General features: G+C 59.8%; 53 protein-coding genes and 3 tRNA genes (1 of these 56 cut by a window edge). 34 read left to right on the plus strand and 22 right to left on the minus strand.

Going from position 1 to position 56,419, the window contains the following annotated elements:
• A partial coding sequence (locus tag Q1K31_RS15385; RefSeq protein WP_300381480.1) for an acetyl-CoA acetyltransferase occupies positions 1-1,104 on the minus strand: 1,104 nt, incomplete at its 3' end.
• Positions 1,105-1,224: 120 nt separating this feature from the next.
• Between Q1K31_RS15385 and Q1K31_RS15390 the strand changes: the two genes are divergently transcribed.
• Positions 1,225-1,503: a hypothetical protein gene (locus tag Q1K31_RS15390; protein WP_300381483.1), complete on the plus strand. Its 279-nt coding sequence runs from the start codon at positions 1,225-1,227 to the stop codon at positions 1,501-1,503.
• On the opposite strand, the gene Q1K31_RS15395 is transcribed toward Q1K31_RS15390, so the two are convergent.
• The 5 genes from Q1K31_RS15395 to groES all read right to left on the minus strand — a co-directional run bounded on the left by Q1K31_RS15395 (position 1,457) and on the right by groES (position 5,602).
• Positions 1,457-2,017 carry a transglycosylase domain-containing protein gene (locus tag Q1K31_RS15395; RefSeq protein ID WP_300381485.1) on the minus strand — a complete coding sequence of 187 codons (561 nt, stop codon included), beginning with the start codon at positions 2,015-2,017 and terminating at the stop codon, positions 1,457-1,459. The genes Q1K31_RS15390 and Q1K31_RS15395 overlap by 47 nt on opposite strands.
• Before the next feature lie 65 nt (positions 2,018-2,082).
• Complete coding sequence (locus tag Q1K31_RS15400; protein WP_300381489.1) at positions 2,083-2,712, minus strand: CoA transferase subunit B; 630 nt, start codon at positions 2,710-2,712, stop codon at positions 2,083-2,085.
• Positions 2,712-3,416, minus strand: coding sequence for a CoA transferase subunit A (locus tag Q1K31_RS15405; protein WP_300381492.1), 705 nt, complete (start codon positions 3,414-3,416; stop codon positions 2,712-2,714). Before Q1K31_RS15405 ends, Q1K31_RS15400 begins: the two co-directional genes overlap by 1 nt.
• Before the next feature lie 185 nt (positions 3,417-3,601).
• Complete coding sequence (gene groL, locus Q1K31_RS15410; RefSeq protein WP_300381495.1) at positions 3,602-5,257, minus strand: chaperonin GroEL; 1,656 nt, start codon at positions 5,255-5,257, stop codon at positions 3,602-3,604.
• A gap of 57 nt (positions 5,258-5,314) precedes the next feature.
• Complete coding sequence (gene groES / locus Q1K31_RS15415) at positions 5,315-5,602, minus strand: co-chaperone GroES (protein WP_300381497.1); 288 nt, start codon at positions 5,600-5,602, stop codon at positions 5,315-5,317.
• A gap of 299 nt (positions 5,603-5,901) precedes the next feature.
• Between groES and Q1K31_RS15420 the strand changes: the two genes are divergently transcribed.
• Positions 5,902-6,171, plus strand: a complete 270-nt coding sequence (locus Q1K31_RS15420; protein ID WP_300381499.1) for an aspartate-semialdehyde dehydrogenase — start codon at positions 5,902-5,904, stop codon at positions 6,169-6,171.
• Between the two features lie 8 nt (positions 6,172-6,179).
• Here Q1K31_RS15420 and Q1K31_RS15425 read toward each other — a convergent pair whose 3' ends face one another.
• The 7 genes from Q1K31_RS15425 to Q1K31_RS15455 all read right to left on the minus strand — a co-directional run bounded on the left by Q1K31_RS15425 (position 6,180) and on the right by Q1K31_RS15455 (position 10,697).
• On the minus strand, positions 6,180-6,665 hold the full coding sequence (locus tag Q1K31_RS15425; RefSeq protein WP_300381502.1) for a PaaI family thioesterase: 486 nt from the start codon (positions 6,663-6,665) through the stop codon (positions 6,180-6,182).
• A complete protein-coding gene (locus tag Q1K31_RS15430; RefSeq protein WP_300381504.1) occupies positions 6,662-7,033 on the minus strand; it encodes a tRNA-binding protein in 372 nt (123 codons plus the stop codon). The genes Q1K31_RS15425 and Q1K31_RS15430 overlap by 4 nt, the downstream gene beginning before the upstream one ends.
• 4 nt (positions 7,034-7,037) lie before the next feature.
• Complete coding sequence (locus Q1K31_RS15435) at positions 7,038-7,808, minus strand: SDR family NAD(P)-dependent oxidoreductase (protein ID WP_300381507.1); 771 nt, start codon at positions 7,806-7,808, stop codon at positions 7,038-7,040.
• A gap of 87 nt (positions 7,809-7,895) precedes the next feature.
• A complete protein-coding gene (locus Q1K31_RS15440; RefSeq protein WP_300381510.1) occupies positions 7,896-8,261 on the minus strand; it encodes a hypothetical protein in 366 nt (121 codons plus the stop codon).
• On the minus strand, positions 8,258-8,611 hold the full coding sequence (locus Q1K31_RS15445) for a DUF423 domain-containing protein (RefSeq protein WP_300381513.1): 354 nt from the start codon (positions 8,609-8,611) through the stop codon (positions 8,258-8,260). Before Q1K31_RS15445 ends, Q1K31_RS15440 begins: the two co-directional genes overlap by 4 nt.
• Before the next feature lie 61 nt (positions 8,612-8,672).
• The gene (locus Q1K31_RS15450; RefSeq protein WP_300381516.1) at positions 8,673-10,187 is read right to left on the minus strand and encodes an NAD(P)/FAD-dependent oxidoreductase; all 1,515 of its coding nucleotides are present in this window, start codon (positions 10,185-10,187) and stop codon (positions 8,673-8,675) included.
• Between the two features lie 90 nt (positions 10,188-10,277).
• Complete coding sequence (locus tag Q1K31_RS15455) at positions 10,278-10,697, minus strand: PaaI family thioesterase (RefSeq protein ID WP_300381518.1); 420 nt, start codon at positions 10,695-10,697, stop codon at positions 10,278-10,280.
• 112 nt (positions 10,698-10,809) lie between these two features.
• Here Q1K31_RS15455 and Q1K31_RS15460 point away from each other — a divergent pair, with 112 nt between their 5' ends.
• From Q1K31_RS15460 to Q1K31_RS15470, 3 genes are read left to right on the plus strand one after another with little or no spacing between them, the layout of a single operon-like run.
• Positions 10,810-11,913: a hypothetical protein gene (locus tag Q1K31_RS15460; protein ID WP_300381521.1), complete on the plus strand. Its 1,104-nt coding sequence runs from the start codon at positions 10,810-10,812 to the stop codon at positions 11,911-11,913.
• The gene (locus Q1K31_RS15465; RefSeq protein WP_300381523.1) at positions 11,906-12,967 is read left to right on the plus strand and encodes a phosphotransferase family protein; all 1,062 of its coding nucleotides are present in this window, start codon (positions 11,906-11,908) and stop codon (positions 12,965-12,967) included. Before Q1K31_RS15460 ends, Q1K31_RS15465 begins: the two co-directional genes overlap by 8 nt.
• The gene (locus Q1K31_RS15470) at positions 12,964-13,395 is read left to right on the plus strand and encodes a hypothetical protein (RefSeq protein ID WP_300381526.1); all 432 of its coding nucleotides are present in this window, start codon (positions 12,964-12,966) and stop codon (positions 13,393-13,395) included. The genes Q1K31_RS15465 and Q1K31_RS15470 overlap by 4 nt, the downstream gene beginning before the upstream one ends.
• Here the strand turns inward: Q1K31_RS15470 and dgcA are convergent.
• On the minus strand, positions 13,392-14,369 hold the full coding sequence (gene dgcA / locus Q1K31_RS15475; RefSeq protein WP_300381528.1) for an N-acetyl-D-Glu racemase DgcA: 978 nt from the start codon (positions 14,367-14,369) through the stop codon (positions 13,392-13,394). The genes Q1K31_RS15470 and dgcA overlap by 4 nt on opposite strands.
• Before the next feature lie 101 nt (positions 14,370-14,470).
• On the opposite strand from dgcA, the gene Q1K31_RS15480 reads away from it, so the two are divergent.
• From Q1K31_RS15480 to Q1K31_RS15495, 4 genes are read left to right on the plus strand one after another with little or no spacing between them, the layout of a single operon-like run.
• Positions 14,471-15,601: an ABC transporter permease gene (locus tag Q1K31_RS15480; protein WP_300381530.1), complete on the plus strand. Its 1,131-nt coding sequence runs from the start codon at positions 14,471-14,473 to the stop codon at positions 15,599-15,601.
• Entirely contained in the window at positions 15,598-16,368 is a 771-nt protein-coding gene (locus Q1K31_RS15485) for an ABC transporter ATP-binding protein (RefSeq protein ID WP_300381532.1), read from the plus strand. The genes Q1K31_RS15480 and Q1K31_RS15485 overlap by 4 nt, the downstream gene beginning before the upstream one ends.
• Positions 16,368-17,330: an MlaD family protein gene (locus tag Q1K31_RS15490; RefSeq protein WP_300381535.1), complete on the plus strand. Its 963-nt coding sequence runs from the start codon at positions 16,368-16,370 to the stop codon at positions 17,328-17,330. The genes Q1K31_RS15485 and Q1K31_RS15490 overlap by 1 nt, the downstream gene beginning before the upstream one ends.
• Positions 17,327-17,938 (plus strand): ABC-type transport auxiliary lipoprotein family protein, encoded by a 612-nt coding sequence (locus Q1K31_RS15495; RefSeq protein ID WP_300381538.1) that lies wholly within the window; start codon positions 17,327-17,329, stop codon positions 17,936-17,938. Before Q1K31_RS15490 ends, Q1K31_RS15495 begins: the two co-directional genes overlap by 4 nt.
• Here Q1K31_RS15495 and Q1K31_RS15500 read toward each other — a convergent pair.
• From Q1K31_RS15500 to Q1K31_RS15510, 3 genes are all read right to left on the minus strand, one after another.
• Positions 17,935-20,310, minus strand: coding sequence for a PAS domain-containing sensor histidine kinase (locus Q1K31_RS15500; protein ID WP_300381541.1), 2,376 nt, complete (start codon positions 20,308-20,310; stop codon positions 17,935-17,937). The two genes, Q1K31_RS15495 and Q1K31_RS15500, sit on opposite strands and share 4 nt — an antisense overlap.
• Positions 20,311-20,397: 87 nt before the next feature.
• Entirely contained in the window at positions 20,398-22,992 is a 2,595-nt protein-coding gene (gene pepN, locus Q1K31_RS15505) for an aminopeptidase N (protein WP_300381544.1), read from the minus strand.
• 90 nt (positions 22,993-23,082) lie between these two features.
• The gene (locus Q1K31_RS15510) at positions 23,083-23,655 is read right to left on the minus strand and encodes a hypothetical protein (RefSeq protein ID WP_300381546.1); all 573 of its coding nucleotides are present in this window, start codon (positions 23,653-23,655) and stop codon (positions 23,083-23,085) included.
• A 176-nt stretch (positions 23,656-23,831) separates the two neighbouring features.
• Between Q1K31_RS15510 and Q1K31_RS15515 the strand changes: the two genes are divergently transcribed.
• From Q1K31_RS15515 to Q1K31_RS15530, 4 genes are all read left to right on the plus strand, one after another.
• Complete coding sequence (locus Q1K31_RS15515) at positions 23,832-24,947, plus strand: acyl-CoA dehydrogenase family protein (protein ID WP_300381549.1); 1,116 nt, start codon at positions 23,832-23,834, stop codon at positions 24,945-24,947.
• A 15-nt stretch (positions 24,948-24,962) separates the two neighbouring features.
• On the plus strand, positions 24,963-26,165 hold the full coding sequence (locus Q1K31_RS15520; RefSeq protein WP_300381551.1) for an acyl-CoA dehydrogenase family protein: 1,203 nt from the start codon (positions 24,963-24,965) through the stop codon (positions 26,163-26,165).
• 74 nt (positions 26,166-26,239) lie between these two features.
• On the plus strand, positions 26,240-26,947 hold the full coding sequence (locus tag Q1K31_RS15525) for a hypothetical protein (protein WP_300381555.1): 708 nt from the start codon (positions 26,240-26,242) through the stop codon (positions 26,945-26,947).
• Positions 26,944-27,909 carry an alpha/beta hydrolase gene (locus Q1K31_RS15530; RefSeq protein WP_300381558.1) on the plus strand — a complete coding sequence of 322 codons (966 nt, stop codon included), beginning with the start codon at positions 26,944-26,946 and terminating at the stop codon, positions 27,907-27,909. Before Q1K31_RS15525 ends, Q1K31_RS15530 begins: the two co-directional genes overlap by 4 nt.
• Here Q1K31_RS15530 and Q1K31_RS15535 read toward each other — a convergent pair whose 3' ends face one another.
• Entirely contained in the window at positions 27,910-29,295 is a 1,386-nt protein-coding gene (locus Q1K31_RS15535) for an amidohydrolase (protein ID WP_300381561.1), read from the minus strand. It lies immediately after the preceding gene.
• Between the two features lie 78 nt (positions 29,296-29,373).
• Positions 29,374-31,128 (minus strand): methionine--tRNA ligase, encoded by a 1,755-nt coding sequence (metG, locus tag Q1K31_RS15540; RefSeq protein WP_300381563.1) that lies wholly within the window; start codon positions 31,126-31,128, stop codon positions 29,374-29,376.
• A 230-nt stretch (positions 31,129-31,358) separates the two neighbouring features.
• Here metG and Q1K31_RS15545 point away from each other — a divergent pair.
• A tRNA-Thr gene (locus Q1K31_RS15545) sits at positions 31,359-31,434 on the plus strand.
• 105 nt (positions 31,435-31,539) lie between these two features.
• Here Q1K31_RS15545 and Q1K31_RS15550 read toward each other — a convergent pair.
• Positions 31,540-32,310, minus strand: coding sequence for a hypothetical protein (locus Q1K31_RS15550; RefSeq protein ID WP_300381566.1), 771 nt, complete (start codon positions 32,308-32,310; stop codon positions 31,540-31,542).
• 206 nt (positions 32,311-32,516) lie between these two features.
• On the opposite strand from Q1K31_RS15550, the gene Q1K31_RS15555 reads away from it, so the two are divergent.
• From Q1K31_RS15555 to Q1K31_RS15630, 16 genes are all read left to right on the plus strand, one after another.
• Complete coding sequence (locus Q1K31_RS15555) at positions 32,517-33,395, plus strand: sialidase family protein (RefSeq protein ID WP_300381569.1); 879 nt, start codon at positions 32,517-32,519, stop codon at positions 33,393-33,395.
• 415 nt (positions 33,396-33,810) lie between these two features.
• Positions 33,811-36,678, plus strand: a complete 2,868-nt coding sequence (locus tag Q1K31_RS15560; protein ID WP_300381571.1) for a hypothetical protein — start codon at positions 33,811-33,813, stop codon at positions 36,676-36,678.
• Between the two features lie 107 nt (positions 36,679-36,785).
• Positions 36,786-39,458, plus strand: coding sequence for a TonB-dependent receptor (locus Q1K31_RS15565; protein WP_300381574.1), 2,673 nt, complete (start codon positions 36,786-36,788; stop codon positions 39,456-39,458).
• Between the two features lie 131 nt (positions 39,459-39,589).
• Positions 39,590-40,429 carry a type II secretion system protein N gene (locus Q1K31_RS15570; protein WP_300381577.1) on the plus strand — a complete coding sequence of 280 codons (840 nt, stop codon included), beginning with the start codon at positions 39,590-39,592 and terminating at the stop codon, positions 40,427-40,429.
• Positions 40,430-40,436: 7 nt separating this feature from the next.
• Positions 40,437-42,380, plus strand: coding sequence for a type II secretion system secretin GspD (gene gspD / locus Q1K31_RS15575; RefSeq protein WP_300381580.1), 1,944 nt, complete (start codon positions 40,437-40,439; stop codon positions 42,378-42,380).
• Between the two features lie 34 nt (positions 42,381-42,414).
• A complete protein-coding gene (gspE, locus tag Q1K31_RS15580; RefSeq protein WP_300381583.1) occupies positions 42,415-43,905 on the plus strand; it encodes a type II secretion system ATPase GspE in 1,491 nt (496 codons plus the stop codon).
• Positions 43,906-43,907: 2 nt separating this feature from the next.
• A complete protein-coding gene (gene gspF / locus Q1K31_RS15585) occupies positions 43,908-45,122 on the plus strand; it encodes a type II secretion system inner membrane protein GspF (RefSeq protein WP_300381586.1) in 1,215 nt (404 codons plus the stop codon).
• A 12-nt stretch (positions 45,123-45,134) separates the two neighbouring features.
• Positions 45,135-45,587 carry a type II secretion system major pseudopilin GspG gene (gene gspG / locus Q1K31_RS15590; RefSeq protein ID WP_300381589.1) on the plus strand — a complete coding sequence of 151 codons (453 nt, stop codon included), beginning with the start codon at positions 45,135-45,137 and terminating at the stop codon, positions 45,585-45,587.
• Positions 45,588-45,596: 9 nt separating this feature from the next.
• The gene (locus Q1K31_RS15595) at positions 45,597-46,079 is read left to right on the plus strand and encodes a prepilin-type N-terminal cleavage/methylation domain-containing protein (RefSeq protein WP_300381591.1); all 483 of its coding nucleotides are present in this window, start codon (positions 45,597-45,599) and stop codon (positions 46,077-46,079) included.
• Positions 46,063-46,509: a type II secretion system minor pseudopilin GspI gene (gene gspI / locus Q1K31_RS15600; RefSeq protein ID WP_300381594.1), complete on the plus strand. Its 447-nt coding sequence runs from the start codon at positions 46,063-46,065 to the stop codon at positions 46,507-46,509. Before Q1K31_RS15595 ends, gspI begins: the two co-directional genes overlap by 17 nt.
• Complete coding sequence (gene gspJ, locus Q1K31_RS15605; protein ID WP_300381597.1) at positions 46,506-47,141, plus strand: type II secretion system minor pseudopilin GspJ; 636 nt, start codon at positions 46,506-46,508, stop codon at positions 47,139-47,141. The genes gspI and gspJ overlap by 4 nt, the downstream gene beginning before the upstream one ends.
• Positions 47,138-48,124: a type II secretion system minor pseudopilin GspK gene (gspK, locus tag Q1K31_RS15610; protein WP_300381600.1), complete on the plus strand. Its 987-nt coding sequence runs from the start codon at positions 47,138-47,140 to the stop codon at positions 48,122-48,124. Before gspJ ends, gspK begins: the two co-directional genes overlap by 4 nt.
• A 3-nt stretch (positions 48,125-48,127) precedes the next feature.
• Positions 48,128-49,300 (plus strand): type II secretion system protein GspL, encoded by a 1,173-nt coding sequence (gene gspL, locus Q1K31_RS15615; RefSeq protein WP_300381603.1) that lies wholly within the window; start codon positions 48,128-48,130, stop codon positions 49,298-49,300.
• Positions 49,297-49,794, plus strand: coding sequence for a type II secretion system protein GspM (gspM, locus tag Q1K31_RS15620; RefSeq protein WP_300381605.1), 498 nt, complete (start codon positions 49,297-49,299; stop codon positions 49,792-49,794). Before gspL ends, gspM begins: the two co-directional genes overlap by 4 nt.
• Positions 49,791-50,549 carry a type II secretion system protein N gene (gene gspN / locus Q1K31_RS15625; RefSeq protein WP_300381608.1) on the plus strand — a complete coding sequence of 253 codons (759 nt, stop codon included), beginning with the start codon at positions 49,791-49,793 and terminating at the stop codon, positions 50,547-50,549. The genes gspM and gspN overlap by 4 nt, the downstream gene beginning before the upstream one ends.
• Positions 50,546-51,082 carry a hypothetical protein gene (locus Q1K31_RS15630; protein WP_300381611.1) on the plus strand — a complete coding sequence of 179 codons (537 nt, stop codon included), beginning with the start codon at positions 50,546-50,548 and terminating at the stop codon, positions 51,080-51,082. Before gspN ends, Q1K31_RS15630 begins: the two co-directional genes overlap by 4 nt.
• Before the next feature lie 38 nt (positions 51,083-51,120).
• On the opposite strand, the gene Q1K31_RS15635 is transcribed toward Q1K31_RS15630, so the two are convergent.
• Positions 51,121-51,196: transfer RNA gene (locus Q1K31_RS15635), tRNA-Asn, on the minus strand.
• A gap of 261 nt (positions 51,197-51,457) precedes the next feature.
• Positions 51,458-51,531: transfer RNA gene (locus Q1K31_RS15640), tRNA-Cys, on the minus strand.
• A 156-nt stretch (positions 51,532-51,687) separates the two neighbouring features.
• Here Q1K31_RS15640 and Q1K31_RS15645 point away from each other — a divergent pair.
• From Q1K31_RS15645 to Q1K31_RS15660, 4 genes are all read left to right on the plus strand, one after another.
• Positions 51,688-52,341 carry a protein-L-isoaspartate O-methyltransferase gene (locus Q1K31_RS15645; protein WP_300381613.1) on the plus strand — a complete coding sequence of 218 codons (654 nt, stop codon included), beginning with the start codon at positions 51,688-51,690 and terminating at the stop codon, positions 52,339-52,341.
• 117 nt (positions 52,342-52,458) lie between these two features.
• Positions 52,459-53,757, plus strand: a complete 1,299-nt coding sequence (locus Q1K31_RS15650) for a TolC family outer membrane protein (RefSeq protein WP_300381616.1) — start codon at positions 52,459-52,461, stop codon at positions 53,755-53,757.
• Between the two features lie 97 nt (positions 53,758-53,854).
• Positions 53,855-54,739, plus strand: coding sequence for a DUF2497 domain-containing protein (locus Q1K31_RS15655; RefSeq protein ID WP_300381619.1), 885 nt, complete (start codon positions 53,855-53,857; stop codon positions 54,737-54,739).
• Between the two features lie 89 nt (positions 54,740-54,828).
• Positions 54,829-56,419, plus strand: the 5' portion of a protein-coding gene (locus tag Q1K31_RS15660; RefSeq protein ID WP_300381622.1) for a valine--tRNA ligase. 1,169 nt of this gene lie beyond the right edge of the window; only the first 1,591 of its 2,760 coding nucleotides appear in the window; the start codon lies at positions 54,829-54,831; its stop codon lies off the right edge, out of view.

Here is a 56,419-nt window from a genome sequence, read left to right on the forward strand (position 1 = left end):
GTTATTGCCTGGCCCGCCAAAGAAAGGCAGTCCGCCTGTCTGCGTCAGGGCGCGTTCATCGTTGAAAGGGTCAATATTGAGCCCTTGAGCGGCTGAGAACACAGCACACGGGAAGCAGGAATAGATATCGAAATAGGTCATCCCGCCAGATGTCTTGCCAGCCTGGTCAAGTGCACGGGAAATGGCTTCTTCCATTGCCCAGGAGCCATCGAGTTTCGGCCGTTCGGAGATCAGGTCATCGCTCGCCTCGCCGCCGCCATGAAGATAGACGCGCTTGTCTTTCGCGACGCCGAGTTCATCTGCTTTCTCCTCGGACATGAGAAGCATTGCGGCCCCCTGGTTCACCGCATCCTGCGCGATATGCCATTTCAGGAACGGGTCGGCGAACTCGTAATTCTCCGGAGAAGGGGTCTTTAGGAAATCCACGCTGCGCTCGGTGGGGAACTGAGAATAGGGATTATCTGCTGCCACCTTGGTGAAGGGGTGGAAGAGTTCTGCCATGGCTTGGCGCTGGCCGGACTTGGTGCGTCCCTCACGCGCGGCGATGGCATTCTCGAACAGGGCATAAAAGAAGGCCGGGGCCACCAGTCCATGCTTGGCTTCGGCGCGGCTGAGCATCCTGCCGCCAAGACCACGATCTTCATAGTCCAGATGGCTCTCATCGGCCCAGTTGATCTCGACGCCATTCTTGAGCGCGCCCTTGGAGGCGCGGTTGGCTTCTGACCCGGCCACGAGGGCGACATCGAATTCACCGTCATGGATGCGGGCGGCCATTTCATTGGCAAGCGCCTGCGGGCTTTGGCCACCGACATCGGAGTAGATGAGGGTCTTCGCGTCTGCCTTCAGGTCGCGTGCCAGCGTACCGGGCAGGTTGGTGTTATGCCCATGCGGGTGCGGCGCATTCGGCACCGAGTCCTCGAAGATGCGTACGAAGGTGATGGCGTCGATTTCGCTTGCGTCGACACTGGCATCCTTCAGGGCATTTTGCGAAGCGTTATGCGCGAGGCTGAGCGGGGACGGCGCGCCCTCTGGGCCGTTCTTGCCGTCCCACTGGCTCATCGCCTGCCCAACGCCAACCAGTACGGGCATCGATCCCTTTGCCATGTCACTTCTCCCTGTTTCTCTTCTGAGACGCACTCTTAGAGTGAACGGGGCTGCTTTCAATCCATGCCGCAACGCGAATTGACGCGGGAACCGGCAGGCCAGATGCGAGGTTTGAGCTGCATGGCTTTCCCGCTCGCCGCGGTCGAAGCACTGCGCAAGGGCGCCGACGGCATCAAGGGCATTTCCGAAGCCGTTGCGGCCCGCCTTGGCAACCCAACAACGATTGCGCGCAACTCGTATATCCACCCCAAACTGGTCGAGATGGCGCGCGACAAAAAAGGCTGGAGAACCTCTCCGGCCCTGTCAGATTACGCAAAGACGAGCGGCGGCTGTTTGCCGTTCTGGAAGCCGACTAGAAGTCGCGCCTATTTGGGGCATACACTTCGCGTAGGCGTGTAGCTTCTTTCTTCCATCGATCGGGTGAGGTTCTGATGGTCGGGTTTTTAATCAGGGCAGCGATCAACATCGCTTCCTTATTCGTAAGCTCATCGAAAGGCTTATCGAATTCGTCATGAGAGACGGTCTCAACACCGTACTGGCCAGACCCTACATACACATGTTCTAGCCATTCCGCCGTCAGCTCGGATGTGTCGAAACGTTGCTTAAGTTGCCGTGCGATAAACAGACGGGTTAGATGGGCTCCAATGCCGGCCGTCGCCTGCTCGCTATGTATTTCCAGCGCCAACCTGTCGGCGACGGGGTGTGGGCCGTCCATACCGGCTTCCTTAGGGCCCAAGCTCTGATTGACTATGCGAAAGGCATCGCTCGACTGTGACAGCTCGCTTTCTGCGGTAAATCCGGAGTCGTGGATTGCTGTAGCGGCGAGGCTTGAGAAAAGACAGTATGCGCCAAAGAGCGCGAGAACGGACAAGCCGATTAGACACATCGTCACGTACGATATCCACCGAGTCATCCAATTGCCTCCTGTCTCCAACGGATCTAGGCAGCAAACTTGGCACTCGAGTGGCGGTCTGAAAACTAGTTCACGATCTTCGCTTCGGTCTTCTCGTAGATTTCCTCGCGGGTGACGTCCGGGGCCATCTCCTTGATTTCAAGCCCACCTTCCACAACGTCGAAAACACCGAGATCGGTGATGATCCGGTTGACGACGCCTGTGCCTGTCAGGGGCAGGGTGCATTCCTTGATCAGTTTCGGCGCGCCGGATTTTGAGGTGTGGTCCGTGATGACCACGATCTTTTTCACACCGGCCACGAGATCCATCGCCCCGCCCATGCCCTTCACGAGCTTGCCGGGGATCATCCAGTTGGCGAGATCGCCATTCTCCGCGACTTCCATTGCGCCGAGGATCGCCATGTTGATCTTGCCGCCGCGGATCATCGCGAAGCTTGTCGCGCTGTCGAAGAAGGCGGTATGGGGCAGTTCGGTAATGGTCTGCTTGCCGGCATTGATGAGGTCCGGGTCTTCCTCGCCCTCATAGGGGAAAGGCCCCATGCCGAGCATCCCGTTTTCCGATTGCAGCGTCACCTCGACGCCATCGGGAATGTGGTTGGCGACCAGTGTCGGAATGCCGATGCCGAGATTGACATACATCCCGTCTTCAAGCTCCTGCGCGGCGCGCTTGGCCATGTCTTCACGTGTCCAGGGCATCAGGCGGTCTCCTTCTTCCGGGTCGTGCGCTGTTCGATGCGCTTTTCATGCTGGCCCTGTACCAGCCGGTGCACGAAGACGCCGGGCAGGTGGATATGGTTCGGGTCAAGTTCGCCGGGCTCGACGATTTCCTCGACTTCCATGACGCAGATCTTGCCGCACATGGCGGCCGGCAGGTTGAAATTGCAGGCGGTCTTCCGGAAGACCGCGTTGCCTGTCGTGTCCGCCTTCCAGGCTTTCACGATGGCGAGGTCTGCGAAGATGCCTTCCTCGAGAATGTACTTCTCGCCGTGAAATTCCTTCACTTCCTTGCCTTCGCCGATCTGCGTGCCGTAGCCGGTCTTGGTGTAGAAGCCCGCGATCCCGGCCCCGCCTGCGCGCATCCGTTCAGCGAGCGTGCCTTGCGGGTTGAACTCCAGCTCCAGTTCTCCACCGAGATACTGGCGCATGAACTCCTTGTTCTCACCGACATAGGACGAGCCCATCTTCTTGACCTGCCGGTTTTCCAGCAGAACGCCGAGGCCGAACCCGTCGACACCGGCATTGTTGGAATAGACTGTCAGGTCCTTCGTGCCCGCCTTGGCGATGGCGGCGATGGAAAGCTCGGGGATACCGCAGAGGCCAAAGCCGCCCGCGGCGATCGTCATGCCGTCAAACAACGCGCCGTCCAGGGCGTCCGCGGCTGTCTTGTAGATCTTACTCATGGGGCTGATCCTTACGCACGGTCAGTTGCAGATGCAACCCTCAACACTTGTTGAATTTTGAAATTTTTCGTGCAGCCAACGAAAAAGGGCGGCACCCGGAAGTGCCGCCCTTGTTCTGGTGTCTGGATGTTGGCGCTGGCAGTGGCGGGATGCCGCTGCCGTGGCCTTCCAGGTCGTTGCCGACCTTAGAAGCCCATGCCGCCCATTCCACCCATGCCGCCCATGTCGGGCATGCCGCCGCCGGCGGCGCCTTCGCCTTCCTTCTTCGGAGCTTCGGCAATGCCGGCTTCCGTCGTGATGAGAAGGCCGGAGACGGATGCAGCGTTCTGCAGGGCAGAGCGGACAACCTTGGCCGGGTCAATGATGCCCATCTTGTAGAGGTCGCCATACTCTTCGGTCTGGGCGTTGAAGCCGTAGCCGCGATCTTTTTCCTTGAGGATGTTGGCAACCACGACAGAGCCTTCGAGACCGGCATTTTCCGAGATCTGGCGGACCGGCGCTTCGAGGGCACGGCGGACGATATCGATACCGGCCTGCTCGTCAGCGTTCTCGCCCTTCACGTCGATGTTCTGGGCGGCCCGGAGCAGGGCAACGCCACCGCCAGGAATGACACCTTCCTCGACAGCTGCGCGGGTGGCGTTGAGCGCGTCGTCGACACGGTCCTTGCGTTCCTTCACTTCGAACTCGGTTGCACCGCCGACCTTGATCACGGCAACACCGCCCGCGAGCTTGGCAAGGCGCTCCTGGAGCTTCTCCTTGTCATAGTCGGAGCTGGAGTCCTCGATCTGCTTCTTGATCTGGGCAACGCGCGCGTCGATGTCTTCCTTGGAACCGGCACCGTCGACGACGGTCGTGTTGTCCTTGTCGATCTCGACCTTCTTGGCCGTGCCCAGCATGTCGAGCGTGATGTTCTCGAGCTTGATGCCGATGTCTTCGGAGATGACCTGACCACCGGTGAGGACAGCGATGTCCTGCAGCATAGCCTTGCGGCGATCACCAAAGCCGGGGGCTTTCACGGCAGCAACCTTGAGGCCGCCACGCAGCTTGTTGACCACCAGCGTGGCAAGCGCTTCGCCGTCGACATCTTCAGCGATGATCAGCAGCGGACGCTGGCTCTGGACGACCTGCTCGAGGATCGGCAGCATCGGCTGGAGGGAAGACAGCTTCTTCTCGTGGAGCAGGATGAACGGGTCTTCGAGTTCCGCATTCATCTTGTCCGGGTTGGTCACGAAATACGGGCTGAGATAGCCGCGGTCGAACTGCATGCCTTCAACGACGTCGAGTTCGGTCTCGAGCGACTTGGCTTCCTCGACCGTGATCACGCCTTCATTGCCGACCTTGTCCATCGCCTTGGCGATCATGCCGCCAATTTCCTTGTCGCCATTGGCGGAAATCGTACCGATCTGCGTGATCTCGCTGTTTTCTTTGACCTTGCGGGAATGGTGGGCAAGATCGGAGACGACTTCCAGTGCCGCCTTGTCGATTCCGCGCTTGAGGTCCATCGGGTTCATGCCGGCGGCCACGCGCTTCATGCCTTCGCGCACGATGGAGTGGGCCAGCACGGTGGCTGTCGTGGTGCCGTCACCGGCGACATCGTTCGCCTTGGAGGCAACTTCACGCAGCATCTGTGCGCCCATATTCTCGAACTTGTCCTCAAGCTCGATTTCCTTGGCGACGGAAACGCCGTCCTTCGTGGAGCGCGGGGCGCCGAAGGACTTCTCGATAACGACGTTACGGCCTTTCGGGCCGAGGGTTACCTTCACCGCATTGGCGAGGGTGTCGATACCCTTCATCATGCGCTCGCGCGCATCGGTGCTGAACTTGATCTGTTTTGCAGCCATTAGTGTATTCCTCTGGAAATTTCGACTTTGTCTTTTGGAAAGGGCAAGCGCAGACGCTTACTCGACGACGCCGAGAAGGTCGCTTTCCTTCATGATGAGCAGGTCTTCACCATCAATCTTGACTTCGGTGCCGGACCATTTGCCGAACAGGACGCGGTCGCCTGCCTTGACGTCGAGCGGGATGATTTCGTTGTCATCACCCATGCCGCCCTTGCCGACGGCGATGACTTCGCCTTCCTGCGGCTTTTCCTTGGCGCTGTCCGGAATGATGATCCCGCCGGCCGTTTTCTCTTCTTCCTCAACGCGCTTCACGAGCACGCGGTCATGCAATGGACGGAATTTCATGAACTTTCCCTACCTTTTGAACTTCTTGAACTTTGCCTGAATGGCAGTGTGAAAATGGATTAGCACTCACGTTGCCGGACTGCTAACGCCGTTGAATTAGGAACGGGGGGCATCCGCGTCAACAGGCGGAAAGCTTAAATCTGGAACAGAGTTGGGGCAGGGCGGACGGCTGCACAAGATGGCTGCTGGCAGCAGACTGTGAACGCTGCTAACATTCTGATTATATGTATTTTTCTTGACAGCGGTCGGGGTGGTGGCACGCTCATGCAAATGAATCAAGTGCAGGAAAGGCTTGTTGCATGACCCATGATGACTTCCGTGAGCAGCTTTCAGGAGGCGGCCTGCTGACCGCCGAGATCATCTATTACAGGCCCGATTTCCCGAAACTCCTCCAGAGTTTCGTCTGGCAGACGGTCGACAGGGCGCCGAAGTTTCCGCGTCTGGCCGGTTTCCTCGATCACTGGCGCCGCGAGATCGAAGCGGTCATCCACTCCATAAATATCGCCCATGCCGATCTGGTTCAGCCGGCCTCGGTCCGCCTGATCGGCGACGAGCTGAAACTGGACTGAGCCTGGCTTCAGCGCGGCCCGTGAATGGCCTCGACCGTGCGGATGGCTTTCCAGGCAATGACCTTTACCAGCAGCTTGCCGTCTGCATTCTTCCACTCCGCCTCAACATAGCCCGTGGAGCGGGACCTGTTGATGACCCGTGCTTCAATCGTGATGTCACCCTGCGACACCGGGCGAAAGAGCTTGATCTGAAGATCCTGCGTGGTGAATGCCTCACCATCTGCCAGTGCAGAGAACATGCAGATAGAGACCACATGATCGGACAGGGCTCCCACCCAGCCGCCGAAGGTCCGGTTGGGCTGGATGTCGTGGCTGCCATCATTCGGCCAGACATAGCGCACATGACCGGGCTCAATGGATTTCAGCCAGTGCTCGGGCATGATGCCGAGCTTCTGCAGCCCTTTTGGCTTGTTCGGCCAGTTGCCGGTCGTGATCCCCTCGATGAAGGGACGGAAATGCGGTGAGAACTGGTCGAGATCTGTTTCAACGCTCATGCGAGTCGCGCTCCGTTCGGAACAGGGCTGTCAGGAGAGAACAGCACGATGTCGCCATTGGCATCGGGAAACCCGAGCGTCAGGCACTCGGACATGAACTTGCCGATCTGGCGTGGCGGGAAGTTGACCACCGCGGCGACCTGCCGCCCGACAATCTGTTCCGGTGTGTAGTGTGCGGTGATCTGCGCGGAGCTTTTCTTCGTGCCAACACCCTCGCCAAAATCGATGACGAGACGCAAGGCAGGCTTTCGTGCTCCCTCGAGAGGAGCAGCTTCCAGCACCGTGCCGACACGGATATCGACCTGTCTGAACGTGTCGAAATCCGTCTCGGTTTCCGGTGGGTTCCCGGGAAGGTCGGTCTTGTGCATGGGCCTACACGATCACGCTGCCGCCATCGACGACGATCGACTGGCCGGCCATGTACTTGCCCGCATCAGATGCCAGGAAGATCGCAGCGCCTGCAATGTCTTCCGGGTCGCCGATACGGCGCATGGGTGTGCCTTCCTCGACGCGCTTGGCATTCTCCGGATTCTCCCAGAGCGCGCGGGCGAAGTCGGTCTTGATGAGGCCCGGCGCAACGCAGTTCACGCGGATATTGTACGGTCCAAGCTCGAGCGCATAGTTGCGCGCCAGCTGGAAGTCCGCCGCCTTGGAGATGTTGTAGGCACCGATGACCGGGGAGCCCTTGAGCCCGCCAATCGAGGAAATGATGACGATGGCGCCGTCCTTGCGTTCCTTCATCTCCGGCGCAACGAGTTGGATCAGCCAGTGATTGGAAATGATGTTGTTGGAGAGGATCTTCTCGAACGCTTCGTCACCGATCTCTTCGAGCGGGCCGTAATACGGGTTCGAGGCTGCATTGCAGACCAGCACGTCGATCTTGCCGAATGCCTTGCGGGTCTCCTCGATGAGGTTTGTCAGATCATCCTTGGAGGAGATGTTGGCTGGGACCGAAATCGCCGTGCCGTCGCCATGCTTTGCGTTGATCTCCGCGGCAACTTCATGGCACGGGCCGGGCTTGCGCGACGAGATGACGACCTTTGCGCCTTGTTCTGCCATCTGCTCGGCTGTCGCCTTGCCGATGCCGCGCGATGAACCGGTAATGATCGCAACCTTGCCGCTCATATCGAAGAGACTGGCCATGCTTTCCTCCATTTATTTCACGTGTGCAATATCTGGCCGCACCATATTCAATCCGCGCGCCTTGCCAATCCCCTGCTGTTGACCTGGTCAGGAATCTTCGGATTGGGCGGGAGATTTCTTGGGAGCAACAACTGAATTATTATCAACATAAAGGTCAGATAGTTTGAAGTCTTTCAGTATGGATGCTGGCAGAACGCGACATAGAACAAGCAATGCGGTGGGAATGACGGACCCAAGACTAAATATTCCTATATAGGCATAACCATTCGTGCTTCTCGGCATCTCGCCGCAGCCATCAGCGGTCATCTCTCGGATGTTACACATGTTTCCGGAAACGTCTGTCAGTCTGTTATAGTCAAAAAACCAGTAAAAGACACCAGCGACAATCGTTCCAAATACGATTGAAGCAATCAGCAGGTTTCTACGGAATAGGGGGCTTGGTTCAGAAATCATGATCTGAGTGCCGCCACCGCAAACAGCGCCCACCCGGCCAGCAGCCCAAGCCCGCCCAGTGGCGTGATCGCCCCGAACCAGCGCGGCGCGCCCAGCGCCATGGCATATAGTGTGCCGGAGAAGACGAGCGCGCCGAGGACCATGATCCAGCCGCCTGTCGAGAAAAGCCCTGCGCGTCCGCTCAGCCCTGTCGCGAAGATGGCTACCGCATGAACGAGCAGGTAAAGCGTTGCGGTCTCCCACCAGCCTTTCGTTTCAGGCGTAAAGCGTGATGAAAGCCCGTGTGTGCCGAAAGCGCCGAGCGCGACACCCAGAAAGCCAAGAGCTGAACCCGCGAGTGCAAGCGACATGAAGCTAACCTTTCAACAATATTCTGGATCAGCGGTTCATGTCCGCCAATCCCTGATGGCATCAGGCGGCATCGGCTGAACGTTCTGAAACCCGATTGCCGTCTTCATCTTCATAGACGAACGCCTCACCATCCAGGTCAATCTCGGGCAGGGTGTCTTTCTCGTGCCAGTAGTCCTGTGTGTGCTGCCATTCCGGGTGCTCGGCCCGGGCGGGCATCAGGTGCTCGCCACGCTGGAGATATCCGGGATTGAAGTCATCCGGGTTCATCCAGCTCAGCCTTTGCATGTCCCGCTCGCTGGCGGGCACTTCCGGGCGCACTTCCACCGCGCCGCGTTCATCCATCTGGCCAAGCAGGCGGACCATGAAATCGCCCAGCAGATCGACCCTGAGTGTCCAGCTGGCCCGGAAATAGCCGAAGACGAACAGCATGTTCGGCACACCTTCGACCATCATGCCACGCCAGGTCAGCCGTTCGTTCCAGTCCACGGGCCTGCCATCCAGTTCGAATGGGATGTCACCCAGGAAGGAGAGATTGAAGCCCGTCGCCGTCACGATGACATCGGCTTCAAGGGTTTCGCCGGATTGAAGCCGGATGCCTTCCGGCACGAACCGGTCGATGTGGTCGGTTACGACGCTTGCCTTGCCCGCGGCAATTTCCTGGAAGATATCGCCATCAGGCACGAAGGCGATGCGCTGCTGCCAGGGCCGGTAGTGTGGCGTGAAGTGTTTCATGTCGAAATCCTCGCCGAGGAAGGCTTTTACGCCTTCCAGCAGTTCGGATTTCACAGTCTCCGGTTCATCCTTGGCGCGCTGGGTGAAGTCGCGCTGATCGACCAGAACCTTCTTGCGGACAATGGTATGGATCCACTCCTCGTCGATCTCGAGCCGTCGCAGCTCATCCGCCAGTTCATTGGCATTACGCCCCGGCGCGAAATAGGTTGGTGAACGCTGGAGCAGGGTGACGTGTTTGCAGTCGTCGGCAATGTTGGGCACCAGTGTGGCCGCTGTTGCGCCCGAGCCGATGACGAGAACCTTCTTGTCCTTGAGGTCCAGATCGTCAGGCCAGTTCTGTGGGTGCACAACTTCGCCGGTGAAGCTGTCCATGCCGTCCCAGTCAGGCGTATAGCCTTTGTCGAGGTCGTAATACCCCTGACACATCCAGAGAAAGCGGGTGTGTAGCTTATGCTCACCATTCGGGGTCTCGTAAGTGACCGTCCACAGCTTGTCGGCTGATGACCAGTTCGCTTTGGTGATCTTGTGGTTGTAATGGATATGACGGTCGAGGCCGTTTTCCTCGATGAACTCGCCCATATAGTCCAGAATTTCGGCGGCACTGGCAATTGGCGGGCCGGTCCACGGCTTGTCGCGATAGCCGAACGTGAAGAGATCGCTGTCGGAGCGGATGCCTGGATAAGTGTGGACTTTCCATGTGCCCCCGAAGCTGTCGCGCGCCTCGAAGACGGCAATCTTCCTGTCCGGGCACCGGGCGCTCAGGTGCCCGGCCGCGCCGACGCCTGAAATACCGGCGCCTACGATCAGGACGTCGAGAACTTTATTTTCCTGCGGTTCTGCCATGCTTCCTCCGGGTATTTTTTATGCCCAGAGAATAAGCGGATTATATGACGTTTCGCATCAATGACGTCGCGTCAGGAGTTCTGTCCCGTCTCAGGTCTCCTGAGGGATTGAGTAGGTGACAATGGCATGGCTGGCCACCTTGTCCGAGCCTTCGGCCCGGATCTCGACTTCGGCTACCGCCAGCGTCCGGCCGAGTTTCAACAGCTTCGCCTCGGCAATCACTGATTCTCCGATACAGGGACGCAGAAAGTTCATGTTGAGGTTGCTGGTCACCGTCATCGGTGTGATGCCGAGGCGGGTGAAGATCGCCATGTAAGTGACACTGTCCGCCATCGTCATCTGTGTCGGCCCGGAGACATAGCCGCCCGGGCGCAGGTGCTCGCTGCCGGCCTTCAGGCGCATCATGGCATGGCCATCTTCCATCAGGATCACCTCTGAGCGGCTTTGCGCCCCGTCGAAGGCCTCGCGCAGGAAGGCATTCGCTTCATCGGCTGAAACCCTTGATGTCATTTGATGTTTTCCTTTTCCCCAGCGTCAGTGATTGATCCGGTCGACTGCTTTGCTCACTGTAGGGGCGAGAACAGGCCCGCCAAGAGGTCACGCAAAGGGAGGTACACACCACATGCTCACCTGGGGCGACGAATATCCGATTCACCAGACACCGGAGCCCGTCTGGGTTGCCGGGTCTGACCGCAATTTCTACGACCGGTACTTTTTCAACGGCTATTCAAAGGACGGCTCGATCTTTTTCGGGGCCGCCTTTGGTGTCTATCCGCACCTCAACATCATGGACGGGGCGTTCTCTGTCGTGAAAGACGGTGTACAGAGATCGGTTCACCTGTCGCGTATCCTCAACTTCGAACGGATGGATACCCGCGTTGGCCCGATGAGCATCGAGGTGCTCCAGCCGCTCAAATCCGTGCGCATAAAGCTCGAAGACGCCGAAGGAATCTCTGCTGATCTGACTTTCGAGGGGCGGCATTTTCCTGTTGAGGAACCGCGTTTCACCCGGCGCAACGGCTCACGCATGGTGATGGATGTGACGCGCATGACGCAGAATGGCCACTGGTCTGGCACCATTACGGTCGATGGGGAGACGATCGACCTGCGCAGCGATCCATTCTGGGGCACACGCGACCGCAGCTGGGGCGTTCGCCCGCTCGGCGCGCAGGACCCACAGCCCGTTGTTCCGGAAAAGCCTTTCCAGTTCTACTGGATCTGGACCCCCATGAACTTCCCGAACGCGGCGGTTTACTTCCACGTGAATGAGGACCAGGAAGGCGATCGCTGGAACACCCGCTCGGTCTTTGGCATGGACGGGGCGGACGCCAATGGCCTGATCCATCTGGCCAACCCTGATTTCAAGCCGGAATTCAAGCCAGGCACGCGGCGCGTTGAGTCTGCTGTCCTTACCGCCACTGATCCACAAGGGCGTGAACACAAGGTCCACTACGAACCGCTCGGCACGTTCCAGATGAAGGGCATCGGCTATGGCCACCCGGAATGGGGACATGCCGCATGGAAGGGCGAATATGCGATCGGCCGTGAGGATTTCAAACCTGCCGACATGCCCTGGAACCAGCCGGACAATCTCCACATACAGGCGATTTCCAAAGTCCGTCATGAAGGCCCGGACGGACAGGCGTCCGAGGGGATTGGCGCGCTTGAGCAGCTTTTCATCGGCCCGCATGACGAGAGCGGCTGGAAGGAGCTTCTGGATGCCTGAACCCGTAGAGGCGTACAGGGAGATCGCAGACCGTTTCACCGCCTACGCTGAAGCGCATATACCGGGCGCGAAGAATCTCCGGATCACGGCCATGAACCGTATCCACGGCGGTGCCAGCCGGGAAACCTATTCGGTCGATATCGCATATGAGGATGCAACAGGCCCCAAGACCAGAGGACTTATCCTTCGCAAGGACCCGCCGGACAGCCTGATCGATACCGAACGGCGCATTGAGTTCGCAGCCATCCGCACCGCTTTTGGCAAGGCAGACATCCCGGCCCCGGAAGCCCTGTTCCTGGAAACAGATCCCGGCCCGCTGGGCGCCCCCTTCTTCGTGATGGGGCGCATTGAGGATGGACTGGCACTCAACCCTTTCCGTATCGAGGATGTCGAGCCGCACAGGGCAGATGTCGGGCGTGCTTTTTTCCGCCATCTGGGCGCGATCGCGTCACTGGACATAGATGGTGCGCCCATACAGGACGAAACCGACACCCCGCCAGCCGACGGTTGCTGGAAACGGGAGCTCGATTACTGGGCAAACGAGATCGAGACGAATGCGCGTGAGCCGCAACCCGTTGCGCAGGCCGCGATACGCTATCTCCGCCGCAATCCGCCGCCGCCAGCGCAGAAGCTGTCACTGGTGCATGGCGATTACAGAAGCGGCAATTTCCTGCATGACGGGCATGGCAGTATCAACGCCATCCTGGACTGGGAAATGGCGCATATCGGCGATCCCTATGAGGACCTTGCCTGGGCGACAGACCTTCTCTGGTGCGGCAACGATACCGAGCGGGCCGCGGGCTTCCTGCCCTGGGAAGAAGCCATCGCGACCTGGCAGGAGGCGTCGGGCTGCACATTCGATCCGGCGGCTTTCGAATGGTGGAGCCTGTTTGCCCACCTGAAGGGGCTTGGCATCTGGATTACCTCAGCGCGCGCCTTTGCCGATGGCAAGAATGACGATCCGATCCTGGCCTGGTCAGGCTGGTTTACACATTGTGCGCATGAACTGATGCTCGCCAGCCGTCTGGCCCGCAAGCATGGAGTGGAGATATGAGCGATATCGGCATGATCCTCCAGCGCATCGGGGCAAAGCTTGTCACCGATGTCGCTCCCAAGCTCGAGGGGGACTACTCGGCCGGGCATGCCAGCATGTCCGGCATGATGTCTGTCATGGCCGGGGAAATGTGGGACAAGCAGGCAGACCTTCTGATTCATGAGGTGACCCGGCTCGAAGCGCTTCTCTCAACGGGAGGTGTGAAGGTAGAGAATGCCCAGCCTGAATCCTTCAGGATTTCCGACCTCACTGCAAAGCGGAATGAGCTCGCCGCCTTGCTGGTCGACCTTCAGGCTGAACTTGAAGAGCGGGATGATGAAGAGGCCCGTGCCCTCAACGAGCAGGTCTGGGGGCACCTTCTGGCGACCAGTGCGGCGCGTATGCCCAGTCCGCCCGTTTTCGCCGGTGCCGACGAGGAGGACGCCTAGCCCCAGAGAGCCGTGGAAGGCGGATGAACAAGGCCGTTCTTGTAAGTGAGGCCGTCGGCAATATCCTCGCTCAGCCAGAGCGGGCCATCGAGATCTACGACATCGGCCAGCGCACCCAGCAGGACAGCCGGTGCCATGCTCAGTGACCCTGCGACCATGCAGCCGATCATGATGCCAAGTCCGGCGGCTTTTGCTTCTCTTGCCGCCGCGAGGGCTTCAGTAAGCCCGCCCGTCTTGTCGAGCTTGATGTTCACCACATCGTACAGCCGCACTAGCTCCTGAACGTCCTCGCGCACATGCATGCTCTCGTCCGCACAGATGGCCACCTCCGGCGGACGGCGCATCAGAAACGCATCATCGCCTGCCGGGAAGGGCTGTTCGATCAGCACGACGCCGAGCTGTGCAGCGCGCCGGACTATATCGGGGAAAGTGCCGCCATCGATGCCCTCATTGGCGTCGAGGATCAGCTTTGCATCCGGGCGGGCCTCATGCACGGCTTCGACGCGGGCCATGTCATCCTGCCCGCCAAGCTTAAGCTTCAGGATGCTACCGGCAGTGTCACGGGCTTCCAGCGCCATATCTTCCGGGCTTGCCAGGACGATGGTCGCGGCTGTTGGCATGGCCGCAGGTTCGGGCAGGCCGGCCAGCTGCCAGACGGGCGCCCCGCTCCGCTTGGCCTCAAGATCCCACATGGCGCAATCGATAGCGCAACGTGCAGCGCCCGCAGGTAACTCTTCCTGGAGGGCTGTCCGATCAAGTCCTTTTTCCAGCAAGGATCGCATCGATTCGACTTTTTCCGTCACCGATCCAACTGTTTCATCGTACCTGTTATACGGTACACATTCACCACGTCCTTTGTAGCCGTCGGCTTCAAGTGTGACACGTACGGTCTCGGCTGATGACTTTGCGCCGCGTGAAATCGAGAACTCTTTTCTCAGGGGAGCGGAAACATGTTCGATGTGAAGGGTTGTCATTCGGCCTCGGCTGAAGGAATAAAGTACAAATATACAGAGTGCTCGGCGGCATCCTTGAAGGTTGGGTGTTAAAGTAAACACCAAGCGGGCAAAAAGCGAATATGCGATCCACCCCTCACTATAACCTGGAAAAGACAGGCGGTCAGGCGAAGCTCTCCCTGAACGGTGACTGGACCGTTCATACACTGGACCATGTCGAACCCGAGCTTCGCCAGCAAGATCTGGAGGGAGCAGATCGTCTCATTGTAGAACTGTCTGACGTGGGCCGTTTCGATACAGCAGCCGCCTTTGCGCTCGACAGGCTGGCCCGACATGCCGGCATTGATAGCATTGATGTCGAGGGCGGCTCCTCAGGCATGCGCCATCTCATTGAGCAGGCGCAGGCACTGAGGCCCGAAGAAGAGGGCTGGGCCCGGCAGAAATCGTCCTTCGGCATGGTCGACCTGCTTGAGCGGACGGGCCGTGCAACGAACCATTTCACCAACGAAGCCGTGAACCTGCTGGCCTTTTTTGGTGAGACCATAACCTCAATGGCCATGGTGATCGTCAAGCCGGCCAGGATGCGCTGGACAGCGCTGTTCTCGGTCATGGAGGATAGCGGGCTGGATGCTTTGCCAATTGTCGGTTTTCTGTCGTTCTTCGTCGGCATGGTTGTGGCTTTCATCGGCGCGACCACGCTGGAGGCCTTCGGGGCCACGATCTTCACGGTCGAGCTTGTCGGCATTGCCGTTCTGCGGGAGTTTGGTGTGATCCTGACAGCGATTATCCTGGCCGGCAGGACCAACTCGGCCTTCACGGCCCAGATTGGCGCCATGCGGATGCGTCAGGAAGTCGATGCCATGCAGACCCTCGGGCTGGATCCGATGGATGTGCTCGTGGTGCCGCGCGCCTTCGCCATGGTGGTGATGACGCCCGTCCTCACCCTCATCGCGATGTTGTTCGGGATTGGCGGTGGCGCGTTCGTCAGCTGGCTGGCGCTCGAGATCAATCCGACTGTGTTCTTCAACCGGCTACAGGATATCGTGCCGCTACAGCATTTCTGGGTTGGCATGTCCAAAGCGCCCGTTTTCGGCATGATGGTTGCGCTGATCGGCTGCCGTCAGGGCCTTATGGTCGGCGGTAGCGTTCAGTCGCTGGGCAGGGCGACAACACAGTCCGTGGTGCAGGCCCTGTTCGCCATCATCGTGATCGACGCGCTGTTTGCCATCTTCTACATGGAGCTTGGCCTGTGAGCGAAGATGTTGCCATCCGCATAAGGGGCCTCAAGACGGCCTATGGTAGTACGGTTGTCCACGAGAACCTCGATCTCGATGTGCGCCAGGGCGAGGTGATCGGAGTGATCGGCCCGTCGGGCACGGGCAAGTCCGTTCTTCTGCGGGCGATTGTCGGCCTGAAAACACCGGAGGACGGCACTGTCGAGGTCTATGGAGACGATGTCACCGGGCTGCAGGGCGATGCGATGCGGCGTGTGCAGGACCGTTGGGGCATCATGTTCCAGGACGGCGCGCTGTTTTCCAACCTGACCGTCCGTGAAAACGTCATGGTGCCGATGAAGGAACATACGCGCCTGTCAAAGGACTTCATGATGCAGCTGGCCGACCAGAAATTGCGGATGGCAGGGCTTCAGACTTCGGCGGGAGACAAGTTCCCGTCAGACCTTTCGGGGGGTATGCGCAAACGTGCCGCGCTTGCCAGGGCGCTCGCCCTCGACCCGCCCATTCTCTTTCTGGATGAGCCGACCGCCGGGCTCGACCCGATTACTGCGGGGGCTTTCGACAAGCTTGTGAGGGACTTGCAGCGCGCCCTGTCCCTGACAGTGTTTCTTGTGACTCACGACCTCGATACGCTTGCCGCAACGTGTGACAGGATCGCGGTTCTTGGCGAGAAACGTGTTATTGCAACCGGCACCATGAAAGAGCTGCGCGCAATAGATCATCCCTGGTTACAGGATTATTTTTCCGGCCCGAGGGGCCGGGCAGCAGAAACCGGAGCGAGCTGATGGAAACACGTGCCAATTACGCAATGATCGGGGCGTTCGTCATATTCGCCGCCATCGCCGGCCTGGGTTTCGTCCTGTGGCTCGGCCAGTCACAGTTCAATCAGGAATTCGATGTTTATGACATTGTCTTCGAGGGGCCGGTAAATCTCGAAGAAGGGGCATCTGTCCGGTATATCGGGATCAAGGTTGGTGAAGTTGAGAGCGTAGCCATCGACCGGAACGATGCTTCGATGGTGCGCGCCCGCATACGGGTTGATACCGAAACCCCCGTCAAGACGGACTCGACCGCCAGTATCGAACTGGCGGGTATTACCGGGGTAACGTTCATACAAATCAATGCCGGGTCCCCGAACGCGCGTAATCTGTCTGCTGCTTCTGATGATCGTGTGCCGGAAATTGAATCGGTGAACAGTCCCGTCGCGGCGCTCCTGTCCAGCGGGACCGAAGTCATGGGCCGGGCCACGATTGCGCTTGAGCGCGTCGACAAGCTCCTCAGTGAGGAGAATGTCGAGTCGGTTACACGCACTCTTCAGAATATCGAGGCGATTACGGCGTCTATCGGTGGCGATGGAGCGATCTCCGATGATCTCTCCTCGACAATGGCTGCGGTGAGCGATGCGGCGCGGAGCATTGAAGAGGCGTCAGATACGGTCTCCAGGATCGGCCAGAACGCCGATTCAGAAATCGTGCGGATCGGCAGCGAAATCTCTGCCCTGATCGCTGACCTCGAAGAGATGTCGGCTTCGGCGCAGACCAGCATAGAGTCGAGCGAGAAAGCGATAAGTGCCGCAGCAGATGTCATTGAAGGTCCCGCTACGGATGCGGTTACGGATTTCAGCCTGATCGCCCAGGACCTGCGTGTCCTGATCCGCCGCATGGACCGTCTCGTACGAGAACTCGAACAGAACCCGCAGGGTTTGCTGCGAAGTGATCCTGTACCCTACGAAGGAGACCGGCAATGAGATTGAAACTGCCGCACCAAGCCCGGTTCTGGCTACTGCCTGCATTCCTGAGTGTATCAGGATGTGTCTCGGTGCTGCCTGAGCAGCCAAAGCCCCAGGCCGTTTATCGTCTGGCAGAGCCCGAGCGACAGGTCCCGGTTGCCGCAACGCTCGTCGTCCGAGAACCGGATGCCCCCCGCCTGCTGTCCAGCCGTAATATCGCCTCTGAAGGTCCACAGGGCGGTTACCAGATTGTGCCGGGGGTGGCGTGGGCGGACCGTGCCACACGTCTTTTTCAGGTCACGATGATCGACAGCTTCAGTGCCGGCGGCAGCGGTTTTGCTGTTGATAACGGCACGGGCATAAGCGGGGATTATGAGCTCTACTGGCGCCTGCACGACTTCAACCTGCAAGGCAGCGAGGGCGTCTGCCGGCTCAGTCTGACACTTATGGACGGGAGCAATCGTAAACCCATCGCCCAGTACAGCGCCTCGGCGCGTGTCGGCGCGAGTGGCACGGGTCCGCTAGCGCGGGCTCGCGCCCTGGCGGAAACAGGACGTGACTGCGTGGCAGAGGGCGCCCGGCAGGTTTCGGATAAAATAAGCCAGGATTTTACGCCTGAAGGCTAGGCGACATTCCGCTCGTGGCCATGCTCGCCCGTGTTCACCGGCAGGAAGATGGAAACCATTGTCCCTTTGCCCGGTTCGCTTGCGAGAGTGAGCTTGCCGCCATGCATTTCGGCGAATGACTTGGTGAGTGCCAGACCAAGCCCCGTACCATCAGTATTCCGTTCGCGTGTTTCCTGAACCTGTTCGAACGGGTTGGCGAGGCGGGGCAGGTGTTCCTTCGGGATGCCGACGCCGGTATCCCTCACAGCAACACGGATAAAGTCTCCCCGGCGCTGGACAGCAACAGTGATACGTCCGCCTGCATCCGTAAACTTGATCGCGTTCGAAAGGAGATTGAGCACCATCTGGCGAACTGCGCGGTGGTCGGCATCAATGTTGGGCAGGCCTTCTTCGGTGCGCATCTCAAGCCGGATCCCCTTGTCCTCGGCCTTGCGCCGGATCATCCGGACGGCCGCATCGACAGGGTCAACCAGATCAACGGGCTTTGGATCGATCGTCATCTTGCCAGCCTCGATCTTGGCGATGTCGAGAATGTCGTTGATCATGTCCAGCAGGTGGCGGCCAGAGGTCAGGATGTCCTTGGCGTACTCTCCATAGCGCTTGTCGCCCAGCGGACCGTACATCTCGTTGACCAGGATTTCCGAGAAACCGTTAATGGCATTCAGCGGTGTTCGGAGTTCATGGCTCATATTGGCCAGGAAGGCGCTCTTGGAATTAGCGGATTTTTCGGCTCGGCCCTTCTCTTCATTGTACTTGCGCGCAAGCTCTGCCTTGTGGCCTTCCGACTTCTCAAGGTCCTGCACGAGTGTCTTGAGCTTCTTCTGCTGCTGTTGGAGCTGGTGCTCGTTGCGCACATCATTGGTCACATCGATGCCAAAGCTGACCAGGGTGCCAGCGGCTGTCGTCTGTTCGACGAGTTTGATCCAGATGTTGCTCTTCAGTCCGATAAGCGTGGTGGCGGAGTCTTCCTGGCTCGCTGATTCGCTGCTGGCCTGAGCGCTGCGGGCGATGGCGACTGTTTCATGTTTTGCCCCTGGCCGCAGAACCGAGGAAAGGTCAAACAGCTCCTCATAGGCCCGGTTCCAGAAGAAAAGCCGCCTGTTATTGTCGAACAGGGCAAACGGGCAGGGAAAGCTCTCGATAGCGTTTCTCAGCCTGGTGTCTGCTGTGCGCTGACGTTCGCGCAGGCGCATGCTTGCGGTCACGTCCATGACGACACCGCTCAGAAGCGAGCGGCCATTTACGCCACCAGCCTCGCGGCTGCCACGCAGCTCCATCCATTTTCCACCATCCGAAGCCCTTGTCGGGGCCTGGATGGAGAAGGGAGTGCCTGTGCCGGCTTCCGCGAGCGCTTCCATGATGCTGTCGTGATGTGAAGATGAGAAAGACCCGAGGAATGCGGCGCGCGAAATTTCTCCTGAGTCGGGCCAGCCGAGCAGTCTGGCCGCAGTATCGCTGATCCACGCTTGGCCATCTTCAGGTCTAAGCGTCCAGAAACCGAGCGCAGCATTTGTGGCAGAAGCTTCCAGGCTGTTTTCCTGTGAGCCTGGAGACCTGGCAGCTTCGACAAGCGGTGCGGACCGGCCGGACTGCCTGTAAACACCCATCAAAGCCAGGGCTGCGGCGATAACGGCGAACAGCCCCAGCAACAGGTTCAGCCCCATCCCTGGCGTAACGAGCGGGCTGTTTCGGGACAGGCAGAGAGAGAAGTCAGCACCTGCGAGTGCAGCACATGAGGTTGCCGAGCGCGTCAGCGGAAACTTGTAGCGAAAGCCGTTGCCTTGCTGCACGAGCTCACGGCTCGGGGGCAATACGCTTCGGTTTCCGGATGAGACGGCCGCGTCTCCGTATAGCAGAACGCGGGAATCACGGTCGGGAGCCTGAAGCCAGTGGCGCGCCTCTACGGATGCGACGATGGCGGTTCCGACAGTCGGCTGATAGCTTATGACAAGTCGCCCATCATCCAGAAGTGTGACCCTCTGTCCTTCAGCAGACAACTCTGCGGCTTTCCGTGCCGCCTGCACGAGTGTGTCATTGCGGCTTTCAAGAGCGGTGTCGAGACTTGCGATCCGATCCAGCCCCGCATCCTGGGCGGATATCTCCCTGATAGCCGAGCCGGCACGAATCTCATTCTCGATATACTCGCCAGCGCGATCCACCTTGCGGTTCAGGCTCGCGCCAAGAAGTAACGTGTCGCGCTGCAGGATCTGTAGCTCTTCAGCCTTGCGCGCCTGGAAATTGTTCCAGAGCATCAGGCCGAGAACCCCTGCCAGCAATATCAGGGTCAGCAGCAGGATGCGGCCGAAGCCAGCTCCTGAGCGCTGGCTTCCACGATCCTTGACTGATCTTGTTGTCTGGCGGGTAAGTGCCAACGCTTGATGCCCCTGACGCGAAGTGCAAACCGAGCCCTAAACTCGTAATAAATGTTTGCACTTGCGTTAATGCGGGACAGTCATTGTTTAGTCCAGTGCCCGGGCAAGAATATCCGTGGCATGTTTGGACAAACCGTGGGCTCTCAGTTCCTCAAGAACTTTGCCTGCACTTGCCCGTGCTACGGGTTCTAGCTTTTTCCATTGCTCGAAACTGGTCAGGAGGCGTGCGGCCAGGGCCGGGTTGAGCTTGTCGACCCGCTTGACGATATCCGCGACAACCTCGTGGCCAGCCCCGTCCGGGGTATGGAAGGCGGCGAGGTTTGTCATCGAGAACGCTGCGGCAACAGAGCGGACCCTGTTCGGATTGGACAGGTCGAAATCAGGATGTGCTGAAAGCTTGCGCGCGTCTGCTGCACTGCCTTGCCCGGCCTGGACAGCGAACCACTTGTCGACGACGAGCGGATTGTCTTTCCAGCGGTCATAGAATGCTGCAAGCGCATCATCCCTTGCCTTGCCCGGTATGGAAACCATGGCGCGGAGGCAGGCAAGGCTCTCGGTCATGTTGGTCGCCGAATCAAAGAGCTGCTTGAGTTCATCGGCGGCCTCGCCCGTACCGAGTGCGCCTGTCAGGCCGATCATGGCGGCACGCAGGGCACGTGTGCCGGCCTGTTCTGCGCTCGGCTCGAACGGGGCCGGGGAATCTTCCTCGAGGATTTTCCGGCGGTCGGCTTCCATCGCTTCGGCGAGGGCGTGGCGAAGGCGCTTGCGCGCATCGTCCAGCCCGGCAGGGTCTACAGGCTCACGTTCCTGGAAGAGTTCGCCAATGTCCGGCACGACGGTGAGCAACGCGGCGTAGGCTGGATCATGGGCATGCTTGCGTACGGCCGCGGCCAGGGCATTCACGAAATCAGAATCCGGTGGGGATTGCGGATTGTCGACCAGCCGGAAGATTTCCGCCTTCGCAAGTGACTGGAAACTGTCCCAGATATTGAACGGATCCGTCTCGGCAGCAGCCAGCGCCAGCAGGGCAGGCTGGTCCAGTCCGCGTTTCAGGCGGACAGGGGCACTGAACTGCCTGTTGAGAGACAGGATCGGGCGTTCGGAGCCGGCGGGGAGCTTTGCGGTGAAGACAGCTTCAGACTTGTCCAGGACGAGGACGTTCTCTCCGTCCTTCCAGCCATCGGCTGTGGCGTGGCCGCCTTGTCCGTCAAGCAATGCCGCACGCAGCGGAATGGGCACGGGCTGCTTTTCCGGTTGTTTCGGTGTCGCAGGTGTCGATTGTTTCAGCGTCACGGAAAGCGTGGCCGTTTCGGCGTTCCAGTCCTCTTCGACCGTCAGCTCAGGAGTGCCGGCCTGGACGTACCAGATGCGGAACTGGCTGAGGTCCTGCCCGGAAGCCTTCTCGAAGCAGCTGTAAAAATCCTCGATGGTTGAGGCTGTGCCGTCATACTCATCGAAATAGATCTGCATACCCTTGGCAAAGGCCTCGTCGCCAATCAGCACGGTCAGCGCACGGATCAGTTCTGCCCCCTTCACATAAACCGTAGCGGTATAAAGGTTGTCGATGGAGCCATAGGCCTGTGGACGCACAGGGTGGGCGAGGGGGCCTGCATCCTCGGCAAACTGGCGGGCGCGCAAGGTCATGACGTCCTTGATGCGCTGCACTGGCCGTGACCGCAGGTCGGAGGAAAACTCCTGGTCGCGGAAAACGGTCAGGCCTTCCTTCAGGCACAGCTGGAACCAGTCCCGGCACGTGATGCGATTACCGGTCCAGTTGTGGAAATATTCGTGGCCGACAATGCTCTCGATGGCCTCGAAATCGGCATCTGTCGCGCTCTCAGCGCTCGCAAGCACATATGCGGAGTTGAAGATGTTGAGGCCCTTGTTCTCCATCGCGCCGAAATTGAAGTCCCGTACGGCGACAATATTGAATACGCCGAGATCGTAGGCCCGGCCAAAGCGTTCCTCATCCCACTTCATGGCCGTCTTCAGGCTCTCCATCGCCCATTCGGCGCGCTCAGCCTGCCCCTTGTCGACATAGACGCCCAGGTCGACATGGTCGCCATTCATTGTCGTGAAGCTGTCGCGCCAGATATCATAATCGCCAGCACAGAGCGCGAAGAGGTAGGACGGCTTGGGATGGGGGTCATCCCACTCGGCATAGTGGCGGCCATCTTCCAGATCCCCGGCATCGCCCGGCGTGCCATTGGACAGCAGGACCGGGTACTTCGCCTTGTCAGCATCCATTCGGACATGGAAACGGCTCATCACGTCCGGCCGGTCTGGCCAGAAGGTAATGCGGCGGAACCCTGTCGCCTCACACTGCGAGCAGAAGCGCCCGGCGGACATGTAGAGGCCGGAAAGGGCGGTGTTCTTTGACGGATCGATCGTGACATCCGTTTCAAGGATGAAGCTGTCGGGCACACCCGGTATGGTGAGCACCTCCTCCTCGAGTGTGTAGTCGGCGGGCGTGAGTTCGCGGCCATCAATAGCGACTGTATTCAGCTTCAGTCCAACCCCGTCCAGGACAAGCTCACCCGGCGCGCGGCGCTTTATATTAATGCGTGCGCGAACGCGCGTGGCTTCCGGCTCGAGCGAGAAGTCGAGATCGGCATGCTCGATGTCGAAAGGGTAGGGCGTGTAATTGTCCAGCTTGACCGAAACCGGTGTGTCCGTGCGCATTGATGTGCTGTCCTGAAATTGCCTGTAACGTCAGGTCAAGATAGGGCGCTGCGCGCATTGTCTCAATTGCAGAACTGGAATGTTTGGCAGCTATTCAGCAGCCATCTTGGGCGAGTCCGTGATTTCGTAGACATGCCGAAGGATCAGCTGGCATTCCCGAACGGTTTTCTTGACCTCGTCAGGCATGCCTTCATCACTTTCCGAGGCCAGTTCGGCCATGGCACGGCATACTTTCAGCATGCGTGGCGCATTCACGAGAAGACGGGCCTGGTACTCGATCTTCTGCGGGTCACGGTCATATTCAGAGCCCGGCACACGCCAGCCGCCCCAGTCGTTCTCGTCCGTCATGATGACAGGGAACGTGCCGGGATAGGGGTGCGAGGAGGTCTGTTCGCTCTCTTGCCAGCGATTCCTTGCGCGCTGTATTCGCCAGTACTCAAGATTGAGGTCGGCATCATCATTCTTCCGGTCCCGGCCATTCATGACGTCTTCCGACACCAGCTCACCTGCCGTGAATTCCCGTCCGAGCCCGACTTCGTAAGTGACGCGAAGCGGTTCCTCGACATCCTTCACCCAGTGCGGTTTCACCTTCTCGACAAGGGCCCATGTCCCGACGGGTTTGACGAATACGCGCTGCGCCTTGTGAAAAAGAGCTTTTGCCATGCCTGAACTCCCAACTTGACGAGCCTTGTGTCACATCCAGTTTGAGGCAGGGTGAAGCAGGTGTTTGAAATTTCATCTATCACGAAGATTTCGCCTTCCGCTGCGAGACGGCTTTCCGGCGCAACGCAGTCAGCTATGATAGGCTTCAGACAGCATATCAAGGGAGACGGGGTCGTATGAATTTCGACTTTTCAGAAGACCAGAAATTTCTCGCAGGCGAAGCGCGTAAATTTCTTGAGAACAGGTGTACCACCGCGCATGTGCGTGAAGTCCTCGACGATGAAAACAAGTCCCATAATGAGGACGTATGGAATCAGGTCGTCGAAATGGGCTGGCTTGGCACAGCCATTCCGGAAGAATATGGCGGTCTCGGGCTCGGTATGCTCGAGCTTTGCGTCATTGCTGAGGAAATGGGCCGGGCCCTCGCACCGGTTCCTTTCGCTTCCACGGCATACTTTTTCGCTGAAGCATTGAAAATCGCAGGGTCGGAAGACCAGAAGAAGGACCTCCTTGCGAAAGTCGCCAGCGGCGAAATCGTCGGCTGCTATGCCGCCAGCGAAGGGCCGGGCAACCCGGATGCCTCGAAGCTGTCTGTCAGCTTTGATGGCTCGAAAGTCAGCGGCACCAAGATTCCCGTAACCGATGGGGATATCGCCACCCACGCCATCGTCCTTGCCAAGGAGGGCTCCGGGGCGAGCCTCGTCCTCGTCGACCTGACCGGCGATGGCGTGACGCGCAAACCGGTGCAGACGCTGGAGCCAACGCGCAGCCACGCTGAAATCAAGTTTGATGGCGCACCCGGCACACGCATCGGCCCAGCCGGACAGGCCGCGGACCTTAATGACGCCATCCTGAATCGTGCGGCTGTCCTGCTGGCATTTGAGCAGCTTGGTGGTGCCGACCGCTGTCTCGAGATGGCGACCGAGTTTGCCAAGGAGCGCTTTGCCTTTGGTCGCCCGATTGGCGGCAATCAGGCGATCAAGCACAAGCTTGCCGAGATGTATGTGAAGAATCAGGTTGCCCGTTCCAACAGCTATTACGGGGCCTGGGCGCTGTCGACGGATGCTGCCGAGCTTCCAGAGGCGGCTGCTGCTGCAAGGCTGGCCTCTAGCGACGCGTTCTGGTTCGCCTCCAAGGAGAACATCCAGACACATGGCGGCATGGGTTTCACCTGGGAGGTCGACTGCCACCTGTTCTACCGCCGTGCCAAACTGCTCGCCGTTCAGGCTGGCGCGCCAAAGATATGGAAAGAGAAGCTGGTGAGCGCCCTCGAGCGCAAGAACGCAGCCTAAGGAGGATCTTGGATCATGGACTTCAACGATACACCCGAAGAAGCAGAGTTCCGTGCAGAAGCTCGCGGCTTTCTCGAGAAGCACCTGAAGCTGAAGGACGGCGCAGGCGGCCGGCACCGGTCGACTGACGACTTTCTGAAACGCGCCAAGAACTGGCAGAAGACCAAGGCTGAGGGCGGTTTTGCCCAGATCACCTGGCCCAAGGAATGGGGCGGGCGTGGCGGCACGTCGATGCAGCAGGTCATCTGGAACCAGGAAGAGGGCAAGTTCGACGCCCCCACCGGCCCGTTCGCTATCGGGCTTGGCATGTGTGTGCCGACCGTCATTGCTTTTGGCTCTGATGACCACAAGAAGCGCTATGTCGAGAAGGCGCTGCGCGGCGAGGAAATCTGGTGCCAGCTATTTTCTGAGCCGGCCGCCGGTTCTGACGTCGCAGGCGTCAAGACCCGGGCCGTCAAGGATGGCGACGAGTGGGTCATCAATGGCCAGAAGGTCTGGACGACAGGCGCGCATTTTTCCGACTATGGCATCGTGCTGACACGCACCGATCCGAAGGCGCCGAAACACAAGGGCCTGACCATGTTCATCGTGGACATGAATGATCCCGGCGTCGAAGCCAAGCCGATCCATCAGGCCTCTGGCGGACGTGAGTTCAACGAGGTCTACTTCACGGATGTCCGGATACCAGACTCCGACCGTCTCGGCGAAGTCGGCGAAGGCTGGAAGGTGGCGCTCGTCACCCTGATGAATGAACGCCTCGCCGTTGGCGGCTCGCCGGGACCGGACTGGAAGGAGATCATGGATTATGCCCGCGGCAAGGGCACGCTCAGCGATCAGGCCTTCCGCGAGAAGCTGGCCGACTGGTATGTCGCGGCCCAAGGCTACAACCTGACCAAGTTCCGCACCCAGACGGCCCTGTCGCGGGGCGGTACGCCAGGGCCGGAAAACTCCATCGGCAAGATCATCACGGCCAACCAGTTGCAGGATATCTGCAACTCCGCGATCGAGATGCAGGACCATTACGGCATCATGAACGATTCCGAGACGATGCCGGCCAACGCGATCTTCCAGCAGAGCTTCATGTGGGCTCCGGGCCTGCGGATTGCTGGTGGCACGGATGAAATCCTGAAGAACATCATTGCCGAACGTGTCCTTGGTCTTCCGCAGGATGTGCGTGTCGACAAGGACGTCCCCTTCGAGACGCTCAAACAGGGCTGATCGGTTTCCTTGTGCATTCCGGCCGGGCCGCATAGGCTCCGGCCGGAATGACACGCTTCCAGGAGACCTTCCGAATGAAACCAGTCCTCGCATCTGCCGGGCTTGCAGCCCTGGCCCTTGCCGTGCCTTACGCGATCGCTCAGGAAGCTGCCGCGCCTACACAGGAAACGGCCCAGCCCCAGGCGGCCGGACAGCCATCCACGACCATTGTAAACGCCTTGAATGGCTTGCATGTCATCGTCCTGGAGGATCAGCAGGGGGGCATGGCGTCTATCCGTAACGAGCAGGGCGACGATTCCCTGATTGCTTTCCTGCGTCCCGCGGCAGCTGAAGCGGCCCGCCAGGAACCGGCCGTGAGCAATATGACGCCCGGAACAGTGCCCCTTCTGGCCTTGCTGACGGCCTGGGATGGCCCGGTGATGTTCGAGGGTGGCGCAGAAGAGGTCGAGCAGGCGAATGCGCTGGATGAAAGCGGCGAAGGCTTCGGTGCACCGGTCTTTTTCGTCACGGCAGACGGTAAAGAGACCCAGATCGATACGGGAAATGGTCCGGCGACACCGATTTTGCTGAGCTATCAGGATGCGCAGGGGATGGCGTCTAACCTGAAGCAGCAGGGCTTCGATGCGGAAACGATCGAGATCGTTCCGCTCGAGTTCGGTTCTGTGCTCCAGCAGCTCAACGCGACCAGTAACGGCGGCAGCTACAAGGTTTTCACGCATCCGGAGACAGTGGAAATGATCCAGTCAGCAGCGGCCCAGGCAGACGGGGCAGCATCACAATGAACGCCGAATTCCGCGAGATTGAAGCGAATGGGATAACCCTTCGCGTCGCTGTTCAGGGCGAGGGGCCGCTTGTCCTGTTCGTTCACGGCTTTCCGGAAAGCTGGTATTCTTGGCGCCATCAGCTCGATGCTGTTGCTGCGGCCGGTTACACGGCAGCTGCGCTTGATGTGCGTGGCTATGGCGGTTCCGAAAGGCCGCAGGCGGTTGAAGCCTATGACATGGAAACGATCACGAAGGATGTTGCCGGCGTTGCGCATGCGCTCCAGCCCGACGGGCCTGCTGTGGTGGTGGGTCATGACTGGGGCGCGCCGATTGCCTGGAATTCTGCGCTTCTGTTTCCCGATCAGTTCAGGGCAGTGGCCGGTCTGTCCGTGCCCTATATTCCACCGGGTGAGAAGCCGGCCATCCAGGTCTTCCGCGAGTTTTTCACGGCCCGGAACATGTTTTTCTACCAGGTCTATTTCCAGGACATCGGCCCGCCCGAGGCCGAACTGGAAACCGATCCGGCTGCGACCATACGGAAGTTCTATTACGCAATCTCCGGGGATGCGCCGGAAGGCACATGGCCGACCGACAAGAGGCATGGTGATACGCTCCTGCACCGACTGCCGGACCCGGACATGCCCCTCCCCTGGCTCAGCAAGGAGGATGTTGCTTACTATGCATCCCAGTTCGAACATTCCGGCTTTCGCGGGCCGCTGAACCGCTACCGGAATCATGAACGCGATCATGCGTTCCTGACAAAGCTCGAGGATCACAAGATCTATCAGCCAAGCCTGTTTATTGGCGGCACGAAAGATCTGGTCCTGAAAATGTTTCCCGGTGATCCTGTTGAGGCGATGAAGCCGAACCTGCCGGGTCTGATGGGCGCGCACCTTCTTGAAGGTTGCGGGCACTGGACCCAGCAGGAGCGGCCAGCCGAGGTCAACAGGTTGCTGACCGACTGGCTGGCCAAGCTTTAGCTATTCCTTGTTGAACAGCGCCATTGCGGCGGCCGTCATGGCCTCCACGCCGGTTTCGATGGTCGGTTCGGGGTCCGGGGCGAAGAAGGGTGAGTGCAGGGACGGCAGGGACTCGCCGCCATTCTGTGCCGCTTCATAGGCTTCTGGCGCAATGGCACCCAGCCAGAAGATCAGGCTTGGCACGTTTTCTTCCGTCCGGCTGTACTGCGAGAAATCCTCACCGCCCATTACGGGCGTGACTTCGCTGACATTGTCCTCGCCGATCGCCTGGCTGATCGCAGCCATGGCTTCGCTCGTCAGATCAGGATCATTATAGGTCGACGGCGTGTAGTCGGAGTCGATCCGGATTTCCGGTTCAGGTGCGCCATACGCTTGCGCCTGGCCTTTCGCGATGCGTTCGATCCCGTCGAGCAGCAGCTGGCGCGTCTCATCGTCATAGGAGCGAACGGTCAGCAGCAGTTCGGCGGCATCGGAAATGATGTTGTGCTTGGCGCCCGCCTTGAAAGAGCCGACGGTGACAACCGCGGGTGTCTGTGGATCGACATTGCGGGCCACAAGTGTCTGGAGGCCCATCACGATGTTCGAGGCAATCACCACCGGGTCTTTCGCGGTGTGCGGATAGGCCCCGTGGCCGCCAACCCCTTTGACGTGAATGTCCACGCTGTCGACATTCGCTAGTGCGTAACCGGAGGAGTAGGAGACCGTCCCGGCCGGAGCCGAAGCGGAGACGTGAAGCCCGAGATTGTAATCTGGCAGGGGGAAGTCCTCATACAGCCCGTCCTCGATCATCGCCTTGGCACCAAGGCCAAGCTCCTCGGCCGGCTGCGCGATCATGACGAGTGTGCCGGACCAGTCATCCTTGTTGGCGATCAGCTCGCGGGCGGTGCCGACCCAGTTGGTCATGTGGATATCGTGGCCGCAGGCATGCATGACCGGGCTTTCAACCCCGGTCCAGGTCATGCTTGTCACCTCTGAAGCATAGTCCAGGCCGGTTTGCTCAGGCACGGGCAGGGCATCCATGTCGGCCCGGATCAGGACGGTCGGTCCCTCTCCATTCTCATAGACACCGACGACCCCATAGCCGCCAACACCTTCACGCACCGTGCCTTCGTCCTCGGTCGATTTCTGGCGGACCCATTCATCGCCCAGCCCCTTGGTGACACTGAAGCCAAGGCTCTCAAGCTCGGTTGCGAGAATGTTGGCCGATGTCTGCTCCTTGAAAGACAGCTCCGGATTGGCATGCAGCCAGGTGTACAGGTCCAGAAGTCCTGTTTCGGGGGTCGGGGCCTCCTGAGTGGTTGTTGCCTCCTGCGCGATTGCGACAGGTGTTGCGGCCATGAAAGCCACGGCGGAGGCGGATGCGAGCAGACGGGTCCAGCGCTTCATTCTAGTTTCCTTCCCGGAGTTGACTGGGAAGCAGACTATCAGATCGTTCCAGCTCTTCCAGTCCGGGAATAAAGACGTTTATGGCTGAGCCTGGTCTTCCCCACCAAAACGCTCTGTCCATTCGCCGACCTGATCGTCCTCAATCTTGCGGAAAAGCACATCCGGCGGTGCGATTTCATGGCCATGGGGCAGGGCATCCAGCAGTGCGGCAACATCATCCAGGCTATCCTGCTTGAGCGTGCGTCGGTCTTCCGGAATGCCGAGCGCATCGAGGATCATCGCTGCGGCTTCAGGGATGATGGGCTGCGCGATGATACCGAACAGCGCGGCGAGGTTGAGCCCCGTGCGTACGCCAATCGCAGCCGCATCGACATCCGACTTGTACTTCACCCATGGTTCCGCCTTGGTGAGGTACTCATTGCCAGCCGCCCAGATTGCGCGTGTTTCGGCAGCCGCCTTGCGGAAGTCCATGTTCTCATAATGCTCGACCAGCTGCGGCAGCCGCGTCTCAAGCTCCGAAACCATCCAGGCTTCAGCTTCGCCGGACGCGCCGGTTTCCGGCACTTTCGCATCGAACTTTGACGCGCAGTACTTCGTGATCCGGTTGACAAAATTGCCGAGCACATTGGCGAGGTCTGAGTTGATCGCCGCCTGGAAGCCTTCCCAGGTGAATGCGGCGTCAGAGCCTTCCGGCGCATTCGCCGTCAGGTACCAGCGCCAGTAGTCGGCCGGCAGCAGCTCAAGTGCCTGGTCCATGAACACGCCGCGTTTGTTGGAGGTCGAGAACTTGCCGCCATACCAGGTCACCCAGTTGAAGGCCTTCAGCCGGTCAACCAGCTTCCACGGCTCCTCCGAGCCAAGGATGGTGACAGGAAAGGAGACGGTGTGGAAAGCGACATTGTCCTTGCCCATGAACTGGACATAATCGACGTCATCGGCACCCTCATCGGTGCGCCACCAGCTGCGCCATGCATCCGGGTCGCCCTTCGCTTTCGCCCATTCCTGTGTCGCGCCCATATATTCGAGCGGCGCGTCGAACCAGACATAGAAGACCTTGTTCTCGAAACCTTCGCGCACTGAACCATCCGGATTTGTGACCGGGATGCCCCAGGAAAGGTCTCGCGTGATCGCCCGGTCGCGCAGGCCCTCATCCAGCCATTTCAGGGCGATGGAGCGGGCAAGCGGGGGCCAGTCTGTCGACTTGTCCACCCATGCGCGGATCGTATCCTGCATCTTTGACTGAAGCAGGAAGAGGTGGCGCGTCTCGCGGATTTCGACATTCTTCGAGCCGGAAACTGCCGAATAGGGGTCGATCAGGTCGACTGGGTCCAGCAGGCGTCCGCAACTGTCACACTGGTCGCCGCGGGCCTTCTCGAACTCGCAGTGCGGGCAGGTGCCTTCGACATAACGGTCTGGCAGGAAGCGGCCATCGTCGATGGAGAAGACCTGTCGCATATTGCGTTCCTCGATCAGGCCGTTGGCCTCGAGGACATGTGCGAAGTGCTGGGTAAGCCGTTCGTTCTCCGGCCCTGAAGAGCGGCCAAAGTGATCGTAGGACAGGCCGAACCCGTCGCCAGCAGCCTTCTGGATGGCAAACTGTTCGTTGCAATAGTCCCGCACAGAAATCCCGGCGGCCTGTGCTGCCAGCTCGGCCGGCGTGCCATGTTCGTCCGTGGCACAGATATAGAGGACATCATGTCCCCGCAGCCTCTGAAAGCGCGCATAGACATCCGCCGGCAGCATGGAGCCGGCGAGATTGCCGAGGTGCTTGATGCCGTTGATGTATGGCAAGGCAGAGGTAACGAGAATGCGGCGCTTGCCTGTATCGGTCATGGTGCTGTCCATCTGTCGGGAGGCCTTGGTGTTCCAGTGTATGGTTTGCGGGCACTCATACCGCGGCCATACAAAAATGAAATGGGGCGTGCCTGAAAGGTGCAGCCACCAGCACGCGCGATTTCGCCTGTACGGGGCAGATCGGGTGTGTGCTGATGCCGGGATAAGCAGGCGATGTCACAAAGCAATCTTGCCCTTGGCGGCCACGCGCCTTAAAGGGCTTGCACGATGCCGGTATAGCTCAGCTGGTAGAGCACCTGATTTGTAATCAGGGGGTCGGGGGTTCAAGTCCCTCTGCCGGCACCATCGCACGCCATACAAATTCACATGGTTGCACTGGGTCATGTTTCGGCGATGGCGGATAGCCAGTACCCACTGTCGCATTTCAAGCGCGCGAATTCTCTTCAACAGTTAGTTTTCACACTTGCCGAATTCTTTTATCGGCGTTTCCGTCAATTCATCCGGCGACTTTGTCATTATAACCTTGTATTTCTTAATGAAATCGAGCGCCTTTTTGTTTGAGACCCAATCTCTACGGCTTGGCCACTGACCAGATACGTCAATGCCCCTGTATTGATTGAATGTCTCTTTATCAGGCATCCAGTAATGTGCGTCCGGGCGAGATTTATACCCAAGCACCAAACCATCCTTTGTGGTCACCAGTTCTTGGTAGCAATTGGACCTGGTTTCGCGCATGGCCTGCTCAAAGAATGACGCACTTCTATTGCCCTTCTGTAACAAGCGAGCTTCTTCGTCAGCATAGAGGTTCAATGCTTCAAATCTTTCCTCTCGAAGGTCGAACTCCGACGCCTCGAGCACATATCGAATGCCAAGAGATGTCCGGTGGACGGCTATGAACGCGTCTTTGGTGATCCTCACATTATCAGTCGCGAATGCCAGCGACGCACATGCGGAAACGCATTTTCCGGTCACAACGAGTTGCGTGGACTTACGCTCATTCAAAGAATTCGCAACTTGTAGCGCCCATAGATTATTTCCGCCCGATGATTCGACGCGTATTTCCTTGGCGCCCAGTAAAAGTGCATACTCAACCTGAAAAGCAAAATCCTTGTTGATCTCCCCTGACAGATCAACACCGGGAGCTTCTGCAAAAGCAGGTGATGAAACACACCAGGAGAGCATCAGGGAAACAAGGGTGCTATAAATGTATGCCGGGCTCATGACGTCCCCCTGTTTGGATGCGCTTAGTCTGGTTGCAGCAGGTGTTTGGGGATACGGGTCAGAAACTGGCGGTGTTTTGTCAATTATATTCGGGGCCGCTCGTTTGCGCGCCGAGGCGGCACTTCGCATACAGTTCCTGTTAGAAAACCGTCATGACACATCGTTATGAGGCACCCGTCCGTCAGGTCTGTATAGCGAGGTAGGCGATGAAGCGTGTAGCGATCCCGTTGGTTTTCGGCGTCCTGGCCGCCTGTTCGCAGGCAAGTGACCTGCCGACCGAGGCTGTGCCGGTTCTGGCAGAAGCCGAAACGCCAACCGCCTTCACGCGCGCCTACGGCCTCACCGAATCGATGGACGGTATGGTCCGCGTTTTCGCAAGGGAGCAGGGCGACCGCACGCTGCTGTACGAAATGCGCAAGCAGGAAGACGGCAGCTGGAGCGCGCCTGTCCAGCTCGATTTTCCGCACAGGATCAAGTTGACCAACCCGTCCTTCAGTTTCGCGGACGGTATGCTCTATTATTCTTCCGATGCCGATATCCTCGAGCGCGGGCAACGTGACGGCAACATCTGGCGAGTCGAGCTGATGGAGGATGGCTGGGGCACGCCTGAACACCTGCCAGCCTCAATCAATACCGGTGCGGAAGAACTGAACCCTGCAATGGACAGCCGGGGACGGCTATATTTCACATCCAACGGATATGACAGCGTCGGTGGCCATGACATTTTCCAGGCAATTGAAGACGATGAGTCGGGCGAATGGAAAATCTCCGGCATGCCGGACGGTTTCAATCACGCCCGCGCCGATGCCCATCTCGCGATCACGCCGGATGGCGGCCGGATCTTTTTCTACAGCCATCGCAAGCCCAAGCTCGGCGTGGTGGACATCTGGACAGCGACGCGCACCGAAGACGGTACATGGGGAACGCCGCGTAATCTCGGAGCTCCCGTAAATACGCCGGGAATCGATTTCGGGCCGGGCATCTCCTCTGATGGCGGGATACTGTTCTTTTCCAGAGAGGGTGAGCTCATGATGATCTCCCTGGAGGCGGCGCTAGAAGGTGTCGGTACGGTGAGTGAGAATTGAATCTTATCAAGTATAAGTAAATTTCTATAGCTCTCTTCTGTGAAGGCGGAATTTGCTCCGTATGGCGTCATTCCGGAGTGACTCAGCTCGGTTGGAAATCTACCGGAACGCTGAAAGAAAACGTGTTTTTGATGTTTCTTGGCTGCTGGTCCAGATTGTCTGATAGCGGACAATCCGGTCTCTCATCACTGCTTATTACTCAATTGAATATTATCGGGTTTGGCGAATTCAAATCTGTAAGCGCGCACGACTTTCGTGTGTGAAGTATAAGAGTATGTGTCAGATATATTACAGTATTTGTGAAGGTTTTGTGATGTCGCAATACTGTCAAGCAGCTGTGCGATAGGCGCGTCGAGTTCGGGGATCGAGACCGATTCCTGCTCGCGGATGAATCGAAAAGCCTAAGGGGGCTCTCATGAACACGGCGAAAAGCCTGCGTCTCGTCTTCCTTGCCAGCGCTGCGGCTCTGGCAATCGTCGGGTGTTCCGACACTGACATCTCCTCTCCGGGGAGCGGCACACCTCCCGTCTCGCCACCACCGCCGCCACCACCCCCGCCGCCGCCTGCGGCCTCGACCATCGATCTCATCCCGGCAGCCGGTTGCCCGACCGGTACGAGCGAGGCGACCTTCGAGGAAATTCCGTCTGAAGGCCTGGCGAGTGTCGATGTCTGCGCCATTGGCGACGCAGGTGCCAGCGAGACAACGATCACGACCGACGTTGAAGTGCCGGCGGGTGTGACCGTCGCAATCCGCGGCGCTGTTTTCATCGGTGAAGATGGCGGCACGGCGGCTACACTGACCCTGAATGAGGGCGCCGTGATGTACGGTGCTGCTGCCGAGGGGACCGGTGACGGCTCTGACGATTACATTGTCATCAGCCGTGGTTCACAGATTGACGTCAATGGCTCCGAGGCCAGCCCCGTGCGCATGACGGCCCGTGCCGCCATCAACGACGACAACACCAACTCAACGATCATTGAGGATGGCACGAACGCCCAGTGGGGCGGCCTGATCATCAACGGCTTCGCGCCAATCAATGCCTGCATCGACGGAACGGCTACCGGTGGGTCTGCGGGCTGTGAGAAGTCCGGCGAAGGGGCATCGGGCCTCTTCGGTGGTGACGACGCAGCAGATGACTCTGGCGAGATCAGCTATCTCACGGTGGAATTTGCCGGTGCGCGCCTGACCAATGATGACGAGCTGAACGGTATTGCGTTCCAGGGCGTCGGTTCCGGGACTGAAGTCGACCATATCCAGGTCCACAACAATCTCGATGACGGCATTGAGTGGTTCGGCGGCACGGTGAACGTGCAGTACGCTGTTGTCACTGGCGCAGGTGACGACTCGATCGACTGGACGGATGGCTGGCAGGGGTCCCTGCAATACGCCGTCGTCAATTCAGATATCCCGTCATCCGGTGATCCGCGCGGTATCGAGGCTGACAACCGTGACGGCGACAATGACAAGACGCCGGTTTCCAGCCCGAGCCTTTCGAACTTCACGCTTATCGGGTCCAGCGGTAACCAGCAGGGCGTCCTGCTGCGCCGCGGCACGGCCGGTACGATCGTGAACGCCATTGTTGCAGGCGGCTACACGCCGGGCCTCGATATCGACAATGACTTCACCTATGAAAACCTGTCGAACGGCGCGCTCACCGTTGCCTCCTTCTTCATCGACGCAGCCCAGACCCTGGCCAGCGACGATGATGACACGGCAAACGACCTGGCGACCTATGCGTCGAACAACGACATTGTCGGCGGCAACAATTCGCTCAGCAATCGTTACTTCCCCGGCCAGCAGGAACTCGATGTTCCGGTCTTCGATGTAACGGGGGTCGGTGCGCTTGAGGCCACGACCTATATCGGCGCCTTCAGCGAGACAGAGACGGTTGCTGACAACTGGGCAAACTTTGCCCTGTCCGGCACGCTCTTTCCGCCGGCTGGCTGCCCGGACGGAACGACCGAAGACGGCACGCTTGACGGCAAGACGCTCTGCCTTGTGCCGGGCGGCGAACTGCAAGACGACCTTACACTGACCAACGGCACAGAGCTGATCTACGAGCTTGATGGCACGGTCGTTGTCGGGTCTGACCTTGGGCCGGATCCGGACTCTCCGCTGGCTGGCGGCGCATCCGCAACGCTTACGATCGACCGTGGTGTGACCGTCGTTGCAGAAGGCAATGATGACTACCTTATCGTATCACGTGGCTCCCGGCTCGTGACGAATGGCACGGCCGCTGCGCCTGTCGTCTTCACCGCCAAGGGTGTTGTCGACGGCAGTGTCACGGCAACTGACAGCCTCAAGGGCGTCTGGGGTGGCCTGGTCATCAATGGCCGCGCACCGATCAATGCCTGTATCGACTCCACTGCGACCGGCGGCACGGCCGGCTGTGAAAAGTCCGGTGAAGGCTCGTCCGGTCTCTTCGGCGGCGGCACGCCAGACGATAATAGCGGGCGTCTTCGCTACACCCGCGTGCAGTATGCAGGTGTTCGCCTGACCAATGATGACGAACTGAATGGCATCGCCTTCCAGGGTGTCGGTTCCGGTACCGAGGTCAGCTATGTCCAGGTCGCGAACAATCTCGATGACGGCATCGAATGGTTCGGCGGTAATGTCTCCGCAGACCACGTGGTCGTGACCGGTGTTGGCGACGACAGCCTCGACTGGACAGATGGCTGGCAGGGCTCCCTGCAATACGCCATCGCCTATCCGGGTGTTGCCGGTGCCGAAGGCGCCATGTCGGGCGACCCGCGTGGCATCGAGGGCGATAACCGTGACGGTGACAATGACAAGGAGCCATTCTCCACGCCGCGTGTGTCGAACTTCACCCTGATCAATTCCGGTGAGCCTGCGACCCAGCAGGGTGCACTGCTTCGCCGGGGCATGAAGGGCACGATCGCCAATGGCATCATTGCCGACTGGTCGACCGGTCTGGATGTCGATAGCGATCAGACCTTCACCAACTTTGATAATGGTGAGCTCGAGATCAAATCGATCTTCCTCGACAATACCGAAAACCTTGCGAGCGACAGTGACGGTGTTCCGGCATTTGCCGCCGGGGACAACATTGTCGAGGGCGCGAACAGCCTGAGTGGTTTCTCCTTCGTCGACGGCGCTACGGGGGTCGTTCCGGGCAGTGCCGAGGCGAATGTCGATGTCTTTGACGTGACAGGCATCGGTGAGCTTGAAGCCACGACCTATGTCGGCGCCGTCGAGGGGACGTCCGACGACTGGTTCCTTGGATGGACGGTCGATATCTCGGGTGCCGAGACGACCAACTAAGGACCGCTGACACGAAAGGGGCAGGGCGGTCCTGAAAAAGGGTCGCTCTGCCTCTCCATTTCCAGACATCATAGAGGAGGTAACTCCTCTCCTCCGAGGGGGAAATCATGCTGAAATCTGCAACTTATCTTCGTCTGGCGCTTTTGACGGGGGCATCGCTAGCCTGCCTGTCCGGCGTCTCCGCCCAGGAATCCTCCGAGGAAACAGGCGACGAACTGCGCCAGGAAAGCGTCGTCGTGCGCGGCCAGTTCATTCCGGACGAAAAGCGCTCGACATCGGAAGTCTCGAGCCTCATCGACGCAAACGACTTTCAGGTCTCCGGCGATTCCGATGCGGCTTCCGCCCTGTCTCGCGTGGCAGGCATCTCCACCGCCGACAGCCGCTTTGTCTATGTTCGCGGCCTGAACGAACGTTACTCCAGCGCGACGCTGAATGGCTCTCCGCTTCCCAGCCCCGAACCGCTGCGCCGGGTCGCACCGCTCGACCTCTTCCCAACATCCGTTCTGCGCAGCATCCTGGTGCAGAAGACCTATTCGCCTGAGCTGCCCGGTGAGTTTGGCGGCGGGCTCGTGGATATCCGTACAAAGACAGTGCCGGATGAAGCCTTCTTCGAAGTCTCGACCTCCGTTTCGGGCAGCACTGAAACAACCTTCCAGGATGGCCTGCTTTATGATGGCGGCGATCTCGACTTTCTCGGCGTGTCGGACAACAAGCGTACGCCACCCCCGCTTCCGGCAGACGGGCCTGATGCGAATTTCGCCCGGTCGCTTACCAACGATTCCTCTCTGCTGATTATCCAGGAAGGGATTGTGCCGGCAAATGTCAGCCTGAGTGCCACGGGCGGTCAGCGCTTCGATATCAACAGCGATATTTCCATGGGCGTACTGGCAGCAGCTTCCTACTCCAATGAATGGGAGACGAAGGAAGGCGAGCGCGGTTTCGCTGACAGCGCAGGCGAAGGCCTGTCGCAACGCTTTGACAATGATCTCTATGCGACTGAAAACAATGTGAAAGCCAACGGCTTCGCGACGGTTGGTTTCGACCTTTACGACAATCATGAAATCCGCGGCACGGCCCTGATTACACGCTCGACCTCGAAAGAGGCCCGCACGGTCCAGGGGATCGATTTCGACGATAACTTCGAACGCCAGGACAGCATCGAATGGTTCGAGCGCCAGCTCTGGACCACCCAGCTTTCGGGGGAGCACTTTTTCCCGTCCCTGATGGATCTGAGTGTCGAGTGGCGCGCCTCCTACTCGGAAGCCCAGCGCAATGCGCCGTACCAGTTCAACATCCTTTACCAGGATTCCGGACAGGGCCTGCAAACGCTGTCCAACTCAGAGGACACGACCTTCTCCTTCAGCACGATTGACGACGACTCGACTGATCTGGGTATCGATCTCGAGCTGCCGCTGTCACGTGGGGGGGATTGTTATCTCTTCTGCGAGACGGATCTGAAGGCCGGTTATGCCTATAAGGAGAATGACCGCTTGGCGACCTCACGCATCTTCGCCATTGAGGGGCTGCCACTTTCAAGCACACGTATCGATTACCTGTTCTCCTCGCTCTATGCGAACGGCCAGCTGGATTCGAGTTCAATCGGCGGTGACCAGTTCCCCGAACAGTATGTCGCCACGCTTGAAGTGGATGCAGGCTATGCGGGTTTCGATACCCAGATAACGCCTTTCCTGCGCGGCGCTGTCGGGGTGCGTTATGAACGCGCGATTGAGGCCATCGACACGCGCACGATCGGGGCTGATCCGTCCCTGAACACGGTCGAGTCCTGTATCGATGCCGAGCCGGATGGTAGCTGCGATTATGAGTACGACCTGCTGCCAGCTGCCACGATCACCTGGAACCCGTTTGATGACCTCCAGGTCCGGGCCGGTTACTCCGAAACGATCACAAGGCCGCAATTCCGTGAGCTCGCGCCGACGGAATTCCTCAATACTGAAACCGATGTCGTTTTCCAGGGTAATCCCTTCCTGATCAACGCCTCGATCAAGAACTATGATGCCCGCGCGGAATACTATTTCGGACGTGAGCAGTTCATCACTTTCGGCGTGTTCTACAAGGACATGGAACGCCCGATCGAGGAGATCAACAATCGCTCAGGCGATGATCCGGTGACGACTTTCATCAATGTGCCGAGTGCCGAGCTTTATGGTGCAGAGGTCGAGTATGAACAGTCACTGCCGCTCTACAACATGTTCGGCTGGGACTGGTTTCAGGATCGCGACCTGACCATCAAGGGCAACTATACATGGTCGGACTCGGAGGTGCAGGCTGGCCGCAACCCCAACGACCTTGGGCTGGCGAGCCCGGAATTCTGTGCCCAGTTCCCGGATGAGTGTGTGGTGACCAACCAGCAGCCGCTCAACCCGGAGCCTTTCCTCCTGCCGGGCGCCGGCCTCATCCAGGACGGACGCCGTCTTCAGGGTCAGTCCGAGCACCTGTTCAATGCCCAGCTTGTCTACACAGACGATGTCGCGGGTACTGAAGCCAGCCTGCTGGTCAATCATGCAAGCTCGCGTATCCGCTCGGGCGAGGCGCTGGCACTCAATATCCCGGCCATTATTGAGGAACCGCCAACGACCATCGACTTCATCCTGAACCAGAATTTCGCCTACCGCGGCGGAGACTACGAGTTCTCCTTCAAGGTGCAGAATCTGTTCGGCGATGACTATGAGGCGTACCAGGAACGCGGTGGCGACCGTATCAATGTAGATGTCTACGATATCGGCACGTCGATCTCGTTCGGTCTCAAGCGGCGCTTCTAGCGCAGTCGGGCAGAACACAGGTCGCACTATTGCCCATTCTGGGCTAGATGTCTTGGTTGAGGGCGGTGAGAACCCGCCCTCAATACGTGAAAGAGTTGGGGCTATTGCAGGGTAGATTGAACATACAGAGCTTGAGCCCGAGGCTTGTGGAAGCCGCGCGTATCACTGCGCTAGTTGCTCTCGTCCTTGTCCTGGCCTGGCTTGTGGCGCGGCTGTTCTGGCTTTTCATGTCACCGGGCCCAGCAGTGTCGGATTTACGTCCGCAACCCCTGCCAAGCCCGGTGCAGACGTCCAGCGGCAGTGAGGTGCGGGCAGATCTCAGTCTCATCATGACGCAGAACCCTTTCCAGGCAGCGGAAACTGAAGCGGCTATCGTAACGGATGCTCCTGAAACCGATCTCAACCTCAAGCTGTCAGCCCTCTTCATGTCCACGGGCGAAGGCGTGAGTTCCGCAACGATCATAACGCCGGACAATGAGACAACCCGCTATGAGCTTGGCGATGAAATCCTGCCGGGCGTGATCCTTGAGCGGGTGCTTTCGGACAGGGCCATCATCTCGCGTGATGGCCGTGAGGAGACCATCATGCGCAGCGGGCGTGCGTCGGGCCTGTCGGTTATCGGCGACCCGGATACAGTCCGGACCGATGCGGGGCAGGTCACGACAGAAACGGCACCTCTGTTCAGGCCGGGCATTTCGGCGCGCACACTTATTGCCGGGCTGGTGGTCGAGGCGCAGCAGGAAAATGGTGCCACCACCAGCCTCCTTCTCCAGCCGAGAGGAGATGCAACTCTGATGAATTCAGCGGGCCTTGAACCCGGAGATCGTCTTGTCAGCGTAAATGGTACTAGGGTGGCTGAACTCGATCCGTCTGCGCTTGCTTCGCGTCTGTCATCGGGAGGCACGACGGCCATTACCATTATCCGGGCAGGGGAAACCCGGACAGTAGATATTCGCTTCGAGGAGGAGTGAGAGGGATATGAAGAAGCTGCTGAGCATGATGGCGGCCCTGGCGCTCGCCTTTCAGACCGGCCATGCGCTAGCGCAATCGCCGGAATCGGAACGTCATGTTCTGAGCCTCGATGATGTGGATATCACCGCCCTGATCGACGATGTGTCGATCATTACCGGTTATACGTTCATCCTGCATCCTGACGTCGCCCGGACGCGTGTAACCGTCCTGTCGCAGGCGCCGATGACCACGGATGAAGTGTTCCAGGTTTTCCTGTCGACCCTGCGGGTACATGGCTTTGCCGCCATACCGGCCGGGCAGGGGGTCTACCGTATCGTGCCGGAACAACTCGCAGTCGGCGAAGCAGGGACCCGAAGTGCCGGGCCGAACACATTCATCACACAGGTTTTCCAGCTCGATACTTTCGGCGCTGCAGAGGCGGCCCAGATGATCAAGCCGATTGTAGACGCGCAGGGGCAGGTGGTGGCGAATGCCCGGTCGAACTCGGTCGTCGTGGTTGATTATGCGTCCAACATGCCGCGCATCCGTGAGGTCATCCAGTCGCTTGACCAGGATGACAGTACAGAGGTGCAGACGCTTGCTCTCAAGAGCGTGCCGGCCCGCGAAATGGCGGACATCATTACGGAACTTCTCGGTTCGCGTGATGGCAATCCTGTGCCGAATTTCGAGGTCTCGTCGTCTCCGACTAGCAACTCCATCGTGATTCGCGGCGACAACAGGATGGTCGTACGCGCGATGGAGGTCGCCCGCGATCTCGATGCGGAAGAGCCGACGCGCGACAATCTTCGTGTCATTCCGCTGAATAATGCTAAGGCAGAGGAAATCGTGCCCGTGCTCGAAAAACTGGCGGCCACAATGGCCGATCAGCGCGGCCCAGCGGAGAATGAGACGCCCGAGGCGACGATTGCCGCGCATCTTGAATCCAACTCGCTCATCATCAGTGCATCACCCGACACGCTCCTGTCGATGCAGCGGGTCGTCGAAGCGCTGGACCAGCGTCGCGCCCAGGTGCTGGTCGAAGCCATTATTGTCGATATTTCCGAGGACACGGCACGTGAGCTCGGCGTCCAGTTCCTCCTGTCGGGAACAGGCGATTCAACGACCCCTTTCGCCAGTACAAACTTTTCCCGCTCCGCCCCCAACCTGCTTGCCCTGGCGGGCGCACTTATCAGCCCCGGCGGAGACTTTGGCGGTGGCGATGGCGGAAGTGATCTCGGATCGGCAGCCATTAACTCGCTTCTCGGTACGAACGGTTCACTGATCGGCTTCGGTGGCCAGAGCGGCGATACACTGTTTGGCGCTGTCCTGAATGCCGTTGAAGAAGACACCAATTCCCGCATCCTCTCGAAGCCGTTCAACATGACGCTCGACAATGGCACTTCCCGCCTGCTGGTCGGACAGAATGTTCCGCTGACCTCTGGCGAAGTGCTGGGCGATGCAAACTCGAACCCGTTCCGCACGGTCCAGCGTGAGGATGTCGGCGTCATGCTGGAAGTGACCCCACGTATTTCCTCCGACAACACGATCCGGATGGACATCAAGCAGGAAGTTTCCAGCGTGGACGGCGTGGTCGGTACGACCTCACAGGACCTCATCCTGAACTCCCGCGAAATCGAGACCAGCGTGCTCGCAGATGATGGAGAGATCATCGTCCTCGGTGGCCTGATTGAGCAGAGCGAGTCGACGGTAAACTCAAAAGTGCCCTTCCTGGGTGACATCCCGGTCGCGGGCAACCTGTTCAAGTCCGAAGGCAAGGGCAGTACGCGCACCAACCTGATGGTCTTCATCAAGCCGACAATCGTGCGCAACCGGGACGATGCCAACCGCGTCACGTCCCGCAGCTACAACTATATCCGTGCGCGCGAATTGTTGCGCGAAGATGCACCGAATATAACCGTGGACCAGTTTCTGGGCGAAGTGCTCGGCGACACCCCGGAGACCGAAAGGTAGGGCCTTCGGGTGCCTGCCATGTATGGTGAACTGAATGAGTGAGGCAGATACCCGCCGGACGCTGACTTACGCCTTTGCGCGCGACAAGGGCCTCGTCGTCATGTCCGATGAGGGCGACACCATCCAGCTCGGTGTGCGTGCCGGGGCTGACCCGCATGCCATACTAGAGGCGCGGCGTGCGCTCGGCAGGCCACTACGCTTCGAACATGTCGATGCTGCGCGCTTCGAGCGTGAGCTGTCTGAACACTACGCTCGCTCGGCAATCGATGGCGGCGAGACCGAAGCCGCGATGGATGGCGAGGGCGACCTGCATTCGCTGATCGATGAAATCCCGCAGACCGCAGACCTTCTGGACGGCGACGATGATGCGCCTGTCGTGCGCCTCATCAACGGGCTGATCTATGAAGCCGTAAAGCGCCGGGCCTCGGACGTTCACATCGAGCCGCATGAGGACACGCTTGCCGTTCGCTACCGGATTGATGGCGTCCTTCAGGAAGTCCTCACCCCGTCACGTCGGCTCGCCGCGCCGCTGACAAGCCGAGTGAAGGTCATGGCGCGGCTGGATATTGCCGAGAAGCGCATCCCGCAGGACGGGCGCATCTCGCTCTCGATCGGCGGACGCTCCATTGATGTCCGGGTTTCGACGCTGCCGTCGCGCTATGGCGAACGTGTCACGATGCGTCTGCTGGATACGCGCAACGCACTGCTCGGTCTCGATGAGCTCGGCATGGACGAAGACACGCTGGAGCGGTTGCGCAGCGTGCTCGCCCAGCCAAACGGCATCACACTCGTCACCGGCCCAACGGGCTCGGGCAAGACGACGACGCTCTATTCCGCGCTTTCGGTCCTTAATAATGGCCAGCGCAATGTGATGACGCTGGAAGACCCGATCGAATATGGCCTCGAAGGCATCAGCCAGACGCAGATGCATCACAAGGTCGGTCTCACCTTCGCTGCCACGCTGCGTGCCATCCTGCGCCATGATCCGGACGTGGTGATGGTCGGCGAGGTACGTGACCTGGAGACCGCCAAGGTCGCTTTCGAGTTCTCGTCCACCGGCCGGCCAGTCCTGTCGACGGTTCACACCAATAGCGCGGCGGGCGCCATCCAGCGCCTGCGTGACATGGGGATCGAGCCATATGTGCTCGCCGCCACCATGCGTGCCGTCCTGGCTCAGCGCCTCGTCCGCAAGCTGTGTGAGCATTGCAAGACACCTCACGACGCCACTGATGATGAGAAGACAATGTTCGGCCTGCCACTGTCTGAGCATTACCAGTTCTGGCGTCCCCAGGGCTGCATGTCCTGCGCGCAGACCGGCTATGAGGGCCGGCTTGGCGTCTACGAACTCCTCCTCGTCGATCAGGAGATCCGCAGGTTGATCCGTGAGGATGTCTCCGACGACACGCTGGAGGCCCATGCTTTCGCTCAGCACGATACGCTCTTTCGCAATGCGCGCCGCTATGTCGTCGCCGGGGAAACAAGCGTCGAGGAAGTCCTGCGTGTCTGCCGCAAGGATGAGGCCTGAACATGGCCGTCTACGACTATCAGGCTCTCGGGGCGGACGGAAAACGCACTTCCGGCGTCATTACCGCAGACTCGCCGCGCGCGGCCCGCAAGGAATTGCGTCTGCGACAGCTTTCCCCACTGGATGTCAGCGAAAGCCGCAAGGGCAAGTCCGCCACCGCCGTCAGCGGCCATGACCGCAAGCTCTCAGGGGCAGACCTCGTTGTCGCCACCCGCCAGCTCGCGCTTCTCGTAAAGTCCGGCACGCCAGTCGAGGAGGCCATCGGATCTGTCGCTGCCGAAGCCGAAAAGCCGGCCACCCGCAAGGTCTTCATGGGCGTGCGTTCGTCCATCACGGATGGTTATTCCGTTTCCGAAGCGCTCAACAGTGCGCCTAAAGCCTTCCCCGCATTCTACAGGGCTGTGGTCTCGGCAGGCCAGTCCTCCGGGCGGCTGGATGAGGTTCTGGAGCGGCTGGCAACGCACCTGGAAAAATCGCGGAAGATGAAGAACAAGATTCTTTCCGCGCTGATCTATCCCATCGTCCTGAGTGCCATTGCGCTGATCGTGGTCAGCCTGCTGATGATCTTTGTCGTGCCTGCGATTGTCGAACAGTTCGACACGCTCGGGCAGGACCTGCCCTGGCTGACCGAGGCCGTGATCGCGGTATCCACCTTCATGCGCCAGTGGGGTATCGTGGCGGTGCTGGCCCTGATCGCAGCCTTATGGGGGCTGAGGCGTCTCTTCCGGTCGGCGCGTGTGCGTGAAGCCCGCGACCGTTTCATTCTTTCCCTGCCGGTCATCGGCAAGCTTGCGCGCGGCGTGGCGGCTGCTGCTTTTGCCCGCACCTTCGCGACGCTTTCAGCCAGCGGTGCACCTGTGCCGGAATGCCTCGGTGCAGCGCGCAATTCCATGTCGAACGCGGTCTTCCGCAGGTCCGTCACCAGTATCCGCCGCAAGGTGGAAGAGGGCTCGACACTGGCCCGCGCCATGCGCTCGGAGGCGGTCTTCCCGCCCATGCTCCTGCACATGGTCGCCAGTGGGGAGCGCGGCGGGGACCTTGCTGCCATGATGGGCCGGGCGGCTGATTATCTCGAAGACGAGTTCGACAATGCTTCAACCGTCGCCCTCGGCCTGCTGGAACCGATCATGATCGTTTTCCTGGCCGGGATCGTAGCTCTCATAGTCCTCTCGATCATGCTGCCTATCCTGCAGATCAACACGCTTGCCATTGGCTAGAAGGAAAATCCGATGTTCCGCAAACCCATTCCGAAGAAACCCAGAAAAGACGCCGGTTTCACGCTCACGGAGATCATGGTCGTGGTCTTCATCATTGGCCTTTTATCGACCGTGGTCCTGTTCAACGTGCTTGGTGCACGTACTGACGCCCAGGTGAAGACTGCCAGGACGAATGTCTCCGCGCTTACCAACGCGCTGGAGCAGTATAGCCTCGACATGTACGATTACCCGACCACCGAGCAGGGGCTGGACGCCCTGGTCAACGAACCTGCCGGTACCAGCAGCGCGGGCTCCTATCGCAAGGGTGGCTACATCAACAAGGTGCCGATGGACCCGTGGGGACGGCCCTTCGTCTATGAGCGCCCCGGCGATCGTTCCAACAAGCCGTATGATCTCTATTCGCTCGGTGCTGACGGCGAACAGGGTGGCGATGAAGAGAACGCCGACATCGGCAACTGGAACTAGACCACACCGATGCAGGTCCACCGCTCCTTTTCTCCCCAGTCCGGCATGACGCTGGTCGAAGTGCTGCTCGTGATCTTCATCATGGGGCTGGTGGCAGGCGTGGCAGTCACGACATTGCCGGAGCGCGAGTCACCGCAGGAAGAGGCCGTGCGAGAGCTGGGACAAAGCATTCGTACGATTCAGGACCAGTCGGTCCTGACCGGCGACGTGCTCGCCTTGCGAACGGAGAAGGGACGGGTCAGCCTGCTCAGGTGGGATGGCTATGAATGGCAGCCTGCAGAACGCGCTTTCATCGACCTGCCGCAGGCCGTGAATGTCCGGCTCAGCCGGGCCGACGAGCGGCGCACGCGCAACGAAGACGAGGCCCGGATGCTGGTTTTCGACCCGCTTGGCGTTATCGAGCCGATTGATGTCACGATTTCGGCTGGAAAATTCGAGCGGACGCTGAGGATCACTCAGGATGGCGAGGTGGTGCATGACGCCACCGGCTGACACGAACATGCGCCGCAGCAGGAAGCAGGCCGGGTTCAGCCTCGTCGAGACGGTGGCAGCACTCGGGATCCTGTCGCTGGCGGCTGTGCCCCTCATGCAGGTCTCTTCAGAGGCGCTCCAGAATACGGCGCGTCTTGAATCGCGCTTCCTTGCGCGCACGACGGCTGAGAACGTGCTTTCACGGGCGATGGCAGACCCGGAGCAGGTCAGTGCCGGCCAGACGAGCGGGACGGAGACCCAGCTGGGCCGGAATTTCAACTGGACACTGACCGTCTATCCGACCGAACGGCCCCAGCTTTTCCGCCTTGAAGTCACAGTCAGCCAGACAGGGCGTACGCAGACAATTGCCCGCCTCATTACGCTGAAGTCTCAGGTTCAGCCCAAGAGCCAGCCGCAATCCGGTCTGCAATTGAAGGACCTGACGGAATGACGGGGCAGGACGTCCATAAGGGCGAGGGCGGGTTCACGCTCGTCGAGACGCTGGTGGCGCTTCTCATCCTGTCCATGCTGGCTGCGGCGGGCGGGGCATTACTCCTGCGTGCGACGAGTTCGGGCGAACAGCTACGCGAGCGTGAAGCCGAGATGCGCCAGATGGATATTGCGCAGGCCTTTATCCGCAGCGACATCGAGAATGCCGTTCTACGCGCCGTCGAGCCGCCAGAAGGATATGACGGTGCAATGGCGATGGCTGGCGGCGAGACCAACCGTACTGACGCGCTTCTTCGGCTGGTGCGAAATGGCTGGATGAACCCTGGCGGTCTGGCGCGGCGCAGTGACCTGCAGCCTGTCAGCTATGACCTGAATGCTGAGGGAGAGCTTGTCCGCACCGCCTGGATCCGCCCGGATGCGACCCAGTCCACGCCTGTCGCCGAGCGCGTTCTTCTCAACGGGGTCGAGTCTGTCGAGGTGATGTTCTGGCGAGATGGCGAAGCCTCGACATATTGGGAGGGCGGTCCGCAGGCCAATGTCAGGCTCCTGCCGGATCTCATCGAGCTGCGTATCCTGTTTGAACGCGGCCAGGTGATGACGATTGCAGCGCTTGTCGGAGGCGCGGGCTCATGAGGTATCAGCGCAAACAGAATGAGCGTGGTGTTGCCCTCGTCACCGTCCTGATGATCGTCGCAGCGATGTCGACCGTTGCAGTCATGCTTTCGTCTGCCGTGCTTTCCAGTACAAACCGCGCCCGTGCCCTCGATGCAGGCGCACAGGCCGACTGGTTTGCTACAGGTGCCGAGCAGTTTGCAGGTACGGCACTGGAAGAGCTGCTTTCTGCAACAGGGGCTGCACTCTTCGCTGACATGCCGCTTCTGACCCAGCCAATCAGTTTCAACGTGGAAGGCGGGCGCCTCGCCCTGACTGTCGAAGATGCCAGCAATTGCTTCAATCTCAATACATTGAGCAATGCCCGCCATGATGGAGAGGAAGTCACCGCCCAGTCTCCCAGCACCGATTTCCTGAACCTGCTGGAATATGCAGAACTTGAGGGCATCGACTCCGAGCGGCTTGCCTCGGCGCTGATTGACTGGATGGACCCTGACCAGGCGCCCGGGCTGGGCGGCGCAGAGGACAGCTACTATCGCTCGCTCACCCCGCCATACCGCACGGCGGGTCAGCCTTTTGCCAACCTCACCGAACTCTATGCCGTACGCCACGTAACACCGGAACTGGTCGATAAACTCAGACCGCTCGTCTGTGTGCATGAGACTGTCGGTTTCAATGCGCTCAACATCAATACGCTGACTGAGGCGGAAGCCCCCATGCTGGCGCTTGCCATGTCCGGTGCCCTGAGAGTCGATACGGCCCGCGACGTGATCTTCCAGCGCCCGCCCGGTGGATGGGAGAGTGTAGGCGAAATGATGGAACTGCCCGAAATGGCGCAGGTCGCCCCCGATCGCCGCCGCATGGATATGCTGTCGGTGAATTCCAGCCATATTGGCGTCACGGCGGTGATCGAGTATCGCGGGCTGCGCAGGACTTATGAAATCCTGTATGCGCTCGACAAGTCCGGTGGCGTGCATGCGGTACGCAAAGAGCGGAAGGGATAGAATTTGGCCGATCTCTACATCCTGTTACCGGCCCGGCCTGGCGAGACGCCGGTATATGCCTGGCGCTCTGCGGGCGACTGGGAAACAGCGAATGTTGCTCCGGGCGAGCGTTTCGGTCGCGGTGAGAATGCGGTCGCTTTCGTGCCGGGAACGGCCGTCACCCTCCATCACGCTGACATTGTCGCGCGAAAGCCCGCTGAAGCCCGGCAGGTCGCGTTGTTCGCGCTTGAGGATGAATTGGCCGAACCAGTTGATCAGGTCCATGCCGCACCTGGCCCGGCTGTGGCAGAAACCGCGCGGCGTGAGATCCTTATTGCGTCACGCACAGACATGAGGACCTGGACGGCCTGGCTCGCAGAAGCGGGCTATCCGGATGCAGACATCGTTGCGCCGCAATCCTGTCTGCCGGACAGGCGTATGGCGGTAGCTGCGCCGGACGAAATCCTGTTCCGTGTTGATGAGACCGTGTTCGCGCTGGATATCGACACGCCGGGTGACATCGTCCAGTCACTCGCGCCGGATCATCTTGAAGACGTTTACGGAGAGGGGCTTGCACAGGCGTTGGGCATAGAAGCCACCGGGCCGGCCCTGACCAGCCGCAAGGACTGGCTGATCTATCTCTCCGGCCTTCACCATGAAGCTTCGGGTGCTGGTCTCTCCCTTCGTCAGGGTGATTTCGGCGTCCGGCATACCATGACGTTTGAAGGCCTGGCTCGCTGGCGTGTGGCAGGCGCGCTGGCAGCGGCCTGTGCGCTCCTGTGGCTGGGCTCGGTATGGATGGAGACCAGCGCCCTGCGAAACCAGGCGAATGACCTGCGCCAGCAGACAGGCCAGCTCGTTGCGGCTGTCACGCCGGAGGCCAATGGGCAGCTCCCAGCAGCGCTTGAGAGCTTGCGGCGCTCCACAAGGGCCGGGGCATCAGCCCTGCGCCCGACCTATGCCACTGCCGCGCTCTACGAGGCGATTTCACCGGTCGACAATGCCGAGATCCGTTCGCTTCGTTACGATGCCGGTAATGGCCGGCTTACCGCAACGGTGGTCTTCGACAGCTATTCCCAGGCCGACATGATTGGCCAGCGGCTGGAAGAAAGCGGTCTTGCCGTGTCGCTCGGCGAAGCCCGCCAGTCCGGCAACCGGGTCATGGGCGAGCTAGTGATTGAGGGAGCGACATCATGAGCAACTGGTGGCACGCCCTTTCGATACGGGAGAAGGCGCTGATCGCGGCGGCAGGCGGTCTGATGATGCTTGTCGTTGCATGGTATGGCATCATTACCCCATCGCTCGATGCCCGCGCCGAGGCCCGCATGGCCCGCCAGACCGCCGCCAGCGAACTGGCCCAGCTGCAACGTCTCGTCGCGATAGACCGGGCACAGGCCCCGGCCGCACGCGGCTCAGCCAGCGCATCGGCGGCTTCTCTCTCTCCAGACGCCTTCAAGACCCGCGTGACACAGTCAGCCCAGTCCACCGGTCTTGCCATTTCGCGCTTGCAGGGCGGTGGCGCAGTCGCCAACTTTTCCCTGGTCTTCGAGCAGGCCGATGCCCGCCAGTTGTTCTACTGGCTGAATGAGGTCGAGACACGGCTTGGCGGCCAGATTGAACGTCTGACAGTCGATCAGGCCCCTAATGGACGTATCCGCGCGGTTGTCGAAGTCTCGGGAGGCACGTCATGATGCGTTTTCTACTGTTTCTCATCGCATTGATTGCGCTCGTCTGGTTCGCAGCGGCCCAGCTTCCGCTTGGTTTCGTGCTGCGCAAGATGCCGCTGAATGCCATGGGCGTGGAGTGGACCCAGTCCGAAGGCACCGTCTGGAACGGGCGGATCATGGGGGTTTACCTGAATGGCCAGCCGGTTGGCGATGTCGATGTCGCGCTCAAGCCGCTTTCTCTGCTGACACTCGACCCATCCATGGACCTCCAGTGGGGCGGGGCAGGCGGGCGCGGTGCCGGCACCGTGACCGTTCTGGGCAGTGATTCGGTGGAGGTCAGCGATGTGCGCCTCCAGCAAAGCATCTCCTCGCTGGAAAGCCTCTCACCGGACTTGCGCGCGATCGGGGGCACGTTCCGGGTCTCGCAGGCACGTATCCTGATCGAGGGGCAGAGCTGCGAAGCTGCGAGCGGTGAGCTCCAGACCGATACGCTCGCGCTTGCTGCACAGCGATTCGGCAGGCAGTTCTCCAATCTCACCGGCACACTCAGTTGTGAAGACGGCGCGTTCGACCTGAATATGAGCGGTGCGAGCGAAGCTGGCGATTCGCTTGTCATCGACGGGCAGGCGACATTGCAGGGCAGTGCGGCGATCAATGTTTCCGCAAATACGCGCGACAGCGACATAGAGGCCCTGCTTGCCAATGCCGGTTTCTCGCGCGAAGGCGATTCATGGGTTTACCGTCGCACCGCAGAGCCTGCAGGGAGTATCCAGCAATGACACGCCGCAGCAGTTCCGGAATTTCCGTATTGGCCGTTCTACTTGCCGCCCTGGTTGCGGCGTGCTCGTCGCAGCCAGACCCTGTGCCTGAAGTTCCCGAATCAGACGCGACGGCTCCTGCGCCTGCGACATCGCAGACATCAGACCTTCTGCCGGCGGTGAATGCGGTGCCCGAATCAGGGCTTGGGCCGCAGAATCTCGAATCAGGTCAGTGCGGCCTGTTCATCTGGAACAAGACAGCACCGGACCAGTTCATCTTCTTCGCCAGGTCCCAGACCGGGCAGGCGACATTCAAGGTCGGCGGTGAGACTGTCACCGGCACGCAGATCATCAATCGCGGCAGCATTTTCGGCGAGTTCATGACCGAACAGGGATATACCGCCCCGGATGGCGCGCAGGTCGTGCTGAATGTCAGGCCGGGCCAGGTGCTTCAGGGCGGCCAGCGTATCGAAGGCGGGCGCATGACCATCACCACCACTGAAGGCTGGCGCACTGTCATCCCCGTGCTCGGCGTACGTGCCTGCCAGCCCTGAGAGGGCTGTGAACTCTGTCATTATTCGGGAAAGTTCGCTGGCTCCGCGAGTAGGACTCGAACCTACGACCGGGCGATTAACAGTCGCCTGCTCTACCAACTGAGCTATCGCGGATCACCTGCGAGACGGCTCCAATAGCAAAGGAGACGCTGGTGTCAAACGCCCTTATGCAGGCGGCTGACAAAAAAATGGCGGGAGCAGTACTCCCGCCGAGGCGTTGGGTGATGGTGGGTGTCTCCAAAGAAGACAGGATCATGTATGAGTCGGAATGGTTAATGCCGCGTAAACTATATCGCTGAAGTTTGAGCGCACAGCTTCAGGAGCCCGTGATGACGGGCTTGTGGCGTAAACAGTTTTCCGGAAGGTTTAATTGTCTGGAGGCCCCGCCCGGAATCGAACCGGGGTACACGGATTTGCAATCCGCTGCGTCACCACTCCGCCACAGGGCCCTCACCAGAGCGAGGCGGACAGATAGCAGCCGCTTTCAATGCTTGCAATCGCCTAAAGCGGCGTTTCTCACATATGGTCACATTGCAAGCATCATCACGCTGGGATATTGGCGTCTCACAGGATGAGCCAGACAGCCGGGAAAGGGCAAAGGGGCGATGGACTTTACGAAGATGCGCCAGATCATGGTGGATTCGCAGATCCGCCCGAATGATGTCACGGAGGCGGAGATCGTCTCTGCCTTTCTGCGTGTGCCACGTGAGGCTTTCGTGCCAAAGCCCGAGCAGTCGATCGCCTATGCTGAATACGAGATCGAGACGAGTGACGGGCGCGCCCTCTGGACCCCGCGCGATCTCGGCAAGATGATATCCGAGCTGGAGCCGGAGCCTTCCGATATCGCCCTGGTGATCGGGGCAGGGGCTGGCTATGAGACGGCGCTTCTGGCCCGTCTCGTCGAGACGGTCATCGCGCTTGAGGATGATGAGGCGCTTGTCGATGAAATGACCACCCGTTTCGGTTCGCTCGGGATTGACCGGGCCGTGGCCGTTCAGGGCGATCTCAAGAAGGGGCTGCCGGACCAGGGGCCGTTCGACATCATACTCGTCTGCGGCATGATCGAGGAAGCGCCTGAAGCATGGTTCAACCAGCTGGCAGAGGGCGGGCGTCTCGGTGTGGCTGTGCCTGTCGGCCGGGATCTTGGCCGGGGCCGTGTCTATACAAAATCCGGCGATATTGTTTCTTATCGCGATGCGTTCGATGCCTGTCCGCCCCGGCTTCCCGGTTTCAGGAAGAAGCCATCCTTCACGTTCTGATTCGCAGTGGGTTTCCGCGAAGAGAGCCATTGATCTGAACGCAATTCAGTAAGTGAACACTGTTCACTCGCCACTTCTTCATGTTATGACAGCATGATAATAGAGAAGGGGAGCGAGATGAAAAGCGGTTACGCCCTCTATGCTGGCCTGCTGTTTGCGGCAGCCGCATTTGCCGGTTCGGCCGGTGCAGACACGCTGCGGGATGCCCTGACAGCCGCATGGCTTAACAATCCCGGCCTCGAGCAGGAACGCGATGCCGCCGATATTGCCGATGAGCGCATAAACCAGGCTCGTGCGCTTCGCCGTCCCAGCGTCGACCTGCTTGGTGGATACGCCTACCAGTCCATCGACTCCAACCGGCCCTTTGCCTTCAATCTCGGTGACCGGCCGGTCGCTTCCGCGCAGATCGAGACACGCCTTCCCGTTTACACCGGTGGACGCATCAATGCCGGCATCCGCCAGGCAGAAGCAGGTGCACTGGCTGCGGGCGCACAGCTCGACAGTGCCGGTCAGGCGCTGCTGCTTGATACGGTCACGGCCTATGTCGATATCCTGCGGGACAGGGAAGTCATCGGAATTCGGGAAAGCAGCATAGAGCTCCTGTCCGGCCAGCTCGTTCAGTCACGGGACCGGTTCGATGTGGGGGATGTCACGCGCACCGATGTTGCGCTTTCCGAGGCCCGTCTCGAAGGAGGACGCGCCCAGCTCGCTGCGGCAGAAGCCCAGCTTGAGGGAAGTCTCGCCGTCTATGGCTTCCTGACAGGCCAGGAGCCTGGCCCGCTGGCTCCAGTGCCGCCTGCACCGGACCTGCCGGACAGTTTTGAAGCGGCCCTTGCTGTAGCACTGGAGTCCAATCCGGACATCAGGGCCGCCCGGCATGCCGAGCAGGCCGCCCGTGAAGGCGTTGAAGCAGCCCGCGGCGCCTTGCGCCCGGACGTCTCGCTTGTCGCGCGGGCCGGCGTTGAGGAATATCACACTGAAGGCTTTACCGACACGAGCGTCGTTGCAGGAGCACAGGCGACCATCCCCCTCTATGCAGGGGGCGCGAATACCTCGGCCCTGCGGGAAGCGCGGCTCTCACGCAGCCAGGCCCGGTCACAGGTCACACAGCTCCAGCGGGGTATCCGCACCCGCATCGCACGGGCCTGGTATGCCCACGAAGCCGCCCGCCGTGCGGTTGCGGCTTCAGAGCGTCAGGTCGAGGCCGCGGAAATTGCCTATCAGGGCGCACAGGATGAGTTGACTGTCGGCGTGCGCACGACCCTCGACGTGCTTGACCAGGAGCAGGAGTTGCTTGAAGCGCGCCTGTCACTGGCGACAGCTGAGCGGGACCGCTACGTCGCAGCCCATCAGTTACTGGCTGCGATGGGGCAATTGACCCCGGCCCGGCTAGGCCTTTCGGTGCCTGGCAGATGAAGTGAGGTGCACAGCTGCGGCGAATCCGGCATAACATCTCATTAACCGACGCAATATAGCCCGTCAGACAAGACATTATTACCTTCTGGAGCTGGGAATGGCCGAAAAAGCGCAAGAAGAACCAACCATGGAGGAAATCCTCGCCTCCATCAGGAAGATCATCTCTGACGAAGGCGGTGACGCAACTCAGGAAACTTCTGCTCAGGCGAATGAAGGGTCCGAGCCGGCCAATTCTGAGCCGACGTCTGTTTCCGTCAGCATGACGGATGATGACGATTTTGACGATCTCTCGCTGGATGATGTCATCGAGAAGACGGGCGGAGATGTCGAATCGCTCGGCCGGGACAGCGGCGATGATCTCGATCCCATTAGCGGGATGCAGCCCGAGACACAGGTGTCTGCCGAACCGGGCGCGTCGATGTTCGACGATACCGACGATTCCAGCGATATGCTTCACCTGGGTGAAAGCCAGAAGATTCATGAGGACACGTCTGGCGATCTCGAAGACTTCGATTTCGGCACAGGCGATGACGGCATGGACAGCTTCATGGAGCCCGCCGAGGAGGAGGTTGCCTCCTTCGATGAGCCGTCTGCAGACTGGGATACGGGACTGCCGGAAACCCCGGAAGCTGTCGAGCCCACCACTGTGGTACCCGAGCCTGAGCCCGTTCATGAACCCGAGCCTGCAGCTGCGGCCCCACAGCCTGAGCCGTCATATGCCTCAGCAACCCAGACAGCCGCCCGCTCAAGCGATGGCCTGACCGACGAGCGGATCGCGGGTGCGGCGGCCAGCGCGCTTGGCAAGCTGATGGTCAAGCAGTCGCGTACCGAAGAGGATGAAGGCGACCCGAATACGCTTGAAGGGCTGCTCAAGGAAATGCTGCGGCCGATGATCAAGGAATGGCTCGACGCCAACCTGCCGGCGATCGTCGAGCGCAAGGTGGAAGAAGAAGTACAGCGTATCGCCCGCATGGCGCGCTAGACCCTCGTTCCAACCTTGATATAGAGACGAGGCGCGCCCGCAACGGCGCGCCTTTTGTTTGTGACTACTGATGATGGACTGACTTCAAAATGCTCGATCAACGCTTCGATCCGCAGGGCGCCGAGGGGCGCATCTATGAGCGCTGGGAGGAAGCAGGCTGCTTCCGGCCATCTGGCGATACGAGCGCTGAGGCCTATTCCATCGTTATCCCGCCACCCAACGTCACCGGCGTGCTGCACATGGGCCATGCGCTCAACAACACGCTTCAGGACGTGCTGGTCCGTTTCGAGCGTATGCGCGGCAAGAATGTCCGCTGGCAGCCGGGCACCGATCATGCCGGGATTGCCACGCAGATGGTGGTCGAACGCCAGCTTGCTGCCGATGGCAAGAATGAGAGCCGCGCCAGCCTTGGCCGCGAGAACTTCATTGAGCGTGTCTGGCAATGGAAAGAGCAGTCCGGCGGCCAGATCATCAACCAGCTCAAACGTCTCGGTGCTTCCTGCGACTGGGAAAATGAGCGCTTCACCATGGGCAAGCGTGATGACCCGTCTGACCAGATGCAGGCGGCTGTCCGCAAGGTCTTTGTCGATCTATATGAGCAGGGCCTTATCTATCGCGACAAGCGGCTGGTGAACTGGGATCCGCATTTCCAGACCGCTATTTCCGATCTCGAGGTCGAGCAGAAGGAAGTCCAGGGCAAGTTCTGGCACCTGCGCTATCCGCTGGCCGACGGCGTGACCTATGAACACCCGCTCAAGGACGAGGACGGCAATGTCACCGGCCACGAGACGCGCGACTATATCGTCGTCGCCACGACCCGGCCGGAGACCATGCTGGGTGATACCGGCGTCGCCGTTCACCCCGATGATGAGCGCTATGCGCCGCTGGTCGGCAAGTTTGTGGACCTGCCGATCGTCAACCGCCGCATCCCGATCGTCGCGGATGAACACGCCGATCCGGAGAAGGGCTCCGGCGCTGTGAAGATCACGCCTGCGCATGACTTCAACGACTTCCAGGTCGGTGAGCGCGCGGGCCTTCCGCGTCTGAACATTCTCGATTCGGTGGCCGCCATCGTCGAGGGTGCAGAGGCCGACGCAGCCGCCATCCCGGCAGGTTATCGCGGGCTTGACCGTTTCGCCGCGCGCAAGAAGGTAGAGGAAGATTTCGAGGCGCTCGAATTGCTGGTTGAGATCGAGGACATGAAGGTCGAGCAGCCTTTCGGGGACCGTTCCGGCGTCGTCATTGAGCCGTGGCTCACCGACCAGTGGTATGTGAACGCCGAGGAGCTTGCCAGGCCCGCCATCGCCGCAGTGCGTGAAGGCAAGACGAAGTTCGTGCCGGAGAACTGGACGAAAACCTATTATAACTGGATGGACAACATCCAGCCCTGGTGCATCTCCCGCCAGTTGTGGTGGGGCCACCGCATCCCGTGCTGGTATGCCGATGATGGCGAGTATTTCGTTGCCGAAGATGAAGTGAAGGCTAAGGCCAAGGCCCAGAACTATTACGGCCACCCGATCAATCTCCGCCAGGACGAGGATGTCCTTGACACCTGGTTCTCTTCCGCGCTCTGGCCCTTCTCGACGCAGGGCTGGCCGGAAGACACAGAAGCGCTGAAGCAGTATTACCCGACCAGCGTGCTCGTCACCGCGTTCGACATCATCTTTTTCTGGGTCGCCC

The sequence above is a fragment of the Henriciella sp. genome (genome assembly GCF_029936995.1).
GTDB lineage: Bacteria > Pseudomonadota > Alphaproteobacteria > Caulobacterales > Hyphomonadaceae > Henriciella.

What these genes read in the sequence shown, in the direction of transcription:
- Q1K31_RS15515 (WP_300381549.1), top strand. Translation starts at nt 23,832, where the DNA reads ATGAATTTCGACTTTTCAGAAGACCAGAAATTTCTCGCAGGCGAAGCG.
- gspI (WP_300381594.1), top strand. Translation starts at nt 46,063, where the DNA reads ATGACGCCACCGGCTGACACGAACATGCGCCGCAGCAGGAAGCAGGCC.
- pepN (WP_300381544.1), bottom strand. Translation starts at nt 22,992, where the DNA reads ATGCGCACGGACACACCGGTTTCGGTCAAGCTGGACAATTACACGCCC.
- Q1K31_RS15550 (WP_300381566.1), bottom strand. Translation starts at nt 32,310, where the DNA reads ATGAGCCCGGCATACATTTATAGCACCCTTGTTTCCCTGATGCTCTCC.
- Q1K31_RS15595 (WP_300381591.1), top strand. Translation starts at nt 45,597, where the DNA reads ATGCAGGTCCACCGCTCCTTTTCTCCCCAGTCCGGCATGACGCTGGTC.
- gspN (WP_300381608.1), top strand. Translation starts at nt 49,791, where the DNA reads ATGATGCGTTTTCTACTGTTTCTCATCGCATTGATTGCGCTCGTCTGG.
- Q1K31_RS15565 (WP_300381574.1), top strand. Translation starts at nt 36,786, where the DNA reads ATGCTGAAATCTGCAACTTATCTTCGTCTGGCGCTTTTGACGGGGGCA.
- Q1K31_RS15450 (WP_300381516.1), bottom strand. Translation starts at nt 10,187, where the DNA reads ATGGCAGAACCGCAGGAAAATAAAGTTCTCGACGTCCTGATCGTAGGC.
- gspF (WP_300381586.1), top strand. Translation starts at nt 43,908, where the DNA reads ATGGCCGTCTACGACTATCAGGCTCTCGGGGCGGACGGAAAACGCACT.
- Q1K31_RS15470 (WP_300381526.1), top strand. Translation starts at nt 12,964, where the DNA reads ATGAGCGATATCGGCATGATCCTCCAGCGCATCGGGGCAAAGCTTGTC.
- Q1K31_RS15390 (WP_300381483.1), top strand. Translation starts at nt 1,225, where the DNA reads ATGGCTTTCCCGCTCGCCGCGGTCGAAGCACTGCGCAAGGGCGCCGAC.
- Q1K31_RS15495 (WP_300381538.1), top strand. Translation starts at nt 17,327, where the DNA reads ATGAGATTGAAACTGCCGCACCAAGCCCGGTTCTGGCTACTGCCTGCA.
- Q1K31_RS15525 (WP_300381555.1), top strand. Translation starts at nt 26,240, where the DNA reads ATGAAACCAGTCCTCGCATCTGCCGGGCTTGCAGCCCTGGCCCTTGCC.
- groL (WP_300381495.1), bottom strand. Translation starts at nt 5,257, where the DNA reads ATGGCTGCAAAACAGATCAAGTTCAGCACCGATGCGCGCGAGCGCATG.
- Q1K31_RS15455 (WP_300381518.1), bottom strand. Translation starts at nt 10,697, where the DNA reads ATGACATCAAGGGTTTCAGCCGATGAAGCGAATGCCTTCCTGCGCGAG.
- Q1K31_RS15520 (WP_300381551.1), top strand. Translation starts at nt 24,963, where the DNA reads ATGGACTTCAACGATACACCCGAAGAAGCAGAGTTCCGTGCAGAAGCT.
- gspE (WP_300381583.1), top strand. Translation starts at nt 42,415, where the DNA reads ATGAGTGAGGCAGATACCCGCCGGACGCTGACTTACGCCTTTGCGCGC.
- Q1K31_RS15445 (WP_300381513.1), bottom strand. Translation starts at nt 8,611, where the DNA reads ATGTCGCTTGCACTCGCGGGTTCAGCTCTTGGCTTTCTGGGTGTCGCG.
- Q1K31_RS15650 (WP_300381616.1), top strand. Translation starts at nt 52,459, where the DNA reads ATGAAAAGCGGTTACGCCCTCTATGCTGGCCTGCTGTTTGCGGCAGCC.
- gspK (WP_300381600.1), top strand. Translation starts at nt 47,138, where the DNA reads ATGAGGTATCAGCGCAAACAGAATGAGCGTGGTGTTGCCCTCGTCACC.
- Q1K31_RS15435 (WP_300381507.1), bottom strand. Translation starts at nt 7,808, where the DNA reads ATGGCCAGTCTCTTCGATATGAGCGGCAAGGTTGCGATCATTACCGGT.
- Q1K31_RS15465 (WP_300381523.1), top strand. Translation starts at nt 11,906, where the DNA reads ATGCCTGAACCCGTAGAGGCGTACAGGGAGATCGCAGACCGTTTCACC.
- Q1K31_RS15400 (WP_300381489.1), bottom strand. Translation starts at nt 2,712, where the DNA reads ATGCCCTGGACACGTGAAGACATGGCCAAGCGCGCCGCGCAGGAGCTT.
- Q1K31_RS15395 (WP_300381485.1), bottom strand. Translation starts at nt 2,017, where the DNA reads ATGACTCGGTGGATATCGTACGTGACGATGTGTCTAATCGGCTTGTCC.
- Q1K31_RS15510 (WP_300381546.1), bottom strand. Translation starts at nt 23,655, where the DNA reads ATGGCAAAAGCTCTTTTTCACAAGGCGCAGCGCGTATTCGTCAAACCC.
- Q1K31_RS15425 (WP_300381502.1), bottom strand. Translation starts at nt 6,665, where the DNA reads ATGAGCGTTGAAACAGATCTCGACCAGTTCTCACCGCATTTCCGTCCC.
- Q1K31_RS15460 (WP_300381521.1), top strand. Translation starts at nt 10,810, where the DNA reads ATGCTCACCTGGGGCGACGAATATCCGATTCACCAGACACCGGAGCCC.
- Q1K31_RS15490 (WP_300381535.1), top strand. Translation starts at nt 16,368, where the DNA reads ATGGAAACACGTGCCAATTACGCAATGATCGGGGCGTTCGTCATATTC.
- gspM (WP_300381605.1), top strand. Translation starts at nt 49,297, where the DNA reads ATGAGCAACTGGTGGCACGCCCTTTCGATACGGGAGAAGGCGCTGATC.
- Q1K31_RS15440 (WP_300381510.1), bottom strand. Translation starts at nt 8,261, where the DNA reads ATGATTTCTGAACCAAGCCCCCTATTCCGTAGAAACCTGCTGATTGCT.
- Q1K31_RS15535 (WP_300381561.1), bottom strand. Translation starts at nt 29,295, where the DNA reads ATGAAGCGCTGGACCCGTCTGCTCGCATCCGCCTCCGCCGTGGCTTTC.
- groES (WP_300381497.1), bottom strand. Translation starts at nt 5,602, where the DNA reads ATGAAATTCCGTCCATTGCATGACCGCGTGCTCGTGAAGCGCGTTGAG.
- Q1K31_RS15645 (WP_300381613.1), top strand. Translation starts at nt 51,688, where the DNA reads ATGGACTTTACGAAGATGCGCCAGATCATGGTGGATTCGCAGATCCGC.
- Q1K31_RS15555 (WP_300381569.1), top strand. Translation starts at nt 32,517, where the DNA reads ATGAAGCGTGTAGCGATCCCGTTGGTTTTCGGCGTCCTGGCCGCCTGT.
- Q1K31_RS15480 (WP_300381530.1), top strand. Translation starts at nt 14,471, where the DNA reads ATGCGATCCACCCCTCACTATAACCTGGAAAAGACAGGCGGTCAGGCG.
- Q1K31_RS15655 (WP_300381619.1), top strand. Translation starts at nt 53,855, where the DNA reads ATGGCCGAAAAAGCGCAAGAAGAACCAACCATGGAGGAAATCCTCGCC.
- Q1K31_RS15560 (WP_300381571.1), top strand. Translation starts at nt 33,811, where the DNA reads ATGAACACGGCGAAAAGCCTGCGTCTCGTCTTCCTTGCCAGCGCTGCG.
- gspJ (WP_300381597.1), top strand. Translation starts at nt 46,506, where the DNA reads ATGACGGGGCAGGACGTCCATAAGGGCGAGGGCGGGTTCACGCTCGTC.
- Q1K31_RS15430 (WP_300381504.1), bottom strand. Translation starts at nt 7,033, where the DNA reads ATGCACAAGACCGACCTTCCCGGGAACCCACCGGAAACCGAGACGGAT.
- Q1K31_RS15630 (WP_300381611.1), top strand. Translation starts at nt 50,546, where the DNA reads ATGACACGCCGCAGCAGTTCCGGAATTTCCGTATTGGCCGTTCTACTT.
- gspD (WP_300381580.1), top strand. Translation starts at nt 40,437, where the DNA reads ATGAAGAAGCTGCTGAGCATGATGGCGGCCCTGGCGCTCGCCTTTCAG.
- dgcA (WP_300381528.1), bottom strand. Translation starts at nt 14,369, where the DNA reads ATGACAACCCTTCACATCGAACATGTTTCCGCTCCCCTGAGAAAAGAG.
- metG (WP_300381563.1), bottom strand. Translation starts at nt 31,128, where the DNA reads ATGACCGATACAGGCAAGCGCCGCATTCTCGTTACCTCTGCCTTGCCA.
- gspG (WP_300381589.1), top strand. Translation starts at nt 45,135, where the DNA reads ATGTTCCGCAAACCCATTCCGAAGAAACCCAGAAAAGACGCCGGTTTC.
- Q1K31_RS15530 (WP_300381558.1), top strand. Translation starts at nt 26,944, where the DNA reads ATGAACGCCGAATTCCGCGAGATTGAAGCGAATGGGATAACCCTTCGC.
- Q1K31_RS15405 (WP_300381492.1), bottom strand. Translation starts at nt 3,416, where the DNA reads ATGAGTAAGATCTACAAGACAGCCGCGGACGCCCTGGACGGCGCGTTG.
- Q1K31_RS15420 (WP_300381499.1), top strand. Translation starts at nt 5,902, where the DNA reads ATGACCCATGATGACTTCCGTGAGCAGCTTTCAGGAGGCGGCCTGCTG.